Raw genomic sequence first — 57,671 nt, 5'->3', positions numbered from 1 at the left:
CTTGTCGGGCAACTGGCGGCCGGAGATGTACCGGTTCGACAGGCTCGCGGCCGCGACCAGTGCGGAGTCGTTGATCGTCACCTTGTGGTGCGCCTCGTAGCGCTCCTTGAGCCCGCGGAGGATCGCCACGGCGTCCTCGACGCTGGGCTCACCCACGTAGACCTGCTGGAAGCGCCGCTCGAGCGCGGCGTCCTTCTCGATGTACTCGCGGTACTCGTCGAGGGTCGTCGCGCCGATGAGCCGGAGCTCACCGCGGGCGAGCATCGGCTTGAGCATGTTCGAGGCCGCCACCGACCCCTCGCCGCCACCGGCACCCATCAGGGTGTGCAGCTCGTCGATGAACGTGATGACCTGCCCGTCGGAGTCGTTGATCTCCTTGAGCACGGCCTTGAGTCGCTCCTCGAACTCGCCGCGGTACTTGGCGCCGGCGATCAGGGCGGAGATGTCGAGCGAGATGAGCCGCTTGTCCTTGAGGGAGTCGGCGACGTCGCCGGCGACGATGCGCTGCGCGAGCCCCTCGACGACGGCGGTCTTGCCGACGCCGGGCTCGCCGATGAGCACCGGGTTGTTCTTGGTGCGGCGCGTCAGCACCTGGGAGACGCGCCGGATCTCGGCGTCGCGTCCGATCACGGGGTCGAGCTTGCCGCTGCGGGCGATCGCCGTGAGGTCGATGCCGTACTGCTCGAGGGCGGTCTTCTGCCGTTCTTGCGAGTCAGGAGCGCCCTGGAGGTTCGCCATGCGTTCCGTCCTTTCGTTGCGGTGGTCCTGGAGTTGAGTCTATTCCACTCAACTTACTTGCGCTCGGACGTATTCCGGATCCCCACCGCGCAGACGACGGCACCGGCCAGCAGCAGGAGCGCCATCACCACCATGGCCCGGTGCAGCCCGTCGACGCTCACCTCGCCGCCGAGCACCACGCCGGCCAGTGCCACCGTGACGAGTCCGGCGATCCGCGCGACCGCGTTGTTCACGGCCGAACCGGACCCTGCCTCGGACTGCGGCACCGACCCGAGCACCGCGCTCGTCAGGGGTGTGACCATCAGGGCGATGCCCACGCCGATCAGCACCAGCCCGGGGAACACCGACCACCAGTAGCCGGTCGGGTCGTCGCCGGCGAGCAGCAGCAGGAGCGCCCCGACCGCCCCCACTGCCGGCCCGGCAGCCATGAACCACCGCGGGCCGAACCGACCCGCCGCGGACCCGACGGCGGTGGACAGCGCGAGCAGCATGATCGTCGGCGGCAGCGTCGCGAGGCCGGCGAGCCAGGCCGGGAACCGCCAGACCTCCTGCAGGAACAGCGTGACGACGAAGAACACCATGCCGAGCGCGCCGTAGATGGACAGTGTCGCGAGGTTGCCGACCGTGAAGTTCCGCGCCCGGAACAGCTCGAGCGGCACGAGCGGCGACCCCGTCGTCCGGGTCACCCGCAGTTCCCACGGCACGAAGGCCACGAGTGCGGCGGCACCGAGCACGAGGGCACCCACCACCACGGGTGCACCCCACCCCAACCGCTCCTGCTCGATGAGTCCGAGCACGACCCCGCCGACCCCGACCACGGCGAGCACGGCCCCGACGACGTCGATGCGTGGGCGCACCGCAGGGTGCACGTCGCCGGTGATGCGCAGGACCAGCGGGATCGTGACGGCGATCGGCACCGCGGTGAGCACGAAGACCCACCGCCACCCGATGCCGTCGACCACCAACCCGCCGACCACGGGGCCGAGGATCGTGGCCGCGCTCGACCACGCCGTCCACGTGCCGATCGCCTTCGCCTGCGCCGACCCGCGGAACGCCGCGACGATGAGGGCGAGTGCACTCGGCATGACGAGTGCCCCGCCGACGCCCTGCAGTGCCCGCGCGACGATGAGCACCTCGCCGGTCGGGGCGATGGCGCACACCACGGACGCGATCCCGAAGACCACGAGTCCCCACGTGATGATCCGGACCCGGCCGAACAGGTCGGACAGGCTGCCGGCGACCAGGATGAGCGAGCCGAGGGTGACCAGGTAGGCGTCGACGACCCACTGCTGCACGACGAGTCCGCCGCCGAGCTCCTGCCGGATCGCGGGGAGCGCGACGTTCACGACGCTCGAGTCGAGCCCGACGACGAACGACGCCAGGATCGCCACCACCAGCACGATCCGCCGGTCGTCCCGGAGCGGCGCGACTCCGTGCGGCACGGGGGCCGGGACGGGAACGGGAGCGGTCATGTGCTCATCCTGCGGCACGGGGTACCCGGCGGTCGATCCCGCACGACGAAGCCCCCGCGACCGATGTGGTCGCGGGGGCTGCCGACAGGACGGGGCTGGGTGTCCTAACGCCGGGAGTCGGTGTTCGGCTGCGCGCTCGGCCCCGGGTTCAGGACCGGACCGGCGGTCGGCTCGGCGGGAGCGTTCTGGACGGTGCTGTTGTGCACCGTGCCGTCCGGCGCCGTGCCGTTGGCCTGGGCCTTCTTCTCGTCGTCGGACATCTCCTTCTTGAAGATGTTGATCGACTGGCCGAGGCCCTTGGCGAGCGCCGGGAGCTTGGTCGCGCCGAACAGCAGGATGACGATCCCGAGGATGATCAGCAGGTGAATGCCGCCGAGGTTTCCGAGCATCATGACTCCTTGTTGTGGAACTGGTCGCCGTCCGGTGATCGTCGTCGACCCACGCGGCGGAAGTCCGTGTGCGTCCATCGTAACTCCCCCACCCCTGGATGCCCAGGCCGGGCACCGGAACGGACACCGTTCGTACAGGGAAGCGCAGCGCTCTCAGTGCGCGCCGCGGGACCGCAGCACCGACGGGACGGTGCGGGCGAGGATCACGAGGTCGTGCAGGAACGACCAGTTCTCGACGTAGTGCAGGTCGAGCCGGACCCCTTCGGCCCAGTCGAGGTCCGATCGGCCGCTGACCTGCCACAGGCCGGTGATCCCCGGGGTCACGAGGAGTCGGCGGTCCGCGAAGTCCTCGTACAGCGCGACCTCGCGTGGCAGGGCAGGCCGTGGGCCGACCAGGCTCATCGAACCGGTGAACACGTTCCACAGCTGCGGCAGTTCGTCGAGGGAGGTCCGTCGCAGGAACGCACCGACCCGGGTCACCCGCGGGTCGTCCTTCATCTTGAACAGCGGACCGGCGCCCTCGTTCTCGGACTGCAGGGCAGCCATGCGCGCCTCGGCGTCGACGCACATGGTCCGGAACTTCAGGATCGGGAACTCCGCGCCACCGCGACCGACGCGGACCTGCCGGAAGAAGACCGGCCCGCCGTCGTCGGCGCGGATCGCCAGCGCGACCACGGCGAGGACGGGGGAGAGCAGCGTCAGGCCGAGCGCGGCGCCGACGACGTCGAGTGCCCGCTTGCCCGCGCGTCGGCGGTAGTCGGGCGTCTCGACGTGCATGAGCGGCAACCCGTCCACGGGGCGCTCGTGCACCCGCCCGGCGGCGATGTCGGCCAGGGGAGAGGACACCACGAGCTCGACGCCGTGCTCCTCGAGCTGCCACCCGAGTCGCCGCAGGCGCGCGTGCCCACCGCGCACCGCACCCGCGACGACGACGGCCGACACACCCTCGGCCCGGGCGTGCGCGAGCACGTCCTCGATGCCGCCGACGACAGGAGCCGTGGCCACCCCCAGGTCGACCTCGGCCCCGACCGGAGCACAGTCCGTCACGACGGCACGCACTCGGTAGCCGGCGCTCGGTGCGGCGGCGATCCGCGCGCCCACGTACCGGACGTCCTCGGCGTCGCCGACGATCAGGACGTCCTGCAGGTGCTCACCCCTGGCACGGCTCCGGGCGAGCACCGTCCGGACCCCCTTGCGGCCGAGCGCCAGGAACACGAGCCCCAACGGGAACGCGATCGCGACGTACCCGCGAGCCAGGTCGAGCTGCGCTGCGTACGCCACGACCGCGACACCGGCGACCGCGACGAGGCTCGCGGTGACCAGGCGGCGGTACTCGTCGCCGCCGATGCCGGCGATCCGGGGGTCACGGGTGCGGAACACCGAGAGCAGGAGCATCCACACCACGACGATGGCGGGGGCCACGACGAACTCGAACCAGCCGGACCGCGGCCGGACGGACGCGAGCTCCCAGGGGAACCGCGCCACGTGGGCGATGACGAACGCGGCGAGCAGCAGCACGAGGTCGAGCAGCGCCACCGCGGGGACGAACCCTCGGCGCGCCCCCGCCGGAGCGACAGTCCGGTGCGACGCGGTGACCCCTGCGGCCCCGGCAGGGGAAGAAACAGGGACGCTCGGGTGCAGCACGGTCGGGTGCAGCACGGTCGGCACCGCCCCGGTGGGTGGGCGCATGGCGAGCGACATGTGAGACCTCCTGTCGACCGGTCGACGAGGAGGTCGATCGGACGCCGGAGTCGCTCAGGTCACGACAACAAGCGGCGCGGGTATGAATATATCAGCGTGCCGTACTGCATATCAACGAGCGAGCGCGCGGTCCAGACTCCAGAGGACCGGCTCCGTTCGCAGCGCCGGCACGTCCGCTTCGGTCACACCGCCGAGCCGGAACACCACCCGTTCCCCGGGCAGCAGCGTCATGAACCCACGATCGACCGTGCCGCCGTCCGCGACCCGGTCCGGCTGTACCAGCAGGTCGCGCACGAGCGAGTCGGCCTCGACCGTCAGGTCCAGACCGCCGTCGACCACCGCGAACGAGGTCCGGTAGCGGGCGGGCTCCCAGCGGATCGCAGCGTCGGGGCCGGGGGTCCAGACTGCGCGGCGCCAGTCCATGTCCGCGACGATGAGCTCGTTCGCAGGGTCGTCAACAACACCGACCGACTCGGGCAGCGACACCACCGCGACGCCGGCACCGGACAACCGGACCGGCAGTGACACCTCGGCCAGGATCGTGCCGGCCGTGGTGATCCGGCGCACCCGCACCACGCTGTCGTGACCGGTGCGGGTCGACCGGACGGCCACCTCGACCGGTGAGGACCCGAACGCGCCGGGCGAGACACCCAGCGAGAGCGTGTCCGCGAGCTCGCCCAGGTCGGCCGTCTCACCGACCGCAGCCGACCCACCCGGGTGATCCGGGCCTCCAGTCCGCTCCGCACCCGACGCACCCGACGCATCTGCGGTACCGGCCGCACCCGGCGTCACCGACACCGACGACACCGGACGGATCGTCAGCAGCACGTCGTCGTACAGGCGGCGCAGCTCGTGCGCCAGCGGCTTCAGCCGCCCCGCCGAGTCGATCGCCGACCACGACGACACCGGCCACAGGTCGTTCAGCTGCCACACCACGACGCCGGTGTTGCGCGGCCAGTGCGTGCGCCAGTGCTCGATGCCGGTCGCGATCGCCCGCGCCTGCTGCAGCTGCGTCAGGTAGTGCCACGCGTCGAACGCGGCCGGGTCGACCGCGCCGAAGCGCGGCTCCAGCCCGCGGGCCAGCTTGGCCATCCCGTCGGCCGCCTTCTGGTGGTGGACCACACCGGGCGAGTCCACCCGGAGCGGCGAGTCCGTGACCGCCTCGCGCAGCGTGCGCCAGGCGGGCGGCGCCTGCCAGCCGAACTCGGACACGAACCGCGGCACCGACTCGCGGTAGGCGGTGTCGGGCAGCCGGTTCCAGACGTCCCACGAATGGTGCGTCTCGTGGTCGACCTCGTTCGCGGGCAGCGACTCGGAGCCGGACCACGGCGACGCGACCGTGTAGAAGCGCGACGGGTCGACGGCGTCGACGATGGTCGGCAGCAGGTCGAGGTAGTAGTCGAGTCCCCAGCCCCGATCGCCCAGCTCCGCACCCCAGCCGTCGGCGTCGTGCAGCCAGATGTTCTCGTTGTTGCCGTTCCAGACCACCAGCGAGGGGTGACGGGCGAGCCGGGCGACGTTGTCCCGCGCCTCGGCGATGACCTCGCTGCGGATCGGCTCGACCTCGGGGTAGGCCGAGCACGCGAACGGGAAGTCCTGCCAGACGAGCAGACCGAGTTCGTCGCAGACCTCGTAGAAGTCGCGCGATTCGTACACTCCGCCGCCCCAGACGCGCACGAGGTTCGTCCCGAGCGAGGCCGCGGTACCCAACCGGGACTCGAGTCGGGCACGGTCGACGCGCGAGATGATGACGTCGTCGGGGATCCAGTTGACGCCCCGGACGTCGATGAGCGTGCCGTTGACGTGCACGGCGAAGGGGCGACCGATGCCGTCGACCTGGGTCTCGATGCGGGTCGACCGGAACCCGGTGCGGAACGTGTCGCGGTCGAGCACCTCGCCGTCGACGGTCTGCAGCTCGACCACGACGTCGTACTGCGGCTGCGCACCGTAGCCGTGCGGCCACCAGCGCCGCGCCTCGGGGACGCGCACGGTGACGACCGTCTCGTCGTCCTTCGGGGTCAGCTGCGCGCGGGACCGCTGGCGTGTGGTGCCGCCGTCCTCGGTCTCGCCGCTGACGGTGACGACGAGCACGAGGTCGTCGTCCTCGCCGTCCTGGTCCAGGTCGTTCATGCCCGAGCGCTCGACGGTGATGTGCGCATCGAGCACGCCCTCGCCGGCCTCGACGTCGACGAGCGGGCGGACCTCGCGCAGGCGGGCGGTCGACCAACGCTCGATCGCGACCGGCCGCCAGGGGCCGCTCGTGACCGCCGTCAGGCCCCAGTCCCAGCCGAAGTTCGACGCCATCTTGCGGATGTACGGGAACGGCTCGTCGTACGGACCGGGCATGCTGCCCGCCTTCGCGGCGACCCGGCCGGCCTCGCGGTAGGGCGACTCGAACAGGATCTCGAGGTCCTTCGTGGTACCGCCGGACCCCGTCTGCACCCGGGCGTCGAACCGGTAGCGACGGTGCATGTTGCGGGTCGTGCCCACGACGACGCCGTCCAGGCTGAGCTCCGCGACCGTGTCCAGGCCGTCGCAGACCAGGTCGACGCGCTCGTGGCCCCGCGGGTCGACGTCGACCGTGCGGCGGTAGGCCCAGTCGGCGCGTCCGACCCACTTGGCAGGCTGCTCGTTCAGGTGGAACGTCGGGTCCGGCAGCAGGCCCTCCCGCTCCAGGTCGGTGTGCACCTGGCCCGGCACCGTCGCCGGGATGGCACGGCCCGCGACACCGTCCGGCGCGCCGGTTCCCCCGGCCAGGGTCACTGTCCAGTCGTCGCGGAGTTCCTCGCGTTCGAGGGTCATGCGGGTCCTTCTCTTCGGCGGCAGGGTGTCCGTCAGCCTCGGTCGGGGACGCCGACCGGCGGTCCGACCCACGGCCGGTTCCCACGGCCTGGAGGCTCGGCACCGGTTGCCCGGGCGTCGTCACGTCGCGCGCACGAACGGGTTGCGCTCGCGCGAGGGGTGCTCGGCGATGCTAGTACGGGATGCTTTCGGCAACCTAGGTGGTGACAGGGGCGGGTCGCGCGGGCAAGGTGGGAACGTGATCACCGTCGAACTCGCCAGGTCCCTCCGTGACGCCGGCCTCCGCTGGCACCCCGAGACCGGGGACCGGTTCGTGATCGACAAGCCCGGCATCGACGACGACGTCTACACGGTGTCCGAGATGACCGTCGAGCGGCACGACTCCCCCACCGGCACGATCCTCGGCTTCAACGGCACCACCGAGTGGGCGCTCGACTCGGTCACCGCCACCGAGTCGCTCTGGCTGCCCCGCGAGGACCAGCTCCGCGAACTCCTCGGGCCCTCGTTCATCGGACTGACCCGGGTGCAGGTCGGCGGTCGCGTGGTCTTCACCGTGACGGCGACGATCGGCGGGGCCGACCGTAGCTTCGCGTCCGAGCTGCCGGCCATCGCCTACGGGCAGGCCCTGCAGGCGTACATCACGGCTGCGCTCGCGTGAACGGCGCGCCCGGTTTCGCCGTTCCTGGGCGTTGCCGGAATGGGCGCTGAGGGGCGTTTGGTTGCATGGCACCATGACCGTTCCGAACATCACCCTGAACGACGGCAAGACCATCCCGCAGCTCGGCTTCGGTGTCTTCCAGATCGACCCCTCCGAGACGAAGGCCGCCACACTGGCCGCGCTCGAGGTCGGCTACCGCCACATCGACACCGCCGAGATGTACGGCAACGAGAAGGAGGTCGGCGAGGCGATCGCTTCGTCCGGCATCCCGCGCGAGGAGATCTTCGTCACCTCGAAGCTCAACAACGGCTTCCACGACCCGGCCGCGGCGCTGGAGAACGGCAAGAAGTCGGCCGACCTGCTCGGCGGCTACACCGACCTGTTCCTCATCCACTGGCCCCTGCCCACCGTCTCGGACTTCGTCCCGACGTGGAAGGCCCTCGAGGAGCTGTACCACGCCGGCACCGCCCGCTCGATCGGTGTCTCGAACTTCCAGGCGCACCACCTGCACCGCCTGCGCGCCGAGACCGACGTCCCGCCGTCGGTCAACCAGATCGAGGTGCACCCGTACCTCGTGCAGGACGACCTCCGCGCCGTGAACCGCGAGCTCGGCATCGCGACCGAGGCGTGGTCCCCCATCGCGCAGGGCCTCGTCCTCGACGACGAGACCATCACCCGCGTCGCCGCGTCGGTCGGCAAGTCCCCGGCCCAGGTGGTCCTCCGCTGGCACATCCAGCGCGGCGACATCGTGTTCCCGAAGTCGGTCACCCGTGCCCGCGTCGAGGAGAACTTCGCGATCTTCGACTTCGAGCTCTCGGACGAGGACATGACGGACATCACCGCCCTCGACAAGGGTCACCGCACGGGCCCCGACCCCGACACGTTCGACTACGTGCCGGCCTGATCGGTCCCAGCACCGTCGCGAGAGCCGTCCGGGTCAGCCCGGGCGGCTCTCGCCGTCAGCGGTTGGTCGCGACCGAGGCCGTCACCGTGAACTTCGGGGTCCGGACGACCTCACGGGTCGGCCCGACCAGGCGCGAGAGCACCGGCCGGTAGCGCAGGTGCGTGTTCCAGACGCACCACAGTTCACCGCCGGCCTGGAGGATCGTGGCCGCGTTCCGGAACATCGCCTCGGCCGTGTCCGTGGTCACCGTGGTGTCCGCGTGGAACGGCGGGTTGCAGAGCACGAGCTGCGCAGACCCCTCGGCGAGCTCGTCGCCCGCGTCGGTCCGCAGCACCGTCACCCGGTCGGCCACGCCGTTGGCCTCCGCCGTCGCGCGCGTCGACTCGACCGCGATCCGGGACACGTCGGTGGCGATCACCCGGACCGCGGGACGTCGGCGAGCCACCGCAGCGGCGATCACGCCGTTGCCGCACCCCAGGTCGACGACGGTACGAGCGGTCGGGACCGCCTGGTCCATCGCGTCCAGCAGCACCCGCGTGCCCTGGTCGAGTGACGCCCCGGCGAACACGCCGCCGTGCGCGACCAGGGTCATGCCGAGGTCGTCGACGTGCACCGACCGGGGCCAGGGGTTCGTCGTGGCGGCGCGGTCGGCCTGCGCTCGCAGGGGGTCCTGCGCGATGAGCAACCGGGACTTGCCGCGCCCCCTGGAAGCCGTGACCTCGCCGAACGAGCGCCGGAGCACGTCGTTCTGCGTCACGTGCATGTACTTCACGTTGCCGCCGCAGAGCAGCACCACGTCGGGCGCCGCGAACCGGGCGACCGCGCGGGCGATCTCGTCGAGCCGATCGTGCGACTTCGACAGCCGCAGCACCACGAGCCGCACGTCGCGGAAGGCGTCCTCGAGCGAGTCAGGGTGGTGGAAGCCGCGCAGTCCGAACGTGCCGGCGTTGGCCTCGAGCGCCCGCTCCCCCACCAGGGAGTCCTGCACGACGCGGATGTCGCTCGCCCCGTACTGCGTGATGAGGCCGAGCGTCAGCACCCCGTACCGGTCGTCGACGACCGCGACCTCGCCGGGCTGCCGGAGTGCGTCGCCGTGCACGTGCGGTGCTTCGTCGAGCAGGAAGCGGTCGGTGCCGTCGATCGCGATGAGGTCGGGCGCGTCGTCGTCGCGTCGGCGGAAGAGGTCGGCGAAGTCTGGCACCGCGTCAGCGTACCCGGCGGCTGACGTGTCGCGGCGAGGATCGCACCCGACAACGCCACGACCGAAGCCCCCGTCCGCTTCACCATCAACTGAGCCCCGGCTCACAGAACGTCCCCGGTGACCAGATGGTCACCGGGGACGTTCGCCGCTCTCCGACAATCAGCGCGGCCCGCGGTAGAGCACGATCTGCGTGTTCCGCTGCGGCCGCGAACCCGCCTTGAGCGAGATCGCCGCACCACTCGCGGTGGCGGCGAAGACCCGTGCACCGGGCCGGTTGATGAGCTGGTCGGCCAGCGCCGACTCGAGCTCCCGCACCCGGTCACGCAGCGCCTTGTTCTCGTTCTCCAGGTCGAGCACCCGCCGGATGCCCTCCAGCGACACCCCCTCGGAGCCGAGGCGCGCGATCTCGCGAAGCTGCACCACGTCGCGCATCGAGTAGCGCCGCGACCCGCCCCGGGTGCGTCCCGGCACGACCAGGCCGAGCCGGTCGTACTGCCGGAGCGTCTGCGGGTGCATCTCGGCGAGCTCCGCAGCGACCGCGATCGCGAAGACGGGCGAGTTCTCGTCCATGTCGGTCATGGCGCGTTCCTTTCCGTCGTCCGCGTGGGGTGGAAACCAGCCTGGAGGAACGGCGGGCGTCCGTCAGGAAGCCGCGCCGTTCCTCCAGGCCGGGTCGACTGCTGTGGTTGCGCGCTAGTCGCGCGCCTTGGCGAGGAGGTCCTCGCGGGGGTTCTCGTCGGGCAGCACAGCCGCGAGCGCCTCGACGGCCTCGCGCTGCTTGTCCGACAGGTGCGACGGCACCGCGACCTGGACGGTCGCGAGCAGGTCGCCCGTGCCGTTCTTCGTCGTGACGCCGCGGCCCTTGACGCGCAGGACGCGACCCGACGGCGTGCCGGGGGCGACCTTGAGCTTCACGGGCGAACCGCCGAGCGTCGGGACCTCGATCGTCGCGCCGAGCGCTGCCTCGGTGAACGTCACGGGGACGTCCACGCGCAGGTTGAGCCCGTCGCGCTCGAACACCGGGTGCTTCCGCACCGACACGGCGACCACGAGGTCACCGGCCTCACCACCGTCGGGCGATGGCTCGCCGCGGCCGCGCAGACGGATCTTCTGACCGTCGGCGACACCCGCGGGGATGCGGACGTTCACCGGTCGACCGTTGCCCTGCGACAGCTTGACAGTGTCACCGGCGATCGCCGTGGTGAAGTCGAGGGTCGTCGACGCCGTGACGTCGCGGCCCTTCGTCGGCCCACCGAAGCCGCGGTAGCCGCCGGAGGTCTGACCGAAGCCACCACCCCCGCCGAACATCCCGCCGAGGATGTCCTCGAAACCGCCGGCACCGCCCGGGCCGCCCTGGCCGAAGCGGACGCGCTGTCCGCCACCGCCCTGCTGCCCGAACATCCCGCCGAAGACGTCCTCGAACCCGCCCTGGCCTCCGCCGCCCGCCGTGAAGCGGGCGCCGGATCCCATCGCGCGGACCTGGTCGTACTCCTGGCGCTGCTCCTTGTCGGAGAGCACCGAGTACGCCTCGCTGATCTCCTTGAAGCGGTTCTCGGCGGCGGCGTCACCCGGGTTGGAGTCCGGGTGGAACTGCCGCGCGAGCTTCCGGTACGTCTTCTTCAGCTCGGCGTCGGAGGCGTCCTTGGACACGCCGAGGACCTTGTAGAAGTCCTTGTCGAACCAATCCTGACTGGCCATGGATCACCTGCCTTCTTCTGTCGTCACCGTGGGGACCCGGCTCAGGCCGGGACGGCCACCGCGACCTTGGCCGCGCGGAGGACCCGCTCACCGAGCTTGTAGCCCGGCTCGACGACGTCCGCGACGGTCTGTCCGGTGGCACCCGGGGTGGGGAGCTGGACGATCGCCTCGTGGATGTTCGGGTCGAACGCCTCGCCCTTCTCGCCGATCTGCACGAGCTTGAACTTCTCGAAGCCCGCGCGGATCTTCTGGCCGATGACCTGCATCGGGCCCTCGGCGAGGTCACCGTGGGCCTCGGCCCGGGTGAGGTCGTCGAGCGCCGGCAGCAGTGCCCGCACCACTTCGGCGATGGCGACCTCGCGGTTGGCCTCACGGTCACGCTCGACGCGCTTCCGGAAGTTCACCAGCTCGGCCTGCGCACGGAGCATGTCCGCACGCATCTCGGCGACGAGGTCGCGGTCCTCGGTGCTCAGCTTGTCCTCGGCGATGCCGCGGGCTGCGTCGGCGAGCAGTGCTTCGTCCTCCGGGGAGAGGTCGTTCGCTGCGTCGGCCGCCGGGCCCCCGGCGGCGGGGCCGTCCGTCGGTACTTCGACGTCGGGCCCCTCCGCCTCGATGAGGTCCTCGGGCTCGGCAGCGTTCGTGGCGTCGCCCTCGACCTGGGGCTCGTCCTCGTGGGGCGCGTTGTCCTTGGGATCCGTCATCGTTACTTCTTGTCCTTGTCGTCCTCGTCGTCCACGACCTCGGCGTCGACGATGTCCTCGTCGTCGGCCGGCTGCTCACCCGCGGGCTGCTCCCCACCGGCGGTGCCGGCTGCTGCGTCCTGCTGGCTGTAGATGGCCTGGCCGAGCTTGCCCTGCGACTCGTTGAGCTTGTCGAAGGCGGTCTTCACGGCGTCGTCGTCCTCGCCCGCGAGAGCGGACTTGAGCGCGTCGACGTCGGCCTGCACCTCGGACTTGACGTCCGCGGGGAGCTTCTCGTCGTTCTCCTTGATGAGCTTCTCGATCGAGTAGACGAGCTGCTCGGCCTGGTTGCGACGCTCGTTGGCCTCGCGACGAGCCTTGTCCTCGGCGGCGTGCTCCTCGGCCTCGCGGACCATGCGCTCGATGTCCTCCTTCGGCAGCGACGAGCCGCCGGAGATGACCATCGACTGCTCCTTGCCGGTGCCCTTGTCCTTGGCGGACACGTGCACGATGCCGTTGGCGTCGATGTCGAACGTGACCTCGACCTGCGGTACGCCACGGGGAGCCGGCGCGATGCCGGTGAGCTCGAAGGTGCCGAGCGGCTTGTTGTCGCGGGTGAACTCGCGCTCGCCCTGGAAGACCTGGATCGCGACCGACGGCTGGTTGTCGTCAGCGGTCGTGAAGGTCTCGCTCCGCTTGGTCGGGATCGCGGTGTTGCGGTCGATGAGCTTCGTCATCAGGCCGCCCTTGGTCTCGATGCCGAGCGACAGCGGCGTGACGTCGATGAGCAGGACGTCCTTGCGCTCGCCCTTCAGCACGCCGGCCTGCAGTGCGGCGCCGACGGCGACGACCTCGTCCGGGTTCACGCCCTGGTTCGGGGACTTGCCACCGGTCAGCGACTTGACGACCTCGGCCACGGCGGGCATGCGGGTCGAGCCACCGACGAGGACCACGTGGGCGATGTCGTTGACCGAGACACCGGCTTCCTTGATGACGTCGTTGAACGGCTTCTTGGTGCGGTCGAGCAGGTCGGAGGTCATCTGCTCGAACTGCGCGCGCGAGATGGTCTCGTCCAGGTTCAGCGGGCCCTCGGCGGTGAGCGTCAGGTACGGGAGCTGAATGTTCGCCGACATCTGCGACGACAGTTCCTTCTTGGCCTGCTCAGCCGCTTCCTTCAGGCGCTGCTTGGCGATCTTGTCCGTGGACAGGTCGACGCCGTGCTCGTCCTTGAACTTCTTGACCAGGTAGTCGACGATGCGCTGGTCCCAGTCGTCGCCACCGAGGCGGTTGTCACCGGAGGTCGCGCGGACCTGGATCGTCGAGAAGTCGTCGTCCTTGCCCACCTCGAGCAGGGAGACGTCGAACGTGCCGCCACCGAGGTCGAAGACCAGGATGAGCTCGTCTTCCTTGCCCTTGTCGAGGCCGTAGGCCAGAGCGGCCGCAGTCGGCTCGTTGATGATGCGGAGGACGTTGAGGCCGGCGATCTCACCGGCGTCCTTCGTGGCCTGGCGCTCGGCGTCGTTGAAGTACGCCGGCACGGTGATGACCGCGTCGGTGACGTCCTCACCGAGGTACTGCTCGGCGTCGCGCTTGAGCTTGCCGAGGGTGCGAGCCGAGATCTCCTGCGGCGTGTACTTCTTGCCGTCGATCTCGGTGGTCCAGTCGGTGCCGACGTGACGCTTGACCGACGCGATGGTGCGGTCGACGTTCGTCACGGCCTGGCGCTTGGCGGTCTCGCCGACCAGCACCTCGCCGTCCTTCGTGAACGCCACGATCGACGGCGTGGTGCGCATGCCCTCGGCGTTGGCGATGACGGTGGGCTCACCGCCCTCGAGCACGCTGACGACCGAGTTGGTGGTTCCGAGGTCGATGCCTACTGCACGTCCCATGTGTGGGTACTCCTTCTGTCAGTGCTGGTGGTGCGAAGTCTGTTGCGAACTTGCGTCCGCATGGCTCAACTCTACACCGGTCAGGAGGCGCGTCAACGTCGGGCAGACAAAGTTGCGGTGATCACACTCAACTCACAGCGCAAGCGAGGGGTCAACGACTGGCATATCAAGTGATATTCTGTATCTACATGCTGCATTCGCTTCGGCGAACTGTGGCGTGTCCCTTCCCGCACGGCCGCATCCTGCGGCCCGTCTCGAAAGATGCACATGTCTCACAAGAAGAGGGCTTCGACAGCTCTCAAGTCCATGGGCGCGGCCGGGCTGGCCGCAGCCACCATCGTCTCTGGTTTGTCGTTCGGCGCCCCTGCCGCTTCCGCCACTGCCGCTCCCGAACCGTCCAGTGCAGAAACACAGGCGAGTGATCGACTCATCGGCAAGTTCGTTCAGCTGAATCGGACGGGGTCGACAGACCCCAGGGCATTCGTGGGCGTCGCGGCTCCGACCTTGAACGCTGCTCCTGGCAGGGTGTGGAGCCAATCGAAGGCAACCGCACAGTCATCCGCGGGTACATATACCTTCCCTGCAGCTGGAAATCGTGGCCCGATCCGAGGTACTGGATCTGCCGCGGACTTGTGCTTGCAGCCGTCAAGTTTGTCGGTCGGCAGCGTCGTTCTCGGACGTGCCTGCACTGGAGCTGCGAACCAGGACTGGGAGTGGACCAACGTCTACAATCAGTTCGTTTCTGGCCCGGGACTCCGTCCGGTCGGGTCCACTTACACGATCGGGGCCTCCGACCCGGGTGATAGCGGCTTTATGTCGATCACCCACCTCACAGCAGAGCACTACGCCGACGCCGTCCTGCGTGGCGACCTCGCGGATGCAACCGCAGCGCTGTCTGCAACAGTCACGTCCGTGGACTACTCCGCCAAGTCGGCGGTCCTCTCCGGCACGGCGACACCGGGTGCGACGGTGACGATCGGCAGCCAGAGCGTCACGGTCGCGAGCGACGGGACCTGGTCGATGACCGTCTCGGGGCTCGCGAACGGGACGAACACGCTGACCGCGATCCAGAAGATCAACAACGTCGAGCACGACCGCAAGGACGTCACGGTCAACCTGGTCGAGGGCGGCACGCTCGTCGGCGTCGACCAGGGCCCGATCGAGCTCGCCCGCGGTACGACCACGGACGTGCCGATGGTGGTGCAGAACAACGAGGCACGTGAAAACGTCGACGGCACGGTCACGCTCACCGCGCCGGAGGGCGCTACGTTCGATGCGCAGTCCACGGTCCAGGGCGCGTACCGCGCCGTCGGGGCCGAGGAATGGTCCGCTTCGACGACGATCCCGCTGACCGATGGTCGTCTCTCGGACGCCGGGAAGACGATCACGTTCGATGCCGACTGGGCAGGAACCCGTCCCGCGGGTCAGCAGTACCGCTTCATGATGAAGGTCAACGTCCCCGAAGCCACGCGTGGTGGAACCGACAAGATGGGCTTCGTCTTCAACGGCACCAGCTCGGTCGGCACGTTCCGCGCGGCCGCAGCGACCTCGACCCACATCGAGGTCACGGAGCAGCCGTTGACGGCGAAGGTGGACTCGGTGAACCAGGCCGGCAAGTCCGCGGTCATCTCCGGCACCGCAACGCCCGGCGCGTTCGTCTACATCCCCGGCACCGGCGTCCCGGTCCGGGTCGCCGCCGACGGGTCCTGGACCATGACCGTCACGGGCCTGAAGGACGGCGACAACTCCCTCCGCGTCGTGCAGATGATCGACAACAAGGACATCGACGACAAGATCCTCGAGGTCACGATCAACGCGTCCGCGATCGTCGGGCAGGACGGCCCCGCCGTCACGCTCGAGCGCGACGCCACCACGAAGGTCCAGGCGCAGTTCCAGACCCAGGGCGATGTGTCCCGACCGGATGCGAAGGTCACCTTCACCGCTCCCGAGGGCACCGTCTTCGCCGAGGGCCAGGACACCATCCAGGGCAGCTACCAGAAGCCCGGCGAGGGCTGGACGAACCGTTCCCTGACCCTCACCAACGGTGACCTGTCCATGGACGGCAAGACCTACACCTACACGTTCAAGCCGACCACGTCCACGTGGACGCTGCCGGACGCGTCCCTGCTGCGCTGGGGCATCGACATCGAGACCCCGGCTGACGCGCCCGAGGCGACCTCGGCGATGACGACCAAGCTCGTCGGGACCGCTGTCGAAGGCTCCTTCGACACCACCTCCACCACGAAGACCACGATCGGTGAGGCCGCGAACCCGGTCGCTCCGATTGTCGTGGAGACTCCGGCGAACGGGTCGAACGTGACCGACAAGCGTCCGGTGTTCTCCGGCACGGGTGACGAAGGCGCCACGATCGAGATCAAGGGCGCGACCGGCAGGGTCGTCGCGACCACCACCGTCAAGGACGGCAAGTGGAGCGTCCCGGCCGGTTTCGACCTCGTCGACGGCAGCTACATGCTCACCGCGGTCCAGACACCGCTCAAGGGTGAGAGCACGAGCGCACCGATCAACTTCGTCGTCAAGGCGATGGTCCCGGTCACGTTGACCGCTCCCGCGATCGACTCGGACGTCTCAACGCCGAACCCGGTGTTCGAAGGCCGCGGCACCGTCGGAGCAACCGTCGTCGTGCGGGGCACCTACGGCACCGTCCTCGCCTCGACCACGGTCAAGGCGGACGGCACCTGGTCGGTCCCCTCGGCGGTTGCGCTCGCGATCGGCAGCTACGCCGGAACGGCATCCCAGACCGTCACCGGCACGACCACCACGGCACCGTTCAAGTTCACCGTCGGCCAGAACATCGCCCCGGTGACGCTGGAAACCCCGGCGGTCGGCGCTGAGGTCACGGACACCAACCCCGTGTTCACCGGTACGGGCCAGGCCGGCGCGACCATCGAGGTCAAGGGCACCTACGGCACGACCCTCGCCACCACGACGGTCAAGGCCGACGGCACCTGGTCGGTCCCCTCGGCGGTTGCGCTCGCCAACGGCGAGTACGCCGGCAAGGCATGGCAGACCGTCAACGGCAAGACCACCTCGGCGGCCTTCCGGTTCACCGTCGTGCAGAACATCGCCCCGGTGGCGCTGGAAACCCCGGCGATCGGCGCTGAGGTCACGGACACCAACCCCGTGTTCACCGGTACGGGCCAGGCCGGCGCGGCCATCGAGGTCAAGGGCACCTACGGCACGACCCTCGCCACCACGACGGTCAAGGCCGACGGCACCTGGTCGGTCCCCTCGGCGGTTGCGCTCGCCAACGGCGAGTACGCCGGCAAGGCATGGCAGACCGTCAACGGCAAGACCACCTCGGCGGCCTTCCGGTTCACCGTCGTGCAGAACATCGCCCCGGTGGCGCTGGAAACCCCGGCGATCGGCGCTGAGGTCACGGACACCAACCCCGTGTTCACCGGTACGGGCCAGGCCGGCGCGGCCATCGAGGTCAAGGGCACCTACGGCACGACCCTCGCCACCACGACGGTCAAGGCCGACGGCACCTGGGAAGCTCCCTCCACCGTCACCCTCGCTCGGGGCAGCTACGCCGGCAAGGCATGGCAGACCGTGAACGGCAAGACCACCTCGGCGGAATTCCGGTTCACGATCGTCGCACCGATGATCCCCGTCTCGCTGACCGCTCCCGGCCAGGACGCGGTGGTCACCACCCCGAACCCGGTCTTCAGCGGCACCGGGACCCCGAACGCCGACATCACCGTCACCGGTGCTTCCGGGACGCAGCTCGCATCGGGCAAGGTGCGCAGCGATGGCCGCTTCGACGTCACCTCGACGATCGCTCTCGGAGCCGGTTCCTACTCCGGGACCGTTCGACAGGTCGCTGACGGCAAGGTGACCACCGCCCCGTTCCAGTTCCGCATCGAGTTCACTGCGGTGACGCTGGAGAGCCCGGCGATCGGCGCGAGTCTGACCAACGGCACGCCGGTGTTCTCCGGCAAGGGCACGCCCAAGGCTCCCCTGGTCATCAAGGGCTCCGGCGGCACCACCCTGGCCGAGGGATCGGTCAAGGACGACGGCACCTGGACGCTGACGTCGACCGTGACGCTGGCACCCGGCAGCTACTCGGGCACCGTGCTGCAGTCCCTGCCTGGGGCGGACACGACCGCGCGGTTCTCCTTCACGGTGAGCTGAGCACTCCGAATCCGGAGCGCTCGTCGAGGCCCAGGCTCGCTCACCGCGACCTGGGCCTCGACCCTTCCATCCACACAACGCCTTCGACGTCAGGATCCCCTCATGCAGTTCATCAAGCCGATCACCATCGCCACCGCAGCACTCGCCCTCGCCACCCTCGCGGGCTGCTCGGCGGCAGAGACGAACACCGCGAAGCCCAGCTCCACCCCGTCAGCCACGTCGCCCGCCGGGCCCGCGGTCAAGAAGGACGTCGCATGCAAGGACGGGACTGCGAAGGTCACCGACGACAGCGCCGAGCTCACCGTGAAGGGCGACTGCACGAACCTCGAGATCTCCGCTTCCAATTCACTCGTCACCGTGACGGGAGCCGTTGAGCACGTGTCGATCGCGGGTGCCATCAACTCGGTCCACGCGAAGTCGGTCGGGTCGGTGACCATCGGCGCCGGCTCGAACGGCAACGTGGTCAAGGCCGGGAACACGCCCACGGTCGACGACAAGGGCGCGCAGAACGAGATCACTGCGGAGTAGCGCGCACGCGAGCGTGCAACGCCCCCGCACAACGACGATGCCCCGGCTGCTCATCCCGAGCAGCCGGGGCATCGTCGTTCGCTCAGGATCGCCGTCGAACTGATCCATCGCACGGAGTGGCATCGGCGTCGCCTCCCCCCTGCCGACCTCCCAGGGGCAGCAGGAAGCCCCGGCCACTCCACACGGAGCAGCCGGGGCTTCCTGCGCAGAAACCTCAGCTGGCCAGGAGTGCCTCGGCTGCGGTTCCGAGTTGGCCGTCGATCCAGTCCTGCAGGCGCACGACGCCGGCGTCCAGGTTCCACTGCGGCTCCCAGTCGATCGCGGCCACCGTCGGAGCGACGTCACACGCCGCGAACCGGACGTCGCCGTCACGGAACGCCCCGGTGACGTGCGGAGCGGGCGCTCCGTGGTGCTGAGCGATCGTCCGAGCGAGGTCGTTGATCGTCGACGGGACGCCGGACCCGATGTCGAACGTCGTGGTCCCGACCGAGCGAGTCATCCCGAGCGCCGCCACGAAGGCGTCGGCGATGTCGTCGATGAACACGAAGTCACGGGTGATCTCGCCGTCCTCGTAGATCGGGATGCTCTGCCCGGCACGGGCGAGCTGGGAGAACAGCGAGACGATGCCGGTGTAGCTGTTCGTCAGGGACTGCCCGGGCCCGAAGACGTTCTGCAGGCGCAGGACGGTCAACGCCGTGTCCCGCGCGCCGACCCAGGCCGCGAGGATCTGCTCCTGCGACAGCTTGGTCGAGCCGTAGACGCTGGTCGGATGCGGGACGTTGTCATCGGCGCGGGCGGGGAGCGGTGACAGTCCGTCGAAGTTCCACGCCCCACGCTCGAGCTGCGCGTGGCTGCGCTGGCCCGGGTACTGGACGTCACCGGCCTCGGACATCCAGCGCCCCTCCCCGTACACCGCGCGACTGCTGCTGAGGAGGATCCGCTCGGGGACGACGCCGTGACGGCCGAACCCGTCGAGCATGCGGGTGGTTCCGACGACGTTCACCTCAGCGTGTCGCGACGCCTCGTCGAGCGACTGCGCTGTTCCGGTCTCTGCCGCGAGGTGGATCACGATCTCGGGGCGGACGTCCGAGAGCACATCGTCCCAGACCTCGCTCCTCGTGATGTCACCCACCACGAGTTCTGCGGAAGCATGGAGTCCGACCGGTCGCACCCGCTCGGGATGGACCTGCGGATGCAGCGAGTCGACGACGACCCAGCGGGCGAATCTGCTCGCAAGCCGCTCAGAGAGTGCGCAGCCGATGAAGCCGGCGCCCCCGGTGACGAGGACAGTGTTGGTGGTGTTCATCTGTTTCCGCTTTCTTCTTCGGTGGAACGGTGGAGACGCCGACGTTCACGGACGGCATCGCGTGCTGACACGGCGACGTACCGGAGCACCTCGACGGCGCGACGTGGTGGGGCGCTGGTAGCACGGAGGTAGGGCGCGATGGGAGTCGCACCGGCTCGAGAACGGCCGGCCGCGAGGACACGGGCGGTGATCGCACGACGGTGCCGCTCGTTCTCCCACCAGTAGCGCCACGACCGGACGGCGCCAGGGGACGCGTAGAGCACGACGGACGTGGGGTCGGGGACGACGGCTCCGGGGCGCCATCCGCGTGCGAACAGGTCGTAGTCCTCGCACCAGCGGATCTCTGGGTCGTACCCGCCGGTGTCGAGGTACCACTCGCGACGGAACGCACTCGCCGGGTGCGCGACCGGCATCTGACCGCGTTCGAACATCGCGTCGACGGCGACGGAGTCGTGCGGGAACCGATCGGCGAGGATCGTCCGCGTGCCGCGCTGCTCGACGAGCCTGCCGAAGGTCGCGACCGCGGCAGGGTTCTCCCGAAGCTGACGGACGTGCGCCGCGAGCCTTCCGGGGAGCGCGACGTCGTCTGCGTCTGCGATCGCGATCACCGCTGCGGTCGTCGCTCGGATGGCGCGCTCGCGTCCGATCGATCGACCGACGTTGTGCGGGGATCGGAGCACGCGGAGCCTCGGATCGACGAGTGATCTCAGCGCGAGATCGGTCCCGTCCGTCGATCCGTCGTCGAACACGACGACCTCCAAGGCGACCTCGGTCTGGTCGAGGAGCGAGCGCACGGCGGGGACGATCGTGTCGACGGCGTTGTACGCGCTCATCACGGCTGCGATGTCTGGTCGACCACTCATCGCAGCACCCCGGTGAGTTCGTCCGCTCTGTCCCGACGCGCTCGTGTGCGTTTTCCTGTCGTCTTCGATCCTGCCGAGAGATCGACGGGGAGGCCGAGTGACAGCCCGATGAGCACCGCGGCGGGAAGCAGGACGAACGGGTAGACGAGGACGTTGTCCGTGGCGGCGGCAGCGAGTGTCGCCGTTAGAGCGAACAGCGCGGCCCAGTGGATCGGCTGGTCCGTCCGTGCGATCCGCTTGACGACACGGATGAGCACGAGCAGACAGCCCAGGACGAACGGGACCAGTCCGACGAGCCCCTCGTCGTGCAGGACGCGGAGGTACTCGTTGTGCGGCTGTGTGATCCCACCGAACCGTTCCGTCACGAAGACGACCGCCGACCCCGGGCCATGGCCGAGGAAGGGCGCGTGCATCGCGTTCTGGCTGACTGCTTCCCAGAGCGCCGAACGGCCGGAGGTGTTGATCGCGAGGCCACCGACCTCGACCGCGTTGTCACCGACGAGGAAGCGATCGCGCAACGGTGCGAACGTCGACAGGAGCGCCCAGGTGGCGAGCGCGACGCCGGTCACCGCGCCGCAGGCGAGCAGGATCCGGTGTCCTCGGCGGAGCCGGACGACGAGTCCCACCAACATGAGGATGCTGATCGCGGACGCCGTCCGGGACAGGCTGAGCACGATGGCCCCGACGATCACGAACGGAGCGGCACGGGCGAGGAGGTCTGCCGGTGGCAGCACCACCGCAGCGGACAGCAGCACGAGAGCAGTGAGGGCGAATGCACGGGTCATGTAGACGTCCGCACCCGACACACTGCCGACGGCGAACAGGACGGCGACCAGGACACCGACACCGGCGAACACCCGGAGCGTCGCGCCGGCGATCTCCACCCTCGCCGACCGCGCAGAGAACGCGATGCCGAAGGTGAACATGGTGAGGATCGCTGCGTTCTGGAGCCCGTCGGGGTTGGGAGCGAAGACGAGACGGACGACGACGAAGCCGTAGAACAGGAGCAACGGCAAGGGGACGGTTGCGAGTCCCGCTCCCACGACGAGCGGGGCCAGCGCGATGAGCACCGCCATGACACCGAGCGAGATGAACGCGGAGAGGCTCACCGGCCCCAGACCGACACGGCCACTCGTGTCGATCACGATCGCCATCGTCACCGCCACCCAGGTGAGCCAGGGCAGGGCCGGGGCTCGCCAGCGGTGTCCTCGGAACGATCGACGGCTCGGAAGGAACGTCGTGGCGGGATGGACGCTCATCGGGCGCTCTCGTCGAGGACGTGTCGCCAGGCGTCCGTGTAGGCGAGCTCGGACAGACGCGCCGAGAAGGTCCGCGAGGCGCCAGCGGACAGTCGTCCGCGGAGTGCAGGGTCTCTGATCAGGGACTCGAGGGCATCGGCGAACGCATCCTCGTCGCCGACGTCGACGAGGAAGCCGTTGACACCGTGCTCGATGAGGTCTGGAACACCGCCGGTGCGGTACGCGACCACAGGCGTGCCGCTCGCGAACGCCTCGACGATCGTCAACGGCTGCGCCTCTTCGAGCGACGACGTGAAGGCAAGACACGTCGACACCGCCAACGCTTGCCACTTCTCGGGCGCGCCGAGCGCGCCCACGACCGCGACACGTGCCGCCACGTCGGCATCGACCAGTTCGCGTTCGACCGCTGCGACGACGTCTGCATCGGCGGGCGAACCCGCCAGTGTGAAACGCCAGCGCTCGGTCCCGGTGCGACGAAGGAGGAGTCCGGCGATCCGCACGAAGTCCTCGGCACCCTTGCCAGGGATGAGGTTCGACAGGAAGAGGACGCTGCACGGATCGGCGTCGGTGGTCACAGACGGCACCGGGCCCGGCGTGTTGGCGAGACAAAGTGCAGCGCGGCCAGGCAGGTCTGCGAGCAGGGACGGACCGAGTGTGACGATCCGGTCGCTCGAGCCGAGGAGACGATCGACACACCACGCCCACAACCGGCCTCGACGACGGAGGTCCTCGAAGCCGACCGAATGCACGTAGAGCACCAGAGAACTCCGGAAGAGCCGCAGGAGCTCGGACACGGCCCAGTCGACGAGGAACGATCCGCCCCGGGTGGTGACGAACACCACGACCGCCTCGGGCCGGAAACGGACGCTGGTCCAGACGACACGGGTGAGCAGTCCGACCACCGCGACCACCTTGCGCAGCGAAGGCACACCGACCTCGGCGACCGTCGCACTGAACCGACGGTCGACGAGTCGTGACGGTCGCCCCAGCCGCTCGAGCACGTCGAGGAAACGGAGGGTCATCACGGTCTGGCCGTGCACGGGCGGAGGAACCTGGCTGACGACCGCCACGCGTCTGCCGGTCATCGGCGTCGCCGCAGGGCCGCGCGGAGGAACACGAAGTTCCCGATGAGGTAACGCTTCCAGAGACGGCGCGGTTCGCTCGCGAGCCGGAAGACCCACTCCAGCCCGACACGGGTCATCCACTGCGGAGCCACTGGCTTCGTCCCCGCGATGAAGTCGAACGCCACCCCGACCCCGATCGCGACTTTCCCGAGGTGTTCGGCGATCCGTCGCGTCTCGACGTCCTGCAGCGGTGTTCCGAGGCCGACCCAGATGATGTCCGGATCAGCGGCGACGATTTCGGCGTCCTGAGCGGCGAGCTCGTCGTCGGTCAGTGGCCGGAAGTACGAGCGGTGCATCCCGACGATCGAGACGCCCGGGTACCGCCGCTCGAGTTCGGCGCGGAGGGACGCCAGCACCTCGTCCGTGTTGCCGAGCAAGAAGTGCCGGAGTCCCCGGCTCCGCCCCCGGTCCATCATGTCCGGGAACAGCGACGGGCCCCTGACCTGCGACAGCGCGCGGCCCGGGAGCACTCTCGACACCCACGTGAGGGGCTTGCCGTCTGGGTAGACGGCAGCCCCGGAGGCGATGAGCCGATGGTAGTCCTCGTCCTGCGCGGTGAGGGAGATCACGTACGAGTTCGCCAGGTGAACGTCACCGGCACCACCGCTCTGCGCGACCGCCGCGATCTGTTCGATCGCTTCATCACGGGTCGCGACGATGATCGGCACGCCCGCGATCTCCGTTCGCTCGAACTCGGCAAATGTCAGCATCTCGGTCCTTCACTCATCAGGTCGGTCACTCACGGGTCGGTGATATACTAACACGTGACATCCATAATGAGAGGAGCGCGAACATGCAGCGACTCGGCCGACTCGCGCTCCCCTTCGCCGCTCAGGCGATGCTGAGCCTGGGCCAGATGGGCATCACGATCGTCGGCACCGTCCGCCTGACTCCCGACGGATGGGGCCGTTTCGCCGTTCTGCTCTCCGTGTTCTTCGTGGCGGCCGGCTTCGTGCGCGGGTTCGGAGCACTACCCGTCGTCATCTACCTGTCAGGCGACCCGGAACGGTCTCGAGCGGCACGCCGTGCTGCGGTGCTGCTCACCCTCGCCGCAGCTGTTCCCGCGTCGATCACGATCGCGGTCGTCGGCCTCGGTCTCGCGACCGCCGCATCCGGACTCGCGCTCGCAGTGGCACTCGTCACGTACGCCCTGTACGACACGACACGATCGGTCGAGATGTCGGCAGTCCGCTACGGTCGCGTCGTCTCCACCGACGCCGTGGTCATGGTGGTCCTGGCCGGATTCTGTGCGATCGGGCTGTTGCCCGGCGTCGACGCGTCGGTGGCGCTGCCGGTGGCGATGACGATCGCGTACGGAGCGGGTGCCGCAGGACTCGCACTGCGAGGACGCCCGACCCGGTCGTGGAGCGTTCGGGTGTTCCTCGATGAGTACCGGCGGGACATCCCGTTCCTCGCGCTCGACGGTGTCCTGATCGGCACCACGATGAGCGCGGTGGTGATCGCGCTCGGCGCATCGACGTCACTCGCCGTGGCCGGCGCGTTCCGGAGCTGCACCACCCTCATCGCGGGGCCGTTCCAGATGCTGCAGACAGGACTCTCCCCGACCGTCATCCGCTCGATGCGAGGCCGCGCGGTCGAGGAACGATCGGCCGATCACCGGAATCCCACTCAGGCTGCGCCGTCGTCCTTCCGCGCACGGATGCGGTCGCTCGCCTTCCCCGCAACGATCGCTGCGAGCGCGATCGTGGCCGCTGTGCTCTGGGGCACGACGGCGGCTGCGGTCGTGCCGTTCGTCCTGAGCGCCGTCCACGTGACCGCGCTCTCCGACGCAGTCCCGTTCAGCGTCGTCGGTTGTCTCCTGGTGTCAGCACTGTGGACCAGCACCGTGTTCTCGACGTTTCAGCGCTACCGCCGGTCGAACGCCGAGCTCACGACTGTGCGGGTCATCACGCTCGCGTGTTCGCTCGGCATCCTCATCGCCGTGCCGTCGGACATCGCGGTACCCGTGCGGCTGATCGCCGCGACCACGCCGTGGGTCGTCGTCCCTGCTCTCCATGCCGCGCTCCGCTGGGCGCCCGTGTCGCGGCGACTCTGAAGGGCCCCGAGCCGAGAACGCGACGGTCGCACCCATCGTGCGTCAGGAGTGGACTGCTCCGAGGGCGGAACGGACGATCGCGTCGAGACCGTGACGAGCCCGCCAGCCGAGTTGATCGGCCGCGACGGACGGGTCCGCGACGACCGCGGCGGGATCGCCAGCACGGGCTTCGGCGATCCGCAGGGTGCTCGGCCGCCCGAGGGCGCTGCTCACCTCGGCGACGACCTCTCGGACGGACGCCCCCTTGCCCGTGCCGATGTTGACCGGCCCGGCGAAGTCGCTGGCGTCGCGGAGCGTGTCGACCGCGGCGAGGTGCGCCCGTGCGAGGTCTGCGACGTGGATGTAGTCGCGGATGCAGGTGCCGTCGGGGGTGTCGTGGTCGTCGCCGTAGACGACCGGTGGCTCACCGCGACGGATCCGATCCACCACGATCGGGATGAGGTTCTTGGCAGCCGTGTCCGCGAGGTCGTCCCAGCCGGCACCGGCGACGTTGAAGTAGCGCAGCGAGATCGCCCGCAGACCCCAGGCGTCGTGCGCTGCGTCGAGCATCCACTCACCGATCAGCTTCGTCTGCCCGTACGGATTGATCGGCGAACACGGGGTCCGCTCGGTGACGACGAGGTCCTGCACAGCGCCGTACACGGCAGCCGAGGACGAGAAGACGATCCGAGTGACCCCGACAGACCGCATCGCCTCGAGCAGGTGCCCGAGCCCTCCGACGTTGACGCTGTAGTAGCGCTCCGGCTCGGCGACCGATTCCGCGACGTCCTTGAGGGCCGCGAGGTGGATGACCGAGGACACGTCGTGTTCGTGCATGACGTCGATGAGTGCTGACGTGGCATCGGCGGCCGCGAGGTCGAGTTGGATGACGACGGCTTCGACCCGCGACCTGAGGCCGCTCGAGAAGTCGTCGACCACGACGACCGACTCGCCTCGCTCCTCGAGGAGGCGCACCACGTGCGAGCCGATGTACCCGGCGCCGCCGGTGACGAGGATTGACAAGTTCAGCTCCGAGAGGGTTCGGGGTCGGTGAGGGCGGCGGCGACCGGGCGCGCGACGGTCGAGCCGACACCGTGGGTCATGTGGTCAGACCGCGCCGGCTGCGCCGCTCCTCGGGCGCCGGCTCGATGGCCGGGGTGTCGCCGTCGTAGTAGGCGTACTTGCCGTAGGACCCGCCACCGGCACCGCGTATCGGCAGCATCTGGCCGACCACTCCGAACGTGGCCGCCTTGACCGCATCGAGCGCCCGGAGTGCCGCGACGACATCCGCCTTGCGGACCTTGCCGGCGGCGGCCACGAAGAGGATGCCGGCGACCGCGCTGAGCACGGCGGCATCGGCGACCAGCAGGACCGGAGGCGCATCGATCACGACGTAGTCGAAGTTGCGCTCCAGGTGTTCCACGGTTGCACGCATCGCAGCGGAGCCGAGCATCTCGCTCGGGTTCGGGGGGATGCGTCCGGACGGGAGCACCGAGAGCGCTTGCTCACCCCACGGCTGCAGGACGTCGGCGATCTCCGCACGTCCGATGAGCAGGTCCGTCAGCCCGGCGTTCCCCTCGATGCCGAGGTAGTCCGCCACACGGGGGCGCCGGAGGTCCGCATCGACGAGTACGACACTCGCTCCGGTCTCAGCAAGGGCGATGGCCAGGTTCGCCGCGACGTAGCTCTTGCCCTCGCCCGGCCCGGAACTGGTCACCACGAACGAGCGGCCAGCGTCGCCGAGACCGACGAACTGCAGACTCGTCCGGAGTCGACGGAAGGCTTCCGACCGCGGACTCCGTGGGTCGGCGTGGACGATGAGGGGACGCTTCTGGGCGTCCGGATCGACGAAGATCCCACCCAGGTAGGGGCGACGCGCGACTGCCTCGATCTGCTCCGCGGTCCTGACCCTCGTGTCGAGGTTCGTCCGGAGCACCGCGATCCCGACCCCGGTCACGAGACCCACCGCGAGGCCGATCGCGAGCATCAGCGGGACCCGTGGAGCACTCGGCGCGCTCGGCACGGATGCCGGCGCGATCGTCTTCACGGCGATGAGGGACGGTCCGACGCTCGGTTTCTCGAGGTCCTCGGACACGACGCGTGCGAACGACTCCCCGACGGCGTTCGCGATGTCTGCCGCACGCTTCGCGCTGGTGTCCGTCACGGAGACCTCGAGGAGCACGGTGTTGGCAGGGGACGAAGCGCTGACGAGCGGCGCGAGCTCGGCTGCCGTCATCTGCGGCTCCAGCTCGCGTCCGGCGCGATCGAGGACGATCGGACTGTTCACGACGTCGACGTACGTGGAGATCGCTTGTCGCGCGAAGCTCGTCCCCTGGTTCAGATCCGTACTGGCGGCGCCCTCCTGCGCACGGACGGAGACGTAGAGACGAGTCGACGCGGTGTAGGCGGGTGTCGACGCAGCTGCGAGCGCACCACCGCTGAGGATGCCGAGCAGCGCCGTCGCCGTGATGAGGAGCCAGCTCTTGCGCAGGATCCGGACGTACTCCTGAGCCTCCATCAGGCAACACCTCCATGGGCACCAGCGGGTTCGACCGTCTCGAACGGGAGCGGCTCGCGGAGCTGGTCGATCGTGGTGACGCCCTCGCGCCAGTCGGCGATCCGTCGCACCCCGACCACGAGGCGCTGGCGGAGCACGTTCACCTGCGCCTGGGTCGCCGAGCGCTCCAGGGGGTCGAGTGCCCGGGTCGCAGCATCGAGGATCTGCTGCTCCGTCGAGCCCGGAACGACCGCGGGCCGTTCACCCGTGACGCTGAGCCAGAAGTCGTCACACTTCGAGGCGTAGGCGAGCGGCACCGTGGGGACGCCCAGGCCGACCGCGGCGACAGCGCCGTGCAGTCGCTCCGTGAGCATGAGACTGCACCGGCTGATCTGCGAGGTGGTTGCGCGGACGTCGCCGTCGAACCGGTGGATCCGCGACGGGCGGTGCAGTTCGGACTGCAGGGCTCGACAAGCGGCGAGGTCGTTCGGGGACAGCGCGAACAACACGATCTCGGTGTCCGCTCCGGACATCCCGCGCACCGCCGCTGCGACCGACCGCGGGTCGAACCGCGACACCGGATCAGCGCCGACGCTCACACCGACCGGGCCGTCGGCGTCGTGGACGCGTTCGATGCCCGCCACGACCGGGTACAGCAGAGCAGGGTCCCCGACGACAGCAGGACGACCCAAGGCCCGCTCGCACTCCACGGCCGTGAGCGGACCGCGGACACCGAGCAGGATCGATCGGAGCTCCGACCAGCGCCGCCAGTCGTGCCCCTGCAGGCCCAGGGCGAACGTGTCGGTCGACTCAGCCGCCCCCGCTCCGAGCGCGACCACTGTGTCTGCGCGGTACACCCGAGCAGCATCTGCCACGTGCCGCGCCCAGTTCTGGAAGCCGAGCACCGTCCCGCCACCGACGAGGAGCATCCGCTCGGTACGACGTCCGGTGCGGTACGAGTGGATCGCGCTCCGGACGTCGGCGAGCCGCTCCCGTCGAGTCACCGGCGAAACGGCGTCGATCCCGAGGGCGAGACGCCAGGTCTCGAGGAGGAGTTCGTCGCCGTAGTTGCCGTGCCCCGTCCAGCCGAGGTAGACGACCTCGCGCGCTGCGGTTCGAGTGGTCATGTCGTTAGTATATCACGTGCTATATCCATCGCACGCGCCCGATATCATCGCGTATGTTTGTATGTCGTATGTAGAATGGCTGCATGCGATCCCGACAGCAGCCCTTCCGTCTCATCCAGGCGCTGCGGTACGTCGCAGCCACCCTCGTGGTGATCGTCCACGCGTGCTAGTACTCGGCGGAGCGCTTCGACGAGCACACCCCGCAGCTCGACCGGATCGGCGGACTGGGCGTCTGGCTGTTCTTCGCGATCAGCGGTTTCGTGATGGTGCTCGTCGGCGACGACCTCGGTCCGGCGCCGGCGTCCTGGCACCGGTTCGCCCGGGCGCGGCTCGCGCGGGTCGTGCCGCTCTACTGGCTCATGACCACCATCAAGGTCGCCGCGGTGGTCTTGGCCGGCTCGTTGGTGGTCAACTCGGCCCTCAGCCCGGCCACGGCCCTCGCGTCGTACCTGTTCATCCCCGGTCACGACGAAGCCGGTGCCATCCATCCGCTCTGGGGCGTCGGGTGGACGTTGGTCTTCGAGATGGCGTTCTACGCGCTGATGACGCTCGCCCTGGCCATCCGCGTCGACCCGCTGGCACTCTGCGCACCGGTCCTCACGATCGCGGCCACCGCGTCACTCCTGCGCCCGGCCACCGGGTCAGCATGGTGGTTCTACGCCGATGACGTGACGCTCTACTTCCTCGCCGGGATGGTCATCGCCCGCGGGTGGCGAGCACGACGACCGGTCCTGACCGTCCTGTCGCTCGGTGGCATCGCGGTCTGCATGGGCACCCTGGCCTCGTTGCGTGCCGAACGGCTGGAGGTCTCGGCGGCCGTCGTCCCGCTCGTGATCTCCGCTGTCGTGTTCTCGGCGGTCTGGCTGGAGGACCGCATCGGCCGGTTCGTGCCCCGCTGGGTGATGGCCGGCGGTGCTGCCTCGTACGCGCTGTACCTCGTTCACCCACTCCTGGCGCCGGTGGTGCCCGCAGCACTCGCAGCCGTCGGCGCGCACTGGGTGCCGTGGTTCGTGGTCGTCACGGTCACCGTCGGTGCCATGCTCGCTGTGGCGCCGCTCGTCCACCGCTTCGTCGACCGTCCGCTCACTCGCGGAGCCAGCCGCCTGTTGCTCCCCGGGGCTCGATCCAGCCGTGGCCGCAGGTCCTCGAGCCCAGCAGTCGCGCGATCAGGACCTCGCGACGCAGTCCGTACGGGAAGTCGGGGTACGGTCCGCGGCGGCATGGCTCCAACATCTCACATTCCGAACGGCGCCGCTCCTGGAGGCTGACACCTGTGGAGAACTGCGGAGCTGGATGAGAGCACGCGACGAGGCCCTCCTCCGTCCCGCAGCCGGGAGACAGACCGCTGCCCGGTAGTGTCGTCCCGTGCGATGGAGTCGAGTGAACTGGCCCTCCGTTGGCTACGTCTCCCTCGAGGACTTCGACGGCCAGCGCGAACACGTGACCCGGCTGCTCGAGGACGCCCCGCCCACGATCGCCGCGCTCCTGACGGTCAAGTGGACCGATTCACGGATCGAACGCTGGGTCGTGGAGTCCGCCGACGCCGTCGTCGACCCGGACGCCGACGAGGACGACGTGACGACCCCCGTCGACCTGCCGGGCCACGGTGTGCCCGACCCGGTCGTCGTGCACGCCGACATCGTGGTCCGCAACGACGAGGTGCTCGACACCCCGAGCGGCCTGTGGCGCCGCTGGAACCACGCTCGGGTGTCGCTCCGGCTGCGGGACGCCGTCATCGACCCGCCGGGTGTCGATGCCGCAGCACTGCTCGCCGGTGACGCGCACGTCGCCCGGGGCGAGCTCGAGTACCTGAACGAGCACGACGCCTGGGAACTCCGCCTGCTGGTCTCCCCCGTCGGTGAGGTCGCGATCCGGTTCCGGGGTGTCCGGGTGGCGATCCGGAGCGTCGCCGAGCCCGTGTACTCCGGCCTCGAGTCGCGCCCGGCACGCGGCTGGCACGGCCCGGTGCCGGACGGCTGGGTCGAGTGGGCGACCGAGGTGGTGCGGGCCGCGGCGTACGGCGACCTCGGTGGGCTGCACCTGGCCGACGACGCGAGCGACGTCGACGACGTCGACCCCCGCTGGGGATTCGCGCCGCTGCACGCCGCCGCGTGGTTCGACCACCCCGAGATGCTCGAGGAACTCCTGCGCCGCGGGGCGACCGTGCAGCTGGAGGACACCGAGGGTCGGACGCCGCTGACGCTGGCGATCGACCGCGACGCGCGACGGGCGGTCGACGTGCTGGTCGCAGCGGGCGCCGACCTGGAGGCCCGTGACGGCGACGGCAACACACCGATCGTCCGCGCTGCGTGGGGCGGCCACGCCTCGATCGTGCGTGCCCTCGCCACCGCGGGTGCGGACACCAGGGCACGCGGGTCACGGGGCGCGACGCTGCTGATCGCGGCCGTCGACTCCGGCGACCTCGACACGGTCCGGGTCGTGCTGTCGCTCGACGTCGACCGGAACGCCGCCGACGACGAGGGCTCGACCGCTGCGGACCGCGCGGATCTGCTCCGCGAGACGGCCGTCGCCGACCTGCTCGCCGCCGCCTGAGCACTGTCCGCACCACGGCCCGTGGGCCGAACCGGGCCGGACGTGACGAAGCGCGGCGGACGGGAGCAGGGCCTCCCGTCCGCCGCGCGCCTGCGCGGTCGACCGTCCTAGACGGTGACCGACTCGAGGGCGTTCGCCTGCGCGACCCGCCCGTACCAGCGGGCGGAGTCCTTCGGCGTGCGCTCGAAGGTCTCGCGGTCCCACGCGACCAGCCCGAAGGTCGGGCGGAAGCCGGAGGCCCACTCGTAGTTGTCGAGCAGCGACCAGTGCTGGTAGCCGAGGACCTCGATGCCGTCCTCGATGCAGCGGTGGATGCCCTCGAGCGCGCCCTGCGTGTACGCCTGCCGGCGGGAGTCGTCGGCGGTGGCGATGCCGTTCTCCGTGATCATCAGCGGGACACCACCGGAGAGCTCCCACGCGCTGCGGAGCCCGTCGGCCGAGGCCTCGGGGTAGAACTCCCAACCCGTCAGGGTCGTCTCGACGTCGTCAGCGACGGGCAGGGGCCCGTCCGGACCGATGAACGTGCGGGTGTAGGCCTGCACCCCCAGGAAGTCGTCGCCAGCGGCGTTCTCGAGGTACCAGTCGTCGCGCGGGTACCCGTACTCGCGGAGCATCGCGTCCGCGCCCGGCTCACCGTTGGACTTGAACGCCTGGGTCGCGACGGTCCAGCCTGACCGGAGGCCCGACACCTGTGACAGGACCTCGCGCGACCGCCGGTGGCTGGCCAGCAGGGCGTCGGCGACACCCAGGTCCGGGTTCGGCAGACCGTAGGCCACCAGATTCGCGGCGTCCTCGCCGCCGGCGAGCATCGCCGCGATGTTCGGCTCGTTGATCGTGCAGACGTAGCGGACGCCGTCCTGCACGATCGGCAGCGCCGCCTCGGTGTAGCGGGCGAACAGGTCCGCGGCGTCGGGTGCGCGCCAGAAGCCGTCGCGCTCGAACCAGCGCGGCACCGTGAAGTGCATGAGGGTGACGATCGGCTCGATGCCGAACTCGTGGCAGGCGTCGACCATGCGGCGGTAGTGGTCGACCTCGGCACGGCTGACGAACCCGCGCTCGGGCTCGATGCGGGCCCACTCGACGCTGAACCGGTACGAGTTCAGGCCGAGGTCGGCGGCGATGCGGATGTCCTCGCGGTACCGGTGGTAGCTGTCCGCCGCGTCGCCCGAGGGTTCGACGATGGTGGTGTCCGGCTCGTGCTCGTGCACCCACCAGTTGCTGTTGACGTTGTTGCCCTCGATCTGGTGGGCGGCGGTGGCGGCACCCCAGAGGAAGCCGTCGGGGAACTGCAGCGTGGAGATGATGGTGCCTTTCAGTGTTGTGACAAGAAGGTGTCGAACACGGCGACCGTGCCGAGGGGGTTCTCGACCTGGGGGCCGTGGTAGCTGGCCGGGATCACCTCGTACGCTGCCCCGGTGTCCTCGGCCATCTGCCGCTGCCACGGGATCGGCCAGGCGTTGTCCCACTCGCCGTGGGCGACGAGGACCGGCAGGCCGGTGGCGCGCAGGGCGTCGGAGGCGTCAGTGTGGTCCTCGAGGATGTGCCCGCCGGCGACGACGCTGAGCGGGCTGGTCGCGTCGAAGCGGTCGCGCACCATCCGGACGTCGTCGGGCAGCTCGTCGTCGGGCCGGTACGCCCAGAGCGGGTTCGTCGAGTCGAACAGCTGCCGGAGGTTCCCGCCGGTGTCGTGCAGGATCGTCAGCTCGGCGACCTTGCGGTACGGCCAGCCGTGCGGCCCGGAGCAGAACTGCACGACGTCGCGGAACGCCGTCGGGTCCTGGAGCGCGGCGGCCCGGACGATCACGCCGCCGAGCGAGTGCCCGATCAGGTGCACGGGGGCGCCGTCGTCGAGCAGGCGCGCGACCCGCACGACGTCGGCGGCTTCTTCGTCGAGGGAGTAGTCGCGGGGTTCGGTCGGTGCGGCCGAGTCGGCCTGACCGCGTCGGCTGATCGCGACCGCGGTCCACCCGGCGTCGCGGAGGACGGGCAGGAAGGTCCGCCAGTCCTCCTTCGAGCCGGTGTAGCCGGGGACGATGAGCACGACGCCCTTCGACACCCCCTCGGGCACGATCCGGTAGGCCGTGAGCCGCCCGACCGGGACGTCGATCCCGACGACGTCGACGCCGTCCGGGGTGGGCAGGTGTCCGAAGGCCGGGACGGTGGGGAACTCGTGCAGGTTCGTCATGCGCGCAGTGTCCTCCGCGGGTTCGGCACCGCGTCCAGCAGGGCGACCGTGTAGTCGTCCTGCGGGTGCTGCAGCACCTCGGCCGTGTGACCCCGCTCGACCACGGCGCCCTCGTGGAGCACCATGATGTCGTCCGTGATGAGCCGCGCGCTCAGCAGGTCGTGCGTGATGTAGAGGAGCGAGACGCCCCACTGCTCGCGGAGGTCCTCGAGCAGTGCGAGCACGCCGGCGCGAAGCGTCACGTCGAGCATCGACACCGGCTCGTCGGCGATGATCACCTGCGGGTCGCTCGCGAGCGCCCGGGCGATGACCACGCGCTGCCGCTGCCCGCCGGAGAGCTGGTGCGGGAGCTTCTGCGCGAACTGCTCGACGGGGGTGAGCCCCACCGTGTCGAGCAGCTCGAGCACCCGGCGCCGGGCATCGCGGCCGGTCAGCCCGGTGTAGTTCGCGATCGGCCGGGACAGCGTGTACTCGACCGTGTGCAGCGGGTTGAGCGCCGAGTACGGGTCCTGGAACACCATCTGGACCTCGGAGCGCAGGTCCCGCAGGCCGCGCTTGCCGAGGCGGGCGACGTCGAGGTCCCCGAACCGGACCGTGCCGGTGGTCGGCTTCTCGACGCCGGTGAGCAGCTTCGCGATGGTCGACTTGCCCGAACCGGACTGGCCGACCAGGGCGAGCGACTGCCCGGGCTCCAGGGTGAACGACACGTCGCGCACGGCCTGCACCGGCTGCTCACCGCGGCGGGGAGCCGGGTAGGTCTTCACGATGTGGTCGACGACGATCGGGTTGCGGGCGGCACTGCGCTCACGGGAGCCGACGGTGCTGAACGACGAGGTCGTCTCCTGCCGCTTCTCGCCGGCCTCGGCGCGGAGCGAGCGGTCCGGGAAGCCCGGGAGCGACACCACCTCGGCGCGGGGGTCGGCGTAGTGCGACAGGAGCATCTGCGTGTACTCGTCCTGCGGGTCGCGGAGGATCTCGCGTGCGCCGCCGTCCTCGACGATCCGGCCCTCGTGCATGACGAGGACGCGCTCGGTGGCCTCGAGGACGATGCCGAGGTCGTGGCTGATCAGGATCGCCGTGAAGCCCTCGGTGCGCTGCAGCTCGATGATGGTGTCCATCACGGCGTGCTGCACGAGGACGTCGAGCGCCGTCGTCGGCTCGTCGAACACCATGAGCTGCGGCTCGAGCGAGAGCGCCAGGGCGATGGAGACGCGCTGCCGCATGCCGCCGGAGAGCTCCCCGGGGAACCGGGCGAGCATCGAGGTCGGCAGCTTCACCTTCTCGATGAGCTCCTTCATCCGGGCGTCCCAACGGTCGCGCGACACGTGGCCGTGCGCCTTGAAGACGTCGATGAAGTGGTTCCGGATGGTGCGCACCGGGTTGAGCGCGTTCATGCCGGACTGCAGCACCATGGCGAAGCCGCCCTGCCGCTGCTGGCGCAGGGCTTCGTCGTCGAGGTCGCGGATGTCCTTCCCCGCGAAGACGATGCTGCCGCCGTTCGTCCGTGCCGGCGGCTTCTGCAGCCGGGTCAGCGCGTACCCGAGCGTCGACTTGCCGGAACCGGACTCGCCGACCAGGCCGACGAACTCGCCCTTCTTCAGCTGGAACGACACGTGGTCGACGGCCTGGACGGCGCTCTGGCCGGCCGACTCGTAGACGACCGACAGGTCGCGGACGTCGAGCAGGACGTCCTGGACGCCACCGCTGTCGGACTGGAGGCCCGTGGCGGCGCCGGTGGGCGCCTCCAGGCCGTCTGCCGGGTGCGTTTCTGGCAAGCCGCTCATGCGCGCTTCTCCTTACGGGGCCGTGCGCCGTCGCGCAGCCGCGGGTTGGACACGGCGTCGACGCCGAAGTTGATCAGGGTGAGGCTCATCGCGAGCAGCGCGATGCAGAGACCCGGCGCGAAGAGCAGGATCCACTGCCCGGTGAGGAGCGCGTTCGAGTTCTGCGCCCAGTACAGGATCGTGCCCCAGCTGACGATCGACGAGTCGCCGAGTCCGAGGAACTCGAGGCCCGCCTCGGCGAGGATGGCGCTGGTGGCGGCCCCGAAGAAGCTGCCGACGATGAGGCTCGTCATGTTCGGCAGGATCTCGCGGAACACGATGCGGGTCGCGCCCTCACCGGAGAACTGGGCGGCGGTGACGAAGTCCCGGCCGCGCAGCGACTGCGTCTGCGAGCGGAGCACGCGAGCGCCCCACGCCCAACCGGTTACGACGATGACCGCGATGATCACCGCGATGCCGCCGTTCTGCAGGTAGGCGGCGATGACGATCATCAGGGGCAGACCCGGGATGACGAGGAACAGGTTCACGATGAACCCGATGACCTCGGCGATCCAGCCGCGGACGTAGCCCCAGCTGAGGCCGATCGCGACGGCGACGAGCGTGGACAGGATGCCCGCGACCGCGCCGACCATGACCGAGATGCGGGCGCCGTAGATGATCTGGGACAGGACGTCCTCGCCGGCGGCGGTGGTGCCCATCCAGTGGTCCGGCGTCGCGTCGGCGGACCGGGCGAAGCCGTTCTGGCTGGCACCGTAGGGGGCCAGGAGCGGGGCGAAGACCGCGACGAACACGAAGACGCCGAGGATGATGATGCCGATCCGGGCCTTCTTGTTCGACCAGACGACGCCGAACTGGCGGGCGGCGGCGCGCCACTTGGACGGTGCTGCTTGTTCTTCCGTGTCCTGCGTTCGCACGGCGATGGTTGCGTTGTTGGTCATCGACGTGCCCCCGTGTGCTTGATGTGGGCGCAGCACGCCGCCTTCGTGATGTTGTTGGTCATCGACGCGTCCTCGGGTCCAGGACGCCGTACATGACGTCCACGATGAAGTTGGCGATGAGCACCGACACGGTGATCATCAGGAAGAGGGCCTGCATGAGCGGGTAGTCCTGCCCGATCACGGCGTTGAACAGCAGGTAGCCGATGCCCGGGTAGCCGAAGACCTGCTCGACCAGGACGGAACCGCCGACCACGCCACCGAGCGCCAGACCGAAGCCGGTCAGGTTCGGCAGGATCGCGTTGCGGGCCGCATAGCGGATGGCCACGGTGCGTCCGCGCAGGCCGTTGGCCTCGGCGAAGGTCACGTAGTCGTCACCGAGGGTGTTGATCATCGCGTTGCGCATGCCGATGATCCAACCGCCGAGGCTCGTCACCAGGATCGTGACCGCCGGCAGCACCGCGTGCTGCAGTGCGTCGCCGAAGAAGGCACCGTTGAGCCCGGGCGTCGTCGTCGCCGAGTAGGCGCCCGTGGTCGGGAACCAGTGCAGCACGTAGCCGAGGAAGAACAGCAGCAGCAGGGCGGTCCAGAAGTACGGGAACGTCGACATGAAACTCCCCGACAGGGTGGGCAGCGAGTCGAGCCAGGTGCCGCGCTTCCACGCCGCCGCGACACCGATCAGGGTGCCGAGGACGAACGCCAGGATCGTGACGACCCCGACCAGGATCAGCGTGTACGGCAGGGCCTTCGACACGAGGTCGCCGACGGGCTGGGGGTAGAACGTGTAGCTCGTGCCGAAGTCGAGGGTGACGACCTGGTGCAGGTAGCTGACGTACTGGTCCCAGAGGTTGCCGGTCGGCACCCCGAGCTGGGCCTCGATGGCCTTCTTGGTGGCGTCGGTGACCGGGCCGTTCTGGCTGAGCTTCGCGAGTGCGGCGTCGGCCGGGCTGCCGGGCATCAGACGCGGGAGCACGAAGTTCAGCGTGACCGCGGCCCAGAGGGTCAGGACGAAGAGGACGAGTTTCTGGAGGATGTACTTCACTTCTGGTCCTCCTGCTGCTCGGCGTTCTGCTCCTGCAGGATCTGCTTGCCGGCGGCGCTGTCGCGGAGCCGGAGCTTGGTGAAGATGAGCAGCGGTGCCGAGTCGTAGTTCTGCGGTGCCATGTAGGGGTCCTTCGCGCTCGGCCAGCCGACGAACTTGCCGGTGTTGAACAGGCCCCAGAGCCCGCCGTAGTACATGCCGATGACGGGGAGCTCGTCGTAGACGGTCTGCTGCAGCTGGTCGAGGATCTCCTGCTGCTTCGCGGTGTCCGTCGTCGCCTTGTACTCGTCGAGGAGCTTCTGGGTGTCGGCGTTCTTGTACCGCTCGTAGTTGTTGACGGTCGACTTGCCGACCGGCTGGTAGAACTCGCTGCTGAGCAGGGAGTTGAACGCCTGGTAGACGTCACCGTTGCCCATGCCGCCCATCGCCATGTCGAACGTGCCGTTGTTGATGTTCTGCTGGTACCCGGCGGGCTGCGGCGCCTGGATCGTCACCTTGATGCCGATGGCCGTCAGTTCGCGGCGGACCTCCTGCGCGGCGCGGAGCCAGTCGGAGTAGCCGTTCGCGGTCATGATCGTGATCGCGAGCTGCTTGCCGTCCTTGACGACCTTGCCGCCCTGCACGGTGTAACCGGACTTCTCGAGGCTGGCGAGTGCCGCCTTCGTGTCCTGGGTGATCATGCCCTGGTCGGGGATGTCCGGGTTGAGGTACCGCTCCTGGTTCGGCAGGATCAGGCCGGTCTGGCCCGCCGCCGACAGGTTGCCCTCGGACGCGGTCTCGGCGATGGCGTCGCGGTCCAGCGCGAGCGAGATGCCCCGGCGGACGTTGACGTCGTCGTACGGCGCCTTCGTCAGGTTCGGGATGAGGCCGATCACACCGCCGGCCGGGAACCACCACTCGTTCGTCTTCGACGCGGCGCCCCAGGTGCCCTTCACGTCGGAGATGAACGAGTACGCCCAGTCGTAGCCGCGGGTGACGGTGTCGAGCTGCGTGTTCGTCGCCGGCAGGATGAGGTGCTTGATGGCGATCTTGTCGGCCTGCCAGTACTCCGGGTTCTTGTCCATCGAGTACTGCTGGTCGGTGTAGTTGCCGAGGACGAACGGCCCGGTGCCGACCGGGTTCGGGTCGCGCCAGGTCGTCGGGTCCTTCACGCCGCCCCAGTGGTCCTGGCCGAGGATGTAGGTCTGCCCGATGATCGTCAGGCTCGGGACGTCCTCGCTCTTGAGGTGGAAGACGACGTGGTCGCCGTCCTGCTCGATGCGCTCGATGTGCTGCCAGGCGCCCTTGACGTCCATGGCCGGGAACTTCTTGAGCAGGTCGAAGGTGAAGACGACGTCCTTCGCGCTGAACGGCGACCCGTCGGACCACTCGACACCCGAGCGGATCGTCATGTCGATGGTCTTCGCGTCGGGCTGGCTCCACGCGCTGGCGAGCCACGGGTTGCGCTTGCCGTCGAGGGGGTTCACCTCGATGAGGGGCTCGTACATCCACTTGGAGGCCGTGCGGGCGTTCGCGATGTACGGGTTGAAGTTGCGGTCGAACAGCGGGTTGCCGCGGTCCGCGTTGATGAGCATCGTGTCCTTGCCGATGGTGGGATCGGGTTCGGAACGGACCTGGATGCTGCAGCCGGTGGCCACGAGGGCCACTGCGGCGAGGCCGGCGATGGCCGCGACGAGGCGGCCTCGGCGGCGGGGGCCTGGGTCACGCGTGCCGCGCGTGCGCTGTGGGGGAAGCGTCATTGCTCGGTCGACCTCCATGTCGAGTCGGTACGTGCTCAATGTATGCGCTTACATCGCGGCGTGCAAGCGCGGGTGTTGTTTCGCGGTGCGGCACGGTGCGAGGGCGTCGCGTGTGGTGCGAAGCGTCGCACGCCTACAGCGCGGGCGGGCAGCTCTCGCGCAGCAGCACCTCGACGGGCAGGCGCACGGCGCGCGGCGGCCCCTCGCGGCGCTCCAGCCGGTCCACGATCGCCAGGACGGCAGCACGGCCGAGCGCCCCCATCGGCTGGTGCACGGTCGTCAGGCGCGGCGACGAGAACCGACCGGCGTCGATGCCGTCGAACCCGGTCACGACGAGGTCCTCGGGCACTCGGAGGCCCCGGGCAGCGGCGGCGTCGAGCACCCCGAGCGCGGACTGGTCGTTCGAGCAGACGACGGCGCGCGGGACGTCGTCGGCCAGCAGCGACACCGCGAGCTCCCGCGCACGAGCCCGGCCGAAGTCGCCGTGCACGATCCGCACCGACGAGGCCGGCACCCCGTGGTCGGCCAGCGCCGCGCGGAACCCCGCCGAGCGCTCCATGTCGTCGGGCGAGTCGATCGGGCCCGCGACGTACGCGAGGGACCGGATCCCCAGGCGCCCGATCACGTGCGACGCCAGGGTCCGCATGCCCGCGGCGTTGTCCACGCTCACCGAGTCGAACCCGTGCGAGCGCCGGTCATCGGCGAGCACCACCACCGGGATGCGTCGGGCGACGTGCTCGAGCAGGTCGTCGGGCACGGTCTGCGCCAGCACGGCGAGCCCGTCGACCCGGCCGGCGACGTCGTTCACGATGACGTCGCGCGACGACCCCCGCCCGGCGGCGACCATGAGCGCGAGCCCCCGCTGCCAGGCCTCGGTCTCGGCACCGCGCAGGACCTCGTCGAAGTACAGGTTGGACGAGAACGGCTGCGTCACGTGCCGCCGGTCGTCGACCACGCGGACGCCGCCGTCGGTGACCAGGTCCGGCCGCTCGTCGGGCACCACGTCGAACCCTGGCAGCAGCAGTCCGACGACGCCGGTGCGCTTGCCGGCGAGGGCACGGGCGTTGCCGGACGGGACGTACCCGAGGCTCCGGATCGCCGCCTGCACGCGGTCCCGGGTGCCTTCGCGGACGGCGTCGGGCGTGCGGAGCACGCGTGAGACGGTGGCGATGGAGACGCCGGCTGCGGAGGCGACGTCGTAGACCGTGGGAGGTGCGGTGCGCTGGTCGGCCAACCCGTGCCTCCCCTTCGACGTCCGCTGGTGCCGCGCCTCGCGCTGTGCGGCCGGACCATCCTAGGCATGCCGTGTCCCGGGAGTTCTCCACACGGCGCCGGAAACGCTTGCGGGACAGCGGGGGTCGCGCGACACTGTTCCGACCTCAGTACGTCCCGTGAGGAAGCGCACCAGCGGGCCGCGTGCCCGCACCGATCAGGTTGCCCACACGCAGGGGAAGGACACGAGATGTCACAGTCGACACGTTCCGGGAGCAAGCTCGCACTCCGCGCGAGCCACGACGAGGCCGAGGTGCGCGACGCGCTGCTCGAGCGCACGGATTCGATCCGCACGTTCGACGATCTCGACGCGCCGCAGGAGACGACGGACCTGCGCTAGCGGCTCGCGCCCGGCCTCCCCCGGACACGGTCAGGAGGCCCGGGCAGCGCCCGCAGACCGCTCACTTCAGCGCTCGTCACCTCAGCGCTCGGTCGCGCCACGTCAGCGCTCGGTCGCGCCCACGATCGTCATGCCCGCCCCGCGCAGGCGTCGGCGCTCCTGCGCGATCCAGCTGAGCAGCCGGTCGTTCGTGCCGGCCACGTGGGCGGCCACGAGTTCCGCTGCGCGGTCCGCGTCACCGTCGCGTACGGCGTCGATGATGGCGCTGTGCTCGTCCCACGCGGCGTCGCGCGCCTCGGGCGTGCGGACCTCGATCCAGCGCGTGCGCTCGAGTCGCGTCAGGGCGTCGGCGATGGCGTCGGTGACGAACCGGTTGCCACCGAGTGCGGCGAGGTCGAGGTGGAACGTCGACCCCATCCGGATGCCGGCCTGCTGGTCGGGGGTGGGCTGGAGGGCGTCGAGGTGCCCGCGGACCTCCGCCAACTGCTCCGGCGTGGCGCGCTGGACGGCCAGCCGCACGGCAGCGGGCTCGAGGATGCCGCGGAGCTCGGCGAGCGAGGCGATCTCGTCGAGGTCGATCGGGGTGACCGTCCACGAACGACCCTCGTGCAGGATGAGTCCCTCGCGCTCGAGCCGCGACAGTGCGGCGCGGACCGGCGTGCGCGAAGCGTGGAACCGTGCCTCGAGCCCTCGCTCCGAGATGCGCTCCCCCGGTGCGATGTCGAGGGTCAGGATGGCTGCGCGCAGGTTGTCGTAGAGCTGGGCCGTCTGCGACACGGGCGCGGCGTCGGTCGTGTCGGTCACGGCGGACAAGCCTAGCGGCGTGACGGCGGGAATGGTATACCGTTCTGGTATACCAAACCGTTCCGCGACGGAACGACGACGAACGGCCGAGACGACCCATGCCCACGACCGACGCTCCGCAGCGATCCACCACGACGTCGCCGGTCTCGGCCCGCGCCTGGACGATGCTCGCCCTCGGGGTCGCGGCCCAGGCGGCGGGGACGCTCGTCGTGTCCGCCCCGGCGCTCCTCATCCCCCACCTGCTCAGCCGCGGCACGTCCCTGCCGGTCGCCGGGGTCCTCGCCGCCGCTCCGACCTTCGGCATGGTCCTGACACTCATCGCCTGGGGCGCGATCACCGACCGGTTCGGCGAGCGCGTCGTCATCGCCGGCGGCCTCGTGCTCACCATGCTCGCCGTGGTCGCCGCCTGGCTGGCTGCCGGTGACCCGGTGCTGCTCGGGTTGGCGTTCCTGGCCGGCGGCATGACGAGTGCCTCGACGAACGCCGCGAGCGGTCGGGTCGTGGTGGGGTGGTTCCCGAAGGAGCGCCGGGGACTCGCGATGGGCATCCGACAGATGTCGCAGCCGCTCGGGGTGACGCTCGCGGCGGTCACGGTGCCGCAGCTCGCCGAGGGCTCCGGGATCCGCGCGGCCCTGGTCCTGCCGATCGTGCTCTGCGCGGTGCTCGCCGTCTGCTGCGCGATCGGGATCACCGACCCGCCACGCCCTGCCCGGGCCACGGTGGCGACGACGGCGACCGCGAACCCCTACCGGTCGAGCGGCTTCCTGTGGCGGGTGCACGCGGTGTCGGTCCTGCTCGTGGTGCCGCAGTTCACCCTGTCGACGTACGGGCTCGTCTGGCTCGTGGGCCTCGGCTGGTCGACACCGGCGGCCGGGATGCTGGTCGGCGCCGCGCAGTTCGTCGGGGCGATCGGCCGGATCGTGGTCGGTGGCTGGAGCGACCGGGCCGGGTCGCGCGTCGGCCCCCTCCGGATCGTCGCGGTGAGCGCGGCGGTGGTGATGGCGGTGCTCGCGGTCGTCGACGCGACGCACCTGGCCGGGGCTGCGGTGTTCCTGGTGCTCGCGACGAGCGTGACGGTCGCCGACAACGGGCTGGCCTACACGTCGGTCGCCGAGGCGGCGGGTCCGTTCTGGTCGGGCCGGGCGCTCGGGGCGCAGAACACCGGGCAGTTCATCGCGGCGAGTGCCGTCGGTCCGGGCATCGGCGCCCTGGTCGGTGCGCTCGGGTTCGCGGCGTCGTTCGGCATCGTGGCGGTGCTCCCGCTGCTCGCGGTCCCGCTGGTGCCCCGCCGCGACCGTTCGCACGACTGACCGCTCGCGCGACTGACCGCGAGCGACCCCGTCAGTCGCACCGCCCGTCGCGCTCGTCAGCCCTGTTCGTGGTCGGCGCGCTCGGGGTCGTCCTGGGAGTCCCGGCGGCGGTCCTGCATGAGCTCCTTCGTCCGGAGCAAGCGCAGCGCCGTCACGAGCACCAGCCCGCCGAGGACGTTGAACAGCAGCGTGTACCCGAACCAGCCGAGCCACTGCCCGTAGGTGATGTCCGCGCCCGACTGGATCGCCCCGAAGACGAGCAGCGAGTCGAGGATCGAGTGGAAGAGCTGCAGCCCGGCGAGGAGGAAGCCTCCGGCGACGGCGGCGACGAGCTTCGCGGGGTCCGAGTCGGTGCCCTGCTGCATCCGCGTCATCAGGGTGATCGTGCTGCCGCCCAGGACCGCCAGCACGATGCTCTGCAGTCCGAACGGCGCATCGACGTAGTGGTGTGCCGACTCCGAGAGCGTCACGTGCCACTGCGGGAACGCCTGGACGACGAGCCACATGAACACCCATCCCCCGGCCAGGTTCGCCACGAGGGTGCCGCCCCACAGTCGAACGAGCTGCAGCACGGTCCCCTCGCGGGCGACCACGGCCGCGACCGGCATCAGGAAGTTCTCGGTGAAGAGTTCGCTGTGCGCCAGGTGCAGCGCGATGAAGCCGATGCCGAAGGCCAGCCCGGCGAGCAGGTGGCTGTCGGTCTCGGTGAGCACCGCCAGGTACGCCATCACCCCGAGACCGACCTCGAGGCCGCCGAAGAATCCCGTGACGAGGACGGCCCGGGTCGTCCGTTGCAGCCGCTCCGCGCCCTCCTCGATGGTCGCGTCGAAGGACTCCGCGAGTTCGTCCTCCACGGGTGCGTCGCTGGTGCCGAGCTCACGTCGGCGGTCGTCGGTCATGGCCGGGACGCTATACGCGGCCGTCGCGGCGGCCCGCAGGATCGCGCCGAGACGGACGCCAGGCCCGGTACCAGCTGGCACCGGGCCTGGCGTCCGTCGTCCGGTCACCGCTCAGGCGGCCGGCACCGCCGGTCCCACCGGCCACCGCAGCAACGCCGCGGCGGGCGCACCGTTCGGCAGCGATGCGGCGTTCACGAGCAGCAGCTCCGCGTCGGTGAGGGCGACCGCCCGGACGATCGCGCACACGGCCGGGACCGGTCCGATGACCGGTGCACCCGCCGCCTGCTCGGGTGCCGTGGCGATCCACGGCACCGCTCCGAGCGCGAGCAGGGTGCGGTCGCCGATCGCGGCGGCGTCGATCGCGACGACCGAGGCCTGCGCCTGCTGCAGCGCCTCGACGACGGACCCGAGGCCGGCGACCGTCTGGTTGTCCCCGCGGCCGACGTGCGTGCGGAGCAGGTCCTCGAAGTCGTGCCGGCGGGTCGCGATGACCCGGGCGAGCGCGATGTCGACGTGCTCGACGAGCGCGGTCTCCGACGCATCCGATGCCCGGGTGTCGACCGGGACCTCGGAGACGACGGCGCGCGCCTCGGTGGACAACTGGTCGAGCAGGAGCCCCCGTGCGCGGATGTCCCCCGCGACCACGATGAGCTTCGGCTGCAGCCGCCGGAACGCCTCGTCGACGGCCGTGGCGACCTCGTTCTGGTTGTCGCGCCAGATCTCCTCGGTGTGGTGCTGCCACCGCAGGTGCGACCAGCCGCCGCCCTGGAACTTGTGGAGCGTGTCGGTGCGGCCCTGCACGCGCTGCTCGTCGCGACGGTCCGGCACGTCGGCGTGACCCAGACGGTAGGCGCGGTAGCCACCGCCCTCGCGACCGACCTCGACGATCAGGAACGGTAGGTCGAGCGGCCGGTGCGCCAGGAGCGGCAGCAGGTCGGGCACGGGGTCGTGGCCGATCGACGTCGGGGCGTGCATCGCCCCGGGCAGGACCTCGCTGAGCACGAGCTCGCCGTCGTGCACGAGCACGTACCGGCTCACGGGCGCCGGCACCCCCGGCGTCTCCTCGAGCTCGGCCATCACCGTGTCGATGACCTCGGCGTCCGCCCCGGCCGACCGCAGCACGTCCTCGGCCTTCCGACGCTGCAGGGCGGCCAGGTGCTGCGGGTCCTCACGGTCACCGGACGCGTCGACGTAGGCCCACGTCCACGTGCCCCCACGCTTCAGGCGTTCGGCGATCCCGGACTGCAGGTGCGGGGCGTCATTCTGCGTCAGAGCCATCGGTGCTGCCCTCCCCGGTCTCGGTGCGGTACACGGTCGCGTCGGCTCCATCGCCCTCGCCGGTGGGCAACGGGTCGGCACGGTCGGCGTCGTCCTCGGGCAGGACGTCGGTGGTGTCGTCCTGCAGTTCGCCCTCGAGCTCGCCGTCGTAGCCCGACGCGGCGAGGGTCTCCGGGTCGTCGGTGTCGTCGGGAACCGGCTCGGACTGCCGGAACTCCTCGACGTGGGCGTTGCTGCCGTGCCCCTGGACGATGCTCTGCGCCTCGTGCGCGAGCTGCTCGTCGAGTTCGGGGCGATGGGTGGTGTTCCCGCGTTCGGTCATCGCTTCTCCTCCCGGTCGTGCCACCGGCGGCCTTCGCCGTCCGGGGCGTCGGTGTCTGCTCTGTGACCCCACCGTCCGCGCCTGGGCCTGGGGCCGTTCCAAGGTGCGCCGGGAATGCGCAGTGTCGGTACGGTCACGAAACCACAACGGCATTCGGTTCTGTGGTTGGGTGTGGACAACCCCGATCAACGACGAACGGAGTGCGGCAATGGCGCCACGACCACGACCCATCACGAGACGACACCTGTTGGGCTTCGGCCTCGGCACCGCGGCGGCGGGACTCCTCGCCGGCTGCGCGGTCCCGGGCTCGACCAACGTCAACAAGGCGGCCCTCGTGCCCGCCGCGGCCCCGGGTGAGGCCGTCCAGCTCACCTACTGGGCCTGGCTCAAGGACCTGCAGAAGGTCTGCGATGTCTGGAACGAGACGCACCCGGACATCCAGGTGACCGCGAACTGGATCCCCGGCGGCAACAGTGGCGGGTACCAGAAGATGTACTCCGCGCTCGCGGCCGGCGGCGGCCCGGACATCGGGCAGGTCGAGCTCCGGCAGATCCCCGAGTTCATGCTCGCGAACGGCCTGGTCGACCTGGCCCGGTACGGGGCGAAGGACTTCGAGTCGGAGTACGACGAGGCCGCATGGGCGCAGGTGTCGTTCGTCGACGGCATCTACGGCATCCCGCAGGACACCGGCCCCATGGGCTTCTACTACCAGACCGCGATCCTCGAGCAGGCCGGCGGCGAACCCCCGACGACGTGGGACGAGTGGCGTGACCTGGCCGACAGGGTCCGGAGCACCGGCAAGCAGAACTACCTCGAGGTGTTCCCGGTCGCCGACGCGTCGCCGTTCGCCGCGTACGCACAGCAGGCCGGCGCGCGCTGGTTCAAGGTCGACGGCGACGAGTGGGTCGTCGACATGACCGACGACAAGACCCTGATGGTCGCGGACTTCTTCGACGGGGTCATCGACGACGAACTGGTCGACACGAGTGCCGGCGCGTACTCCCCCGGGTGGTACGCCGCGGCCGCGAGCGGCAGGATCGCCGCGGTCACGAGCGCGAGCTGGGGTGACGCCCTGATCGAGTCGGTGCAGGGCGGCGAGGGCAAGTGGAAGGTCGCCCCGATGCAGAAGTGGGGCGCCGACGGCTTCGGCTCGAGCGCCATCGGCGGTTCGACGGCCGCCGTGCTGGCGAACGCGAAGCACCCGAAGGAGGCGCTCGAGTTCATCACCTGGATGACCACCTCGAAGGCGGGGATCGACGCGATGATCAAGTACTGCGGCATCGGCTGGTCGCCCGCCGTCGACTACATCGGGGCGCAGCGCCAGCAGCCGTCGAAGTGGTTCTCCGGCCAGAACTACAACGAAGAGGTCTTCGTGCCGGCATCCCAGGAGCAGAACGTCGAGTGGTCGTGGTCCCCGGTGACCCAGTCGGCCTTCACGTCGCTGCAGAACCAGTTCCGCCGCAAGATCACCTCGGGCCTCAAGCTCAGTGACGCCGTGGAGCTCGCACAGCGGGAGATCGTCCAGTCCTTCAAGGACAAGGGCCTCAGCGTCAGGACGGCACGATGACCCAGCAGACCACCACCCCACGGTCCACCGGTCGACCGGCCGGCGGCACCCCCGCGTTCCGCACCAGCACGAAGGCCACGAGCGCGCAGAAGCGTGCCCCGTGGATCCTGCTCGCTCCGTTCCTGGCCCTGTTCCTGCTGACGTTCGTCATCCCGATCATCAGCGCCCTGTTCCAGTCGTTCACCACCGTCGACCGCGAGGGCCTGTTCGGTGAGGACGGCGTCGTCGGCCGGTTCGCCGGGTTCGACAACTACGCGATCGCCCTGCAGGACAGCGGGTTCGTCGCCTCGATCGGCCGCATGCTGCTCTTCGGCATCGTCCAGGTCCCGGTGATGATCATCGCCTGCACGATCCTCGCGCTGTTGCTGGAGTCGGCGAGCGCCCGCTGGCCGGGCTTCTTCCGCGCGATCTACTTCATGCCGTACGGCGTCCCCGGCGTCATCGCGACGATCCTGTGGTCGTTCCTGTACGTGCCCGGGCTGTCACCGATCGTCGCCGGGCTGCAGTCGATGGGGCTGCAGCCGGACTTCCTCGGCGCCAACAGCGTGCTGTGGTCGATCGCGAACATCGTCACCTGGACCTACACCGGCTACAACATGCTCATCATCGTGGCGCAGCTGAAGTCCATCCCCGGCGAGGTCTACGAGGCCGCGAAGGTGGACGGCGCGAACGCGTTCCAGGTCGCGTGGCGGATCCAGATCCCGCTCATCGCACCGGCCCTGGTGCTCACGACGGTGTTCTCGATCATCGGCACGCTGCAGCTCTTCGCGGAGCCGCAGATCCTGTCGACCGTGGCCCCGGCGATCGACACCGAGTACACGCCGAACTACGCCGCCTACACGAACGCGTTCGCGTTCAACGAGTACGGCGTCGCGAGTGCGCAGGCGGTCATCATCGCCCTGGCCGCGTTCATCCTGTCGTTCGCGTTCCTCGCGCTGACGAACCGGCCACCCAAGGACGAACGCGACCGGCGCAAGCGTGCACGGCGCGACGGCCGGGAGGCCCGCACCGCGCTCCGGACGCGCGCTGCGGCGGGCAGCACGGTCACCACCCAAGCCGACCCGGGCCTCCACGCCGGTCGCGTCGCGACCACCGAAGGGACTGACCGATGACCAGCGAAGCCATCGAAGCGCCGGCCACGGCGAAGTCCGCCGTCCCCGTGGACACCACGTCGATCTCGGCGCACCAGCGCCGCAAGCTCGACCGGTCCCCCAGGTCGCAGATCGTCGTGACGGGGATCCTCGTCATCGCCGCGCTGTACTTCCTCGTCCCGCTCTACTGGGTGATCATCGCCGCGACGAAGACCACGGGGGCGCTGTTCTCCACCCCCGGGTTCTGGTTCGGTGGCGAGTTCGCGCTCTGGAGCAACCTGCAGCAGGTGTTCACCTACGACGGCGGCATCTTCGTGCGATGGATCGCGAACAGCGTGCTGTACTCCGGCGTCGGTGCGGTCCTGGCGACCTACTTCGCCGCGGCCGGCGGGTACGCGTTGGCGAAGTACGACTTCCGGGGGCGTCAGTTCGTGTTCGGCACGATCCTGGGCGGCGTCCTCGTGCCGGGGACCGCGACGGCGCTGCCGCTGTTCCTGCTGTTCTCGTCGATGGGCCTGACGGACACGTACTGGAGCGTGCTCATCCCGAGCCTGGTGTCGCCGTTCGGCCTGTTCCTGTGCCGGGTGTACGCCGCCGCGTCGGTGGACACCACCCTGCTCGAACAGGCACGCATCGACGGTGCCGGTGAGCTGCGGATCTTCCACACCGTGGTGCTCCGGCAGATGACCCCGGCGCTCGTCACCGTGTTCCTGTTCCAGGTGGTCGGGATCTGGAACAACTTCTTCCTGCCGCTCATCATGCTGGCAGACCAGAAGCTGTACCCGATAACACTGGGGCTGAACAACTGGCGCTCGCAGGTCGACCGCCTGCCGGAGTTCTACCAGCTCACCACCGGCGGGGTGCTCGTCTCGGTCATCCCGCTCGTCATCGCCATCATCGTCCTCCAGCGCTTCTGGCGTGGAGGCCTCACGGAAGGATCGGTCAAGGGTTGACCCACTCCGCACTCTCGTCCACCGCACCCGGCTCCGACTCGCGGCTGGCACCCCGTGCCTGGCTGCACACCGACGCCCCGTCCCTGTCGCTGAACGGTGACTGGCGGTTCCGGTGGTCGCCCGTCGCCTCGGTCTCCGAGGACTTCGCGACCGACGGTGGGGAGGACGACGACTCGGCCTGGGGCGAGCTGCCGGTGCCGTCGCACTGGGTGCTGCACGGGCACGGGGCCCCGAGCTACACGAACCTGCAGTACCCGTTCCCGATCGACCCCCCGCACCCGCCGGAGGAGAACCCGACCGGCGACCACCGCCGCACCTTCGAGCTGCCGTCGTCGTTCGACGGTGCCGACCGGGTGCTGCTGCGGTTCGACGGGGTCGAGTCGCACTTCCGGGTGTGGCTGAACGGGACGCTCGTGGGGTGGTCGACGGGCTCCCGCCTGGCGACCGAGTTCGACGTCACCGAACTGGTGCGCCCGGGAGCGAACGAGCTCGCGGTCCGGGTGCACCAGTGGTCGGCGGCGTCCTACCTGGAGGACCAGGACCAGTGGTGGCTACCCGGCATCTTCCGTGACGTCACCCTGCTCGCACGACCCACGGCGCCGATCGACGACGTGTTCGTCCAGGCCGGCTGGCGGGCGACGCTCGGCACGCCGGCCTCGGCGGGCACCGCGGCGTCGGGACGGCCGGAGACGGGGACCGGCACGATCACGTTCCCGGCGCTCGAAGCGGTGTTCCCGGTGCGGTTCGCGGTGCCCGACCTGGGCGTCGACGTGACCTGGGCAACGGCGGACGACGTCGCGCCGATCGAGGTCGAGGGCGTCGAACCGTGGAGCGCGGAGCTGCCGAAGCTGTACGAGGCAACGGTGTCGACCGGCTCCGCGGCGACCGGCGCGTCCGCCGGCTCGGGCGGTGAGACCGTCTCGCTCCGGCTCGGGTTCCGCACCGTGTCGATCGTCGGCGACCGGTTCCTGGTGAACGGCGAGCGCGTGGTGTTCCACGGCGTGAACCGGCACGAGACCCACCCCGTGCGCGGCCGGGTCTTCGACGAGGACCACGCCCGCGCCGACATGGCACTGATGAAGCGGAACAACGTCAACGCCATCCGGACCTCGCACTACCCGCCACACCCCCGCGTGCTCGACCTGGCCGACGAGCTCGGGTTCTGGGTGATCCTGGAGTGCGACCTGGAGACCCACGGGTTCATCTTCACCGACTGGGTCGGCAATCCCTCCGACGACCCGGCGTGGGCCGCCGCGTACCTCGACCGCATCGCACGCACCGTCGAGCGCGACAAGAACCACGCCTCGATCGTGATGTGGTCGCTCGGCAACGAGTCCGGCACCGGCCGGAACCTCGCCGCGATGTCGCAGTGGGTGCACGCCCGCGACCCGGAGCGCCCCGTGCACTACGAGGGCGACTACACGGGCGAGTACACCGACGTCTACTCGCGGATGTACCCGACGCTGCAGGAGACCGAGTCGATCGGCGGCGGTACCCCGACGCCCCTGCTCGGCTGCGGCCCGGCCGAGGCCGCACGGCAGCGGTCGAAGCCCTTCATCCACTGCGAGTACGTGCACGCGATGGGCAACGGCCCCGGGCAGATCGCCGAGTACGAGGCCCTGGTCGACCGGTACCCACGGCTGCACGGCGGGTTCGTGTGGGAGTGGCGGGACCACGGCCTGCTCGCGAAGACGCCCACGGGCGAGGACTACTACGCGTACGGCGGGGACTTCGGCGAGGTCGTGCACGACAGCAACTTCGTGATGGACGGCCTGGTGCTGCCCGACGACACCCCGACGCCGGGGCTCGCCGAGTTCGCCGCCGTCGTGGCCCCGGTCCGCCTGGCGGTCTCGGACACCACGGTGCTGGTCGAGAACCGGTACCACTCGGCCTCGACCGCCGGGCTCCGGCTGTGCTGGACCCTGTCGCGGAACGGCGTCGTCGAGGCCTCGGGGCGCCTGTCCACGGGCATCGTCTCCGCACGTGAGTCGGCGACGGTGCCGGTGCCCTCGGAGGTGCTCGACGCGGCCACGTCCGAACTCGCACCCGGCGACGAGCTCTGGTTCGACCTGACCGTGGAACTGGCGGGGCCGACCGCGTGGGCGGACACCGGCCACGTCGTGGCACGCACCCAGCGGCTCGTCGCGGCGCGCGCGGCGGACGCACCACGGGCCTCCCGGCAGGGGTGGGACGGCGACCGACTCGGTGACGGCACCTTCAGTGCCCGCGGCGACCTGGTGTCCTGGAAGGGCCACGAGGTCGCGGGGCCCCGCCTGGAGCTCTGGCGTGCGCCGACCGACAACGACAGCCTGGCGTCACAGGGCGGCTACGAGACCGCGGACCCGGTGCTCACGCACGGGGTCGGCGACCCGACCGCTCCCCCGTCGGCGTCGCGCTGGCGCGACCGAGGGCTGGACCGGCTGACGCACCGGCTGGTGTCGGTGTCGCGGACCACCTCCGGGCTGGAGCAGCGGGTCCGCGTCGCGGCGGCGAACAGCGGGTGGGGCCTCGAGGTCACGCACCGCTGGACCCTGACGTCCGAGGGGCTCGTGCTGCAGACCGACGCCGTGCCGTTCGGCGCCTGGGACGTCACGTGGCCGCGGATCGGGGTGCGGTTCGACCTGCCCGCGTCGCTGGCCGATGCGGAGGCCACCTGGTTCGGGACCGGACCGCTGGAGTCGTACGCCGATTCGAGTGCTGCGGCCCGGGTCGGCCGGTTCTCCGCGCCGGTGCGGTCGCTCGGGGTGGAGTACTCGCGGCCGCAGGAGACCGGGCACCGGCCGTCGCTGCGATCGCTGGCTGTCGGGCCGTTCACCGTGACGACGGTGGGGTCACACCGTGCGGGGTTCACCCTGTCGCCGTGGACCGCGCAGCAGATCGACCGCGCCGAGCACCCGTACGAGCTGCCGACGTCGGACCACCTGTACCTGTACCTCGACGCCGCGCAGCACGGGCTCGGCAGCCGGGCGTGCGGACTGGACGTGCTGCCGGAGCACCAGCTCTGGCCGCAGGCGTTCAGTTGGAGCGTGCTGCTGGGCTAGTCGGTCACGCGCAAAACACCGGTGTTCGCACGTTGCACACCCGCATCCCGCGGCGTGCAGTGCGAACACCGGTGTTTTGCGTGCGGGAGCTACGCGCCGGCAGACAGGGCGCGCAGGGCCTCGGGGTCGCTCGCGTTCAGGAAGTCGGTCAGGCGCTCCGCCTCGCCGGGCTCCTCGATCGCCTCGGCCGCACGGCGCAGGGCGAACAGCGCCCGCAGGACCCCACGGTTCGGCTCGTGCGACCACGGCACCGGCCCGACACCGCGCCAGCCGGCCTTGCGCAGGGCATCGAGCCCACGGTGGTACCCGACACGGGCGTACGCGTAGGACTCGAGGGTCGCGCCGCGCGCCCACGCCTCGTCGGCGAGCAGCGCCCACGCCAGGCTCGACGACGGGTAGGACACCACCACGCTGGCGACGGGGGCCTCCGCCTCGAGCGCGGCGGTCACCTCCGGCTCGGCGGGCAGCAGGGTCTCGGGGTTCGACGACGGGGTCGGCAACAGGTTCTCCGGCATGCCCCCAGCCTGTCATCCCTTGCGGGTGCCCGTGTCGCGGGATTACCGTGGAGGTCACCTCGTCGTCATCGCGGGGCCGCCGGGGCGGGAGACCGACCGGCGGAACGGATGGCGGACACGGGGGTCCCCCGACGGAAGCAGACGGATTGCTGTCGATCACCGGTACCGCTCAGCCCACGCGCTGACACCGTGATCGCGCGCCCCGTCGGGCGCTCCACCGCACCGCGGTGGCCTCGGTGTCGTGCGCCCAGCATCGACACCGGGAGACACCCGCATGCCCACCAGTCCGTCCGTCGTCCTGCACGACGTCACCTTCGCCTGGCCCGACGGCACCGTCGCGCTCGACCACCTCACCGCCGCCTTCGGGCGTGGCCGGACCGGCCTGGTCGGGAGGAACGGGGCCGGCAAGTCCACCCTGGTCCGGCTCGCGACCGGCCGGCTCCACCCCACGTCGGGCAGCATCGCGACGTCGGGTCCCGTCGACCACCTGCCGCAACGCCTCTCCCCACCGGCACGGCCTGATCGCCGCTGGCGCGTCGATCAGGAACCGGCGGCGTGGGCCCACGCCAGCGCGGACGACACCGTCGCCGACCTGCTCGGCGTCCGTCCCACACTCACCGCGCTCCGGGCCGTCCTGGCCGGCGAAGCCACAGCGGCACAGCTGGAGGCAGTCGGCGACGACTGGGACCTGGAGGAACGGGCCGCCGCGGTGCTCGACCGGGTCGGGCTCGACGGGACCGACCTCGACCGGCCGGTGTCGACGCTGTCCGGCGGGCAGTCGGTGCTCGCCGCCGTCGCCGGGGTGCGGTTGCGCGCCCGGCCGATCGTGTTCCTGGACGAGCCGACGAACAACCTGGACCGCCGGGCCCGCGGGCTGCTCCTCGACCTGGTCGACGACTGGCGCGGCACCCTCGTGCTCGTCAGCCACGACCGGGAACTCCTCGAGCACGTCGACGAGACCGTGGAGCTCCGCGCCGGGGCCATGACCGTGTTCGGCGGGACCTTCAGCGCGTTCGAGGAGCACCTCGCCGTGCAGCAGGCAGCCGTCGAGCGCGAGGTCCGGGTCGCCGAGCAGCGGCACCGCACCGAGAAGCGGCAGCGCATCGAGGCCGAGACGAAGATCGCCCGACGCGCGAAGGCCGGCGCCGAAGCCGGCCGGTCGATGCCGAAGATCCTGGCCAACGAACAGCGGAAGAAGGCCCAGGAGACCGCGGGACGCCTCCGGGTCGCGCACGGGTCGGCCGAACAGCAGGCGCTGGCGACGGTCCGCGCGGCCGAGCTCCGCCTGCGTGACGACGAGTCGATCCACGTCACCCTGCCCGACCCGGAGGTGCCGGCATCGCGTCGGATCGCCACCCTGACCGTCCGCGGACGGGACGTCGTCGTGCAGGGACCGGAACGGATCGCCGTCACCGGGGACAACGGCGTCGGCAAGTCCACCCTGCTCGAGCAGCTCGTCGGCGATCCAGCCGCCCGGGAGCACCCGTTGCCCGACACCGTGGCCGTCGCCCACGTCGACCGGATCGCGTACTTGCCGCAGCGGAAGGACAGCCTGGACGACACCGCCACGGTGCTCGACAACGTCCGCTGGGACGCCCCGCACGTGCCCGTCGCCGAGGTCCGCAACCGGCTGGCGAAGTTCCTGGTGCGCGGGGACACCGTCGACCGCCCGGCCGGGGACCTGTCCGGCGGGGAGCGGTTCCGGGTGGCGCTGGCGGCCCTGGTGCTCGCCGACCCGCCCCCGCAGCTGCTCGTGCTCGACGAGCCGACCAACGACCTCGACCTGACGAGCGTCGACCAGCTCGTCGACGCGCTGCGGGCCTACCGGGGAGCACTCGTCGTGGTGAGCCACGACGAGACGTTCCTGGAACGGCTCGAGCTCGACGAACGGATCGAGCTGCGGTAGACCCCCGTCAGCGCCGTCGGGTCGGCCGGATCGCGAGCGACTCGACGGTGCCGCGCTCGGGCAGGTCGACGACGGTGCGGACCGCGGCGGCCACGTCCTCGGGGGCCAGGTAGTAGTCGGTGTCGTAGGACTCACCGAGCTTCGCCACGAGCTGCCGCTGCATGTCCGAGTCGGTCCGGCCCGGGTGCACGCTCGACACCCGCACGCCGTTCGCCCGCTCCTCTTCGCGCAGGGCGTCGGCGAAGGCCCGCAGCGCGAACTTCGACGCCGCGTACACGCCACCGCCGGGGCCCGAGTGGAACCCGGAGCCGCTGTTGATCGGCACGACGATGCCCCGGGCCGCCCGCAGTGCCGGGAGCGCCAGCCGGGTGAGCTCGGCGACCGCGAACAGGTTCGTCGCGAAGACCTGCTCCCACACCGCACGCGGGGTGTCGGCGACGGTGGTGCCCTGCTCGACACCGGCCGAGTGCACGAGGACGTCGAGCCGATCGGGCAGCGCCGGGACCTCGCCCGCGCCCAGGTCACCGACGAACGGCGCCGCGCTCGGCAGCTCCGCGACGAGGGCGTCCACGGCGTCGGCGGACCGGCCGCCCACGAGCACGTGGTGGGTGCGGCCGAGGTCGGCGGCGATCGCGCGGCCGATGCCGCGGGTGGCTCCGGTCACCAGGGCGACCGGACGGTTCTGGAGCGGTTCTGTCGTCACGTGGGCCAGCCTACGGAAGCCGGGCCGGGCCTCCTGTGCGGTGGCGACGACGCAGGACGGTCAGCGTGACGCCGGCGACGACCACCAGACCCAGGAGCGCCGCGATGCCCCACGGCGAGCCGGCGAGCGCCGCGACGACCGCCCAGAACACGGCGAGCCCGACCGTCGCGTACAGGAACGCCCACGCGACGCACCCCGGCACCATCGCGATCGTGTACCGCCACCAGGAGACCCGCGCCAGCCCCGCTGCGGCGTTCATCACCGTCTGCAGACCGACCACGACGAAGCTCACCGTCACGACGGGCAGCCCCCAGCGCTCGAGCAACGCCGAACCGCGACGGACGGCCGGCGACCGCAGCCAACCGCCCCACCGCGATCGGGACGCACCCGTCACCGCGAGCCGCGCGACCCAGTACGTGGCCTGCGCACGGCAGAACACGATCACGAAGAGCGCGAGGACGAGCCACCGGAACGGGAGCCCCTCGAGGAAGGACGGCACGCTCGCACCGTAGCGTCCCGACCCGGAGAGCGCCCGTCAGCGCCGGTCAGCGCCGGTCAGCGCCGATCAGCCGAGCGACGGTCAGTCGTCGTCGACGCCCTGGCGGATGCGGATGCCCTCGAGCACGTCCTGCGCCCGCTTCTCGTCCTGCTTCTCGATCTGGCGGGTGTCGCGCTCGGGGAGCTGGATGTCCTCCTCCGCCCGGATGCCGGCCTGCAGTTCGCGGCCCCGCTCGATCTCGGCGTCGAACTCGGCGCCGAAGAGCAGCGCGTTGTTCGTGATCCAGATCCACAGCAGGAACACGATGACCCCACCCAGGGAGCCGTACGTGGCGTTGTAGTTCGAGAAGTTCCCGACGTAGAACCCGAAGCCGACGCTCGCGATGATCCAGATGAGGAGCGCCAGGATCGAGCCGCCACTGACCCAGGTGAACTTCGGCTGCTTGACGTTCGGCGACCAGTAGTAGAGCACCGCGACGACGATGATCGCGATGACGAGCAGGATCGGCCACTGCACGATCGACAGGACGGTGACGGCCACGTCGCCGAGGCCGATGACGTCGCCGAAACTCCGGGCGAGCGGAGCGCTCACCAGGACCAGCAGACCGATCACGAGCAGGACGACCGTGGTGACGGTCACGCCGAGCATGGTCGGGCGGAGCTTCCAGATCGGGCGGCCCTCACGCACGTTGTAGATCCGGTTCATGGCACGGCCGAACGCGCCGACGTAGCCGGATGCCGACCAGAGGGCACCGACGATACCGACGATGAACGTGATGGGGGCGGCGGGCGAGCGGACGAGCCCCTCGACCGGGTCGCGGATCAGCTCGACCACCTGCTGCGAACCGATGTTGCCGATGATGTCGAGGAGCGTGTCGATCGTCTTCTTCGGATCCGACACCAGGCCGAGGATCGACACGACCGCCAGCAGCCCGGGGAACAGCGCGAGCACCGAGTAGTACGTCAGGCTCGCCGCGAGGTCGGTGCACTGGTCGCTCGTGAACTCGCGCAGCGTCTTCTTCAGCGTGTAGACGAGCGTCGGCTTCTTGAGGTCGCTGGGGTTGTCGGGCTTCCGGGCGTCGTCCGGATCGGGCTTGTGCTCTTCGTGCGCCATGTGACTACCCTCTCGCCTTCGCGGCCTGCTTCGACCGCTTGACCGCCTGCTTGCGGTTCTTGTTCGCCCGTCGCTGCACCGCCGCGATGCCGACCTGCTGCTTCACGCGGGCGCGGTGCGCCGGGTCCTGCTCGAGGGCTTCCTCGGCCGCCTTGGCCCGCGCCTTCCGACCCTTGCGGCCTGCCTGCGCCTGCTCCTTCGCCGAGGGGGCGTCGCCACGCGCACCGAACGGCAGCAGCGCGGTGAACGCCGAGTTCGCCGGCGGCGCGGCCAGGTGCCCGGCGGGGCGGTTCCGCAGCGCGATGCCGAGGACGATCGCCGCGACACCCGTCAGCCCGGTGATGCCCATCGCCACCAGGGGCGTGGGGTCACGGTGCCAACGCTGCTTCGTCTTGGCGACCGCGAGCCGCGTCCGGGCGGGCAGGTCCGCGCGTCGCTTCAGCTCCGTCACGGTGTCCGTGATGCCCTCGCGGGTGCGCACGTTGGCGAGCTCGAGCTCGGGCAGACTGTCCTTGGCCATTCCCCATTTCGTACACGTCCCACCCGGGATCGTGCCCAGCAGGCCGCGTCTACCGTGCCGCACATGCTCTTCCGGGACGCCGCCGAGGGGATCCACCGCCTCGAGATCGCACACACCAACACGTACCTCGTCGAGACCGGCGATCGGTTGCTCGTCGTCGACGCCGGGTTGCCCGCCGCGTGGCCGCACCTGCAGCTCGCCGTGCACGACCTGGGCTACACGCCCGACCAGGTCGAGGGGCTCCTGCTCACGCACGGGCACTTCGACCACGTCGGCA

The 57,671-nt window shown here is 70.3% G+C and carries 49 protein-coding genes (2 of these 49 running past the window's edge); 15 read left to right on the top strand and 34 right to left on the bottom strand.

The window, feature by feature from the left end:
* From DEJ30_RS01620 to DEJ30_RS01600, 5 genes are all read right to left on the bottom strand, one after another.
* Positions 1-738, bottom strand: the 5' end (the start) of a protein-coding gene (locus DEJ30_RS01620; RefSeq protein ID WP_110858750.1) for an ATP-dependent Clp protease ATP-binding subunit. Its footprint begins 1,431 nt before the window's first position; 738 of the gene's 2,169 nt are visible here — the first part of the coding sequence; its start codon is at positions 736-738; its stop codon lies beyond the left edge, outside the window.
* Positions 739-791: 53 nt separating this feature from the next.
* Complete coding sequence (locus DEJ30_RS01615) at positions 792-2,210, bottom strand: MFS transporter (RefSeq protein ID WP_110858749.1); 1,419 nt, start codon at positions 2,208-2,210, stop codon at positions 792-794.
* Positions 2,211-2,314: 104 nt separating this feature from the next.
* Complete coding sequence (gene tatA, locus DEJ30_RS01610; RefSeq protein WP_110858933.1) at positions 2,315-2,599, bottom strand: twin-arginine translocase TatA/TatE family subunit; 285 nt, start codon at positions 2,597-2,599, stop codon at positions 2,315-2,317.
* Positions 2,600-2,752: 153 nt separating this feature from the next.
* Positions 2,753-4,300: a sugar transferase gene (locus tag DEJ30_RS01605; protein WP_110858748.1), complete on the bottom strand. Its 1,548-nt coding sequence runs from the start codon at positions 4,298-4,300 to the stop codon at positions 2,753-2,755.
* A 111-nt stretch (positions 4,301-4,411) separates the two neighbouring features.
* The gene (locus DEJ30_RS01600) at positions 4,412-7,102 is read right to left on the bottom strand and encodes a glycoside hydrolase family 2 protein (RefSeq protein WP_110858747.1); all 2,691 of its coding nucleotides are present in this window, start codon (positions 7,100-7,102) and stop codon (positions 4,412-4,414) included.
* Between the two features lie 238 nt (positions 7,103-7,340).
* Here DEJ30_RS01600 and DEJ30_RS01595 point away from each other — a divergent pair, with 238 nt between their 5' ends.
* On the top strand, positions 7,341-7,760 hold the full coding sequence (locus tag DEJ30_RS01595) for a pilus assembly protein CpaE (RefSeq protein ID WP_110858746.1): 420 nt from the start codon (positions 7,341-7,343) through the stop codon (positions 7,758-7,760).
* Between the two features lie 73 nt (positions 7,761-7,833).
* Positions 7,834-8,664 carry an aldo/keto reductase gene (locus DEJ30_RS01590; protein ID WP_027464886.1) on the top strand — a complete coding sequence of 277 codons (831 nt, stop codon included), beginning with the start codon at positions 7,834-7,836 and terminating at the stop codon, positions 8,662-8,664.
* Positions 8,665-8,719: 55 nt separating this feature from the next.
* Here DEJ30_RS01590 and DEJ30_RS01585 read toward each other — a convergent pair whose 3' ends face one another.
* The 5 genes from DEJ30_RS01585 to dnaK all read right to left on the bottom strand — a co-directional run bounded on the left by DEJ30_RS01585 (position 8,720) and on the right by dnaK (position 14,132).
* Positions 8,720-9,865 carry a class I SAM-dependent methyltransferase gene (locus DEJ30_RS01585; protein ID WP_110858745.1) on the bottom strand — a complete coding sequence of 382 codons (1,146 nt, stop codon included), beginning with the start codon at positions 9,863-9,865 and terminating at the stop codon, positions 8,720-8,722.
* A 159-nt stretch (positions 9,866-10,024) separates the two neighbouring features.
* Positions 10,025-10,435: a heat shock protein transcriptional repressor HspR gene (locus DEJ30_RS01580; RefSeq protein ID WP_027464889.1), complete on the bottom strand. Its 411-nt coding sequence runs from the start codon at positions 10,433-10,435 to the stop codon at positions 10,025-10,027.
* A 123-nt stretch (positions 10,436-10,558) separates the two neighbouring features.
* Complete coding sequence (locus DEJ30_RS01575) at positions 10,559-11,563, bottom strand: DnaJ C-terminal domain-containing protein (RefSeq protein ID WP_110858744.1); 1,005 nt, start codon at positions 11,561-11,563, stop codon at positions 10,559-10,561.
* A gap of 41 nt (positions 11,564-11,604) precedes the next feature.
* Positions 11,605-12,264: a nucleotide exchange factor GrpE gene (locus tag DEJ30_RS01570; protein ID WP_110858743.1), complete on the bottom strand. Its 660-nt coding sequence runs from the start codon at positions 12,262-12,264 to the stop codon at positions 11,605-11,607.
* A 2-nt stretch (positions 12,265-12,266) separates the two neighbouring features.
* Positions 12,267-14,132, bottom strand: a complete 1,866-nt coding sequence (gene dnaK, locus DEJ30_RS01565) for a molecular chaperone DnaK (RefSeq protein WP_110858742.1) — start codon at positions 14,130-14,132, stop codon at positions 12,267-12,269.
* Between the two features lie 912 nt (positions 14,133-15,044).
* On the opposite strand from dnaK, the gene DEJ30_RS01560 reads away from it, so the two are divergent.
* Both DEJ30_RS01560 and DEJ30_RS01555 read left to right on the top strand, forming a co-directional pair.
* The gene (locus DEJ30_RS01560) at positions 15,045-18,284 is read left to right on the top strand and encodes an Ig-like domain-containing protein (RefSeq protein WP_181419948.1); all 3,240 of its coding nucleotides are present in this window, start codon (positions 15,045-15,047) and stop codon (positions 18,282-18,284) included.
* A 102-nt stretch (positions 18,285-18,386) separates the two neighbouring features.
* The gene (locus DEJ30_RS01555; RefSeq protein WP_110858740.1) at positions 18,387-18,812 is read left to right on the top strand and encodes a DUF3060 domain-containing protein; all 426 of its coding nucleotides are present in this window, start codon (positions 18,387-18,389) and stop codon (positions 18,810-18,812) included.
* A 214-nt stretch (positions 18,813-19,026) separates the two neighbouring features.
* Here DEJ30_RS01555 and DEJ30_RS01550 read toward each other — a convergent pair whose 3' ends face one another.
* Genes DEJ30_RS01550 through DEJ30_RS01530 form a run of 5 tightly spaced genes read right to left on the bottom strand, consistent with a single transcriptional unit; the run spans position 19,027 to position 24,074 of the window.
* Positions 19,027-20,118, bottom strand: a complete 1,092-nt coding sequence (locus tag DEJ30_RS01550) for an NAD(P)-dependent oxidoreductase (RefSeq protein WP_110858739.1) — start codon at positions 20,116-20,118, stop codon at positions 19,027-19,029.
* Positions 20,115-20,981, bottom strand: a complete 867-nt coding sequence (locus DEJ30_RS01545) for a glycosyltransferase family 2 protein (protein ID WP_110858738.1) — start codon at positions 20,979-20,981, stop codon at positions 20,115-20,117. Before DEJ30_RS01545 ends, DEJ30_RS01550 begins: the two co-directional genes overlap by 4 nt.
* Positions 20,978-22,240 carry an O-antigen ligase family protein gene (locus tag DEJ30_RS01540; RefSeq protein WP_110858737.1) on the bottom strand — a complete coding sequence of 421 codons (1,263 nt, stop codon included), beginning with the start codon at positions 22,238-22,240 and terminating at the stop codon, positions 20,978-20,980. The genes DEJ30_RS01545 and DEJ30_RS01540 overlap by 4 nt, the downstream gene beginning before the upstream one ends.
* Positions 22,237-23,280: a glycosyltransferase family 4 protein gene (locus tag DEJ30_RS01535; RefSeq protein WP_181419947.1), complete on the bottom strand. Its 1,044-nt coding sequence runs from the start codon at positions 23,278-23,280 to the stop codon at positions 22,237-22,239. The genes DEJ30_RS01540 and DEJ30_RS01535 overlap by 4 nt, the downstream gene beginning before the upstream one ends.
* A 41-nt stretch (positions 23,281-23,321) precedes the next feature.
* Positions 23,322-24,074: a WecB/TagA/CpsF family glycosyltransferase gene (locus DEJ30_RS01530; protein ID WP_110858735.1), complete on the bottom strand. Its 753-nt coding sequence runs from the start codon at positions 24,072-24,074 to the stop codon at positions 23,322-23,324.
* Positions 24,075-24,157: 83 nt separating this feature from the next.
* Between DEJ30_RS01530 and DEJ30_RS01525 the strand changes: the two genes are divergently transcribed.
* Positions 24,158-25,420 carry a hypothetical protein gene (locus tag DEJ30_RS01525; RefSeq protein ID WP_110858734.1) on the top strand — a complete coding sequence of 421 codons (1,263 nt, stop codon included), beginning with the start codon at positions 24,158-24,160 and terminating at the stop codon, positions 25,418-25,420.
* Positions 25,421-25,462: 42 nt separating this feature from the next.
* On the opposite strand, the gene galE is transcribed toward DEJ30_RS01525, so the two are convergent.
* From galE to DEJ30_RS01510, 3 genes are all read right to left on the bottom strand, one after another.
* The gene (gene galE / locus DEJ30_RS01520) at positions 25,463-26,422 is read right to left on the bottom strand and encodes a UDP-glucose 4-epimerase GalE (RefSeq protein ID WP_110858733.1); all 960 of its coding nucleotides are present in this window, start codon (positions 26,420-26,422) and stop codon (positions 25,463-25,465) included.
* A 76-nt stretch (positions 26,423-26,498) separates the two neighbouring features.
* Entirely contained in the window at positions 26,499-27,917 is a 1,419-nt protein-coding gene (locus DEJ30_RS01515) for a polysaccharide biosynthesis tyrosine autokinase (RefSeq protein WP_110858732.1), read from the bottom strand.
* Positions 27,917-29,023, bottom strand: coding sequence for a polysaccharide pyruvyl transferase family protein (locus DEJ30_RS01510; protein WP_110858731.1), 1,107 nt, complete (start codon positions 29,021-29,023; stop codon positions 27,917-27,919). The genes DEJ30_RS01515 and DEJ30_RS01510 overlap by 1 nt, the downstream gene beginning before the upstream one ends.
* 215 nt (positions 29,024-29,238) lie before the next feature.
* Here DEJ30_RS01510 and DEJ30_RS01505 point away from each other — a divergent pair, with 215 nt between their 5' ends.
* Positions 29,239-30,291 (top strand): acyltransferase, encoded by a 1,053-nt coding sequence (locus tag DEJ30_RS01505; protein ID WP_110858730.1) that lies wholly within the window; start codon positions 29,239-29,241, stop codon positions 30,289-30,291.
* 97 nt (positions 30,292-30,388) lie between these two features.
* A complete protein-coding gene (locus DEJ30_RS01500) occupies positions 30,389-31,576 on the top strand; it encodes an ankyrin repeat domain-containing protein (protein WP_110858729.1) in 1,188 nt (395 codons plus the stop codon).
* A 107-nt stretch (positions 31,577-31,683) separates the two neighbouring features.
* Here the strand turns inward: DEJ30_RS01500 and DEJ30_RS01495 are convergent, their stop codons facing one another.
* The 7 genes from DEJ30_RS01495 to DEJ30_RS01465 form a co-directional block, all read right to left on the bottom strand.
* Positions 31,684-32,880: a glycoside hydrolase family 1 protein gene (locus DEJ30_RS01495; protein WP_110858932.1), complete on the bottom strand. Its 1,197-nt coding sequence runs from the start codon at positions 32,878-32,880 to the stop codon at positions 31,684-31,686.
* Between the two features lie 8 nt (positions 32,881-32,888).
* A complete protein-coding gene (locus DEJ30_RS01490; RefSeq protein WP_110858728.1) occupies positions 32,889-33,761 on the bottom strand; it encodes an alpha/beta fold hydrolase in 873 nt (290 codons plus the stop codon).
* Positions 33,758-35,545: an ABC transporter ATP-binding protein gene (locus DEJ30_RS01485; RefSeq protein ID WP_110858727.1), complete on the bottom strand. Its 1,788-nt coding sequence runs from the start codon at positions 35,543-35,545 to the stop codon at positions 33,758-33,760. Before DEJ30_RS01485 ends, DEJ30_RS01490 begins: the two co-directional genes overlap by 4 nt.
* The gene (locus DEJ30_RS01480; protein ID WP_110858726.1) at positions 35,542-36,483 is read right to left on the bottom strand and encodes an ABC transporter permease; all 942 of its coding nucleotides are present in this window, start codon (positions 36,481-36,483) and stop codon (positions 35,542-35,544) included. Before DEJ30_RS01480 ends, DEJ30_RS01485 begins: the two co-directional genes overlap by 4 nt.
* Before the next feature lie 58 nt (positions 36,484-36,541).
* Positions 36,542-37,522 (bottom strand): ABC transporter permease, encoded by a 981-nt coding sequence (locus DEJ30_RS01475; RefSeq protein WP_110858725.1) that lies wholly within the window; start codon positions 37,520-37,522, stop codon positions 36,542-36,544.
* Positions 37,519-39,300 (bottom strand): ABC transporter substrate-binding protein, encoded by a 1,782-nt coding sequence (locus tag DEJ30_RS01470; protein WP_258369767.1) that lies wholly within the window; start codon positions 39,298-39,300, stop codon positions 37,519-37,521. The genes DEJ30_RS01475 and DEJ30_RS01470 overlap by 4 nt, the downstream gene beginning before the upstream one ends.
* Positions 39,301-39,394: 94 nt before the next feature.
* Positions 39,395-40,495, bottom strand: coding sequence for a LacI family DNA-binding transcriptional regulator (locus tag DEJ30_RS01465; protein ID WP_110858723.1), 1,101 nt, complete (start codon positions 40,493-40,495; stop codon positions 39,395-39,397).
* A gap of 228 nt (positions 40,496-40,723) precedes the next feature.
* Here DEJ30_RS01465 and DEJ30_RS18015 point away from each other — a divergent pair, with 228 nt between their 5' ends.
* Complete coding sequence (locus DEJ30_RS18015; protein ID WP_155896754.1) at positions 40,724-40,873, top strand: hypothetical protein; 150 nt, start codon at positions 40,724-40,726, stop codon at positions 40,871-40,873.
* A 102-nt stretch (positions 40,874-40,975) separates the two neighbouring features.
* Here the strand turns inward: DEJ30_RS18015 and DEJ30_RS01460 are convergent, their stop codons facing one another.
* Entirely contained in the window at positions 40,976-41,677 is a 702-nt protein-coding gene (locus DEJ30_RS01460; RefSeq protein ID WP_231564062.1) for a GntR family transcriptional regulator, read from the bottom strand.
* Between the two features lie 98 nt (positions 41,678-41,775).
* Between DEJ30_RS01460 and DEJ30_RS01455 the strand changes: the two genes are divergently transcribed.
* Positions 41,776-42,987, top strand: a complete 1,212-nt coding sequence (locus tag DEJ30_RS01455) for an MFS transporter (protein ID WP_110858722.1) — start codon at positions 41,776-41,778, stop codon at positions 42,985-42,987.
* Positions 42,988-43,043: 56 nt separating this feature from the next.
* Here the strand turns inward: DEJ30_RS01455 and DEJ30_RS01450 are convergent, their stop codons facing one another.
* The 3 genes from DEJ30_RS01450 to DEJ30_RS01440 all read right to left on the bottom strand — a co-directional run bounded on the left by DEJ30_RS01450 (position 43,044) and on the right by DEJ30_RS01440 (position 45,486).
* On the bottom strand, positions 43,044-43,886 hold the full coding sequence (locus DEJ30_RS01450) for a formate/nitrite transporter family protein (RefSeq protein WP_110858721.1): 843 nt from the start codon (positions 43,884-43,886) through the stop codon (positions 43,044-43,046).
* Between the two features lie 111 nt (positions 43,887-43,997).
* Positions 43,998-45,164 carry a Vms1/Ankzf1 family peptidyl-tRNA hydrolase gene (locus DEJ30_RS01445; RefSeq protein ID WP_110858720.1) on the bottom strand — a complete coding sequence of 389 codons (1,167 nt, stop codon included), beginning with the start codon at positions 45,162-45,164 and terminating at the stop codon, positions 43,998-44,000.
* Positions 45,145-45,486: a hypothetical protein gene (locus DEJ30_RS01440; protein WP_110858719.1), complete on the bottom strand. Its 342-nt coding sequence runs from the start codon at positions 45,484-45,486 to the stop codon at positions 45,145-45,147. Before DEJ30_RS01440 ends, DEJ30_RS01445 begins: the two co-directional genes overlap by 20 nt.
* A 208-nt stretch (positions 45,487-45,694) precedes the next feature.
* On the opposite strand from DEJ30_RS01440, the gene DEJ30_RS01435 reads away from it, so the two are divergent.
* The 4 genes from DEJ30_RS01435 to DEJ30_RS01420 are packed head-to-tail and all read left to right on the top strand — an operon-like array spanning position 45,695 to position 52,138.
* On the top strand, positions 45,695-47,053 hold the full coding sequence (locus tag DEJ30_RS01435; RefSeq protein WP_110858718.1) for an extracellular solute-binding protein: 1,359 nt from the start codon (positions 45,695-45,697) through the stop codon (positions 47,051-47,053).
* A complete protein-coding gene (locus DEJ30_RS01430) occupies positions 47,050-48,165 on the top strand; it encodes a carbohydrate ABC transporter permease (RefSeq protein ID WP_110858717.1) in 1,116 nt (371 codons plus the stop codon). Before DEJ30_RS01435 ends, DEJ30_RS01430 begins: the two co-directional genes overlap by 4 nt.
* Complete coding sequence (locus DEJ30_RS01425; protein WP_110858716.1) at positions 48,162-49,097, top strand: carbohydrate ABC transporter permease; 936 nt, start codon at positions 48,162-48,164, stop codon at positions 49,095-49,097. The genes DEJ30_RS01430 and DEJ30_RS01425 overlap by 4 nt, the downstream gene beginning before the upstream one ends.
* Complete coding sequence (locus DEJ30_RS01420) at positions 49,094-52,138, top strand: glycoside hydrolase family 2 TIM barrel-domain containing protein (RefSeq protein WP_110858715.1); 3,045 nt, start codon at positions 49,094-49,096, stop codon at positions 52,136-52,138. Before DEJ30_RS01425 ends, DEJ30_RS01420 begins: the two co-directional genes overlap by 4 nt.
* 89 nt (positions 52,139-52,227) lie before the next feature.
* On the opposite strand, the gene DEJ30_RS01415 is transcribed toward DEJ30_RS01420, so the two are convergent.
* Entirely contained in the window at positions 52,228-52,653 is a 426-nt protein-coding gene (locus DEJ30_RS01415; RefSeq protein ID WP_110858714.1) for a DUF3151 domain-containing protein, read from the bottom strand.
* 274 nt (positions 52,654-52,927) lie between these two features.
* Between DEJ30_RS01415 and DEJ30_RS01410 the strand changes: the two genes are divergently transcribed.
* Positions 52,928-54,559 (top strand): ABC-F family ATP-binding cassette domain-containing protein, encoded by a 1,632-nt coding sequence (locus DEJ30_RS01410; RefSeq protein WP_110858713.1) that lies wholly within the window; start codon positions 52,928-52,930, stop codon positions 54,557-54,559.
* Between the two features lie 7 nt (positions 54,560-54,566).
* Here DEJ30_RS01410 and DEJ30_RS01405 read toward each other — a convergent pair whose 3' ends face one another.
* From DEJ30_RS01405 to DEJ30_RS01390, 4 genes are all read right to left on the bottom strand, one after another.
* Positions 54,567-55,262 carry an SDR family oxidoreductase gene (locus DEJ30_RS01405; protein ID WP_110858712.1) on the bottom strand — a complete coding sequence of 232 codons (696 nt, stop codon included), beginning with the start codon at positions 55,260-55,262 and terminating at the stop codon, positions 54,567-54,569.
* Positions 55,263-55,272: 10 nt separating this feature from the next.
* Positions 55,273-55,761, bottom strand: a complete 489-nt coding sequence (locus DEJ30_RS01400) for a DedA family protein (protein ID WP_110858711.1) — start codon at positions 55,759-55,761, stop codon at positions 55,273-55,275.
* Between the two features lie 81 nt (positions 55,762-55,842).
* Positions 55,843-56,874, bottom strand: a complete 1,032-nt coding sequence (locus DEJ30_RS01395; protein WP_110858710.1) for a YihY/virulence factor BrkB family protein — start codon at positions 56,872-56,874, stop codon at positions 55,843-55,845.
* A 4-nt stretch (positions 56,875-56,878) separates the two neighbouring features.
* Positions 56,879-57,394, bottom strand: a complete 516-nt coding sequence (locus DEJ30_RS01390) for a hypothetical protein (RefSeq protein ID WP_110858709.1) — start codon at positions 57,392-57,394, stop codon at positions 56,879-56,881.
* A 63-nt stretch (positions 57,395-57,457) separates the two neighbouring features.
* Here DEJ30_RS01390 and DEJ30_RS01385 point away from each other — a divergent pair, with 63 nt between their 5' ends.
* A protein-coding gene (locus DEJ30_RS01385) for an MBL fold metallo-hydrolase (protein ID WP_110858708.1) crosses the window boundary here: on the top strand, positions 57,458-57,671 show its 5' portion. 527 nt of this gene lie beyond the right edge of the window; the window shows 214 of its 741 coding nt (coding positions 1-214); it begins with the start codon at positions 57,458-57,460; its stop codon lies beyond the right edge, outside the window.

Source organism: Curtobacterium sp. MCPF17_003 (assembly GCF_003224385.1).
GTDB lineage: Bacteria > Actinomycetota > Actinomycetes > Actinomycetales > Microbacteriaceae > Curtobacterium > Curtobacterium flaccumfaciens.
Note: the sequence above shows the minus strand (reverse complement) of the source record. Positions and strands in the feature narration are given on the sequence as shown.

What these genes read in the sequence shown, in the direction of transcription:
- DEJ30_RS01605 (WP_110858748.1), bottom strand. Translation starts at nt 4,300, where the DNA reads ATGTCGCTCGCCATGCGCCCACCCACCGGGGCGGTGCCGACCGTGCTG.
- DEJ30_RS01455 (WP_110858722.1), top strand. Translation starts at nt 41,776, where the DNA reads ATGCCCACGACCGACGCTCCGCAGCGATCCACCACGACGTCGCCGGTC.
- DEJ30_RS01555 (WP_110858740.1), top strand. Translation starts at nt 18,387, where the DNA reads ATGCAGTTCATCAAGCCGATCACCATCGCCACCGCAGCACTCGCCCTC.
- DEJ30_RS01430 (WP_110858717.1), top strand. Translation starts at nt 47,050, where the DNA reads ATGACCCAGCAGACCACCACCCCACGGTCCACCGGTCGACCGGCCGGC.
- DEJ30_RS01590 (WP_027464886.1), top strand. Translation starts at nt 7,834, where the DNA reads ATGACCGTTCCGAACATCACCCTGAACGACGGCAAGACCATCCCGCAG.
- DEJ30_RS01530 (WP_110858735.1), bottom strand. Translation starts at nt 24,074, where the DNA reads ATGCTGACATTTGCCGAGTTCGAGCGAACGGAGATCGCGGGCGTGCCG.
- DEJ30_RS01570 (WP_110858743.1), bottom strand. Translation starts at nt 12,264, where the DNA reads ATGACGGATCCCAAGGACAACGCGCCCCACGAGGACGAGCCCCAGGTC.
- DEJ30_RS01550 (WP_110858739.1), bottom strand. Translation starts at nt 20,118, where the DNA reads ATGAACACCACCAACACTGTCCTCGTCACCGGGGGCGCCGGCTTCATC.
- DEJ30_RS18015 (WP_155896754.1), top strand. Translation starts at nt 40,724, where the DNA reads ATGTCACAGTCGACACGTTCCGGGAGCAAGCTCGCACTCCGCGCGAGC.
- DEJ30_RS01510 (WP_110858731.1), bottom strand. Translation starts at nt 29,023, where the DNA reads ATGACCACTCGAACCGCAGCGCGCGAGGTCGTCTACCTCGGCTGGACG.
- DEJ30_RS01600 (WP_110858747.1), bottom strand. Translation starts at nt 7,102, where the DNA reads ATGACCCTCGAACGCGAGGAACTCCGCGACGACTGGACAGTGACCCTG.
- DEJ30_RS01485 (WP_110858727.1), bottom strand. Translation starts at nt 35,545, where the DNA reads ATGAGCGGCTTGCCAGAAACGCACCCGGCAGACGGCCTGGAGGCGCCC.
- DEJ30_RS01515 (WP_110858732.1), bottom strand. Translation starts at nt 27,917, where the DNA reads ATGGAGGCTCAGGAGTACGTCCGGATCCTGCGCAAGAGCTGGCTCCTC.
- DEJ30_RS01575 (WP_110858744.1), bottom strand. Translation starts at nt 11,563, where the DNA reads ATGGCCAGTCAGGATTGGTTCGACAAGGACTTCTACAAGGTCCTCGGC.
- DEJ30_RS01615 (WP_110858749.1), bottom strand. Translation starts at nt 2,210, where the DNA reads ATGACCGCTCCCGTTCCCGTCCCGGCCCCCGTGCCGCACGGAGTCGCG.
- DEJ30_RS01580 (WP_027464889.1), bottom strand. Translation starts at nt 10,435, where the DNA reads ATGGACGAGAACTCGCCCGTCTTCGCGATCGCGGTCGCTGCGGAGCTC.
- DEJ30_RS01410 (WP_110858713.1), top strand. Translation starts at nt 52,928, where the DNA reads ATGCCCACCAGTCCGTCCGTCGTCCTGCACGACGTCACCTTCGCCTGG.
- DEJ30_RS01490 (WP_110858728.1), bottom strand. Translation starts at nt 33,761, where the DNA reads ATGACGAACCTGCACGAGTTCCCCACCGTCCCGGCCTTCGGACACCTG.
- DEJ30_RS01390 (WP_110858709.1), bottom strand. Translation starts at nt 57,394, where the DNA reads ATGGCCAAGGACAGTCTGCCCGAGCTCGAGCTCGCCAACGTGCGCACC.
- DEJ30_RS01545 (WP_110858738.1), bottom strand. Translation starts at nt 20,981, where the DNA reads ATGAGTGGTCGACCAGACATCGCAGCCGTGATGAGCGCGTACAACGCC.
- DEJ30_RS01445 (WP_110858720.1), bottom strand. Translation starts at nt 45,164, where the DNA reads ATGGCTCTGACGCAGAATGACGCCCCGCACCTGCAGTCCGGGATCGCC.
- DEJ30_RS01450 (WP_110858721.1), bottom strand. Translation starts at nt 43,886, where the DNA reads ATGACCGACGACCGCCGACGTGAGCTCGGCACCAGCGACGCACCCGTG.
- DEJ30_RS01440 (WP_110858719.1), bottom strand. Translation starts at nt 45,486, where the DNA reads ATGACCGAACGCGGGAACACCACCCATCGCCCCGAACTCGACGAGCAG.
- DEJ30_RS01395 (WP_110858710.1), bottom strand. Translation starts at nt 56,874, where the DNA reads ATGGCGCACGAAGAGCACAAGCCCGATCCGGACGACGCCCGGAAGCCC.
- DEJ30_RS01540 (WP_110858737.1), bottom strand. Translation starts at nt 22,240, where the DNA reads ATGAGCGTCCATCCCGCCACGACGTTCCTTCCGAGCCGTCGATCGTTC.
- dnaK (WP_110858742.1), bottom strand. Translation starts at nt 14,132, where the DNA reads ATGGGACGTGCAGTAGGCATCGACCTCGGAACCACCAACTCGGTCGTC.
- DEJ30_RS01435 (WP_110858718.1), top strand. Translation starts at nt 45,695, where the DNA reads ATGGCGCCACGACCACGACCCATCACGAGACGACACCTGTTGGGCTTC.
- tatA (WP_110858933.1), bottom strand. Translation starts at nt 2,599, where the DNA reads ATGCTCGGAAACCTCGGCGGCATTCACCTGCTGATCATCCTCGGGATC.
- DEJ30_RS01525 (WP_110858734.1), top strand. Translation starts at nt 24,158, where the DNA reads ATGCAGCGACTCGGCCGACTCGCGCTCCCCTTCGCCGCTCAGGCGATG.
- DEJ30_RS01425 (WP_110858716.1), top strand. Translation starts at nt 48,162, where the DNA reads ATGACCAGCGAAGCCATCGAAGCGCCGGCCACGGCGAAGTCCGCCGTC.
- DEJ30_RS01415 (WP_110858714.1), bottom strand. Translation starts at nt 52,653, where the DNA reads ATGCCGGAGAACCTGTTGCCGACCCCGTCGTCGAACCCCGAGACCCTG.
- DEJ30_RS01480 (WP_110858726.1), bottom strand. Translation starts at nt 36,483, where the DNA reads ATGACCAACAACGCAACCATCGCCGTGCGAACGCAGGACACGGAAGAA.